The organism is Paenibacillus sp. TSM33 (assembly GCF_056099025.1).
In genome coordinates, this window is sequence record NZ_JBLZXB010000013.1 from 1 (window position 1) to 57,671 (window position 57,671).

The 57,671-nt window shown below is 50.1% G+C and carries 16 protein-coding genes and 1 pseudogene (1 of these 17 running past the window's edge); 12 read left to right on the forward strand and 5 right to left on the reverse strand.

Features of this window, described 5'->3' with window-relative positions:
- On the forward strand, window positions 1–31,460 hold a 31,460-nt coding region (locus ACN6NF_RS11195), incomplete at its 5' end, for a non-ribosomal peptide synthase/polyketide synthase (protein ID WP_474317698.1).
- Between the two features lie 165 nt (window positions 31,461–31,625).
- Window positions 31,626–42,833: an amino acid adenylation domain-containing protein gene (locus tag ACN6NF_RS11200; protein WP_474317700.1), complete on the forward strand. Its 11,208-nt coding sequence runs from the start codon at window positions 31,626–31,628 to the stop codon at window positions 42,831–42,833.
- A gap of 18 nt (window positions 42,834–42,851) precedes the next feature.
- On the opposite strand, the gene ACN6NF_RS11205 is transcribed toward ACN6NF_RS11200, so the two are convergent.
- The gene (locus ACN6NF_RS11205) at window positions 42,852–42,995 is read right to left on the reverse strand and encodes a hypothetical protein (protein ID WP_474317702.1); all 144 of its coding nucleotides are present in this window, start codon (window positions 42,993–42,995) and stop codon (window positions 42,852–42,854) included.
- Window positions 42,996–43,097: 102 nt separating this feature from the next.
- Between ACN6NF_RS11205 and ACN6NF_RS11210 the strand changes: the two genes are divergently transcribed.
- Both ACN6NF_RS11210 and ACN6NF_RS11215 read left to right on the forward strand, forming a co-directional pair.
- Window positions 43,098–44,999, forward strand: coding sequence for a serine hydrolase domain-containing protein (locus tag ACN6NF_RS11210; protein WP_474317703.1), 1,902 nt, complete (start codon window positions 43,098–43,100; stop codon window positions 44,997–44,999).
- Between the two features lie 101 nt (window positions 45,000–45,100).
- Window positions 45,101–48,135 (forward strand): annotated as a pseudogene (locus ACN6NF_RS11215) (chitinase N-terminal domain-containing protein).
- Between the two features lie 230 nt (window positions 48,136–48,365).
- On the opposite strand, the gene ACN6NF_RS11220 reads toward ACN6NF_RS11215, so the two are convergent.
- Window positions 48,366–48,713 carry a hypothetical protein gene (locus ACN6NF_RS11220; protein ID WP_016818941.1) on the reverse strand — a complete coding sequence of 116 codons (348 nt, stop codon included), beginning with the start codon at window positions 48,711–48,713 and terminating at the stop codon, window positions 48,366–48,368.
- Between the two features lie 376 nt (window positions 48,714–49,089).
- Between ACN6NF_RS11220 and greA the strand changes: the two genes are divergently transcribed.
- Window positions 49,090–49,569 (forward strand): transcription elongation factor GreA, encoded by a 480-nt coding sequence (gene greA, locus ACN6NF_RS11225; protein WP_013371005.1) that lies wholly within the window; start codon window positions 49,090–49,092, stop codon window positions 49,567–49,569.
- A gap of 130 nt (window positions 49,570–49,699) precedes the next feature.
- On the opposite strand, the gene ACN6NF_RS11230 is transcribed toward greA, so the two are convergent.
- Both ACN6NF_RS11230 and ACN6NF_RS11235 read right to left on the reverse strand, forming a co-directional pair.
- A complete protein-coding gene (locus ACN6NF_RS11230; RefSeq protein ID WP_016818943.1) occupies window positions 49,700–50,239 on the reverse strand; it encodes a transcription repressor NadR in 540 nt (179 codons plus the stop codon).
- Window positions 50,236–51,390, reverse strand: coding sequence for an IscS subfamily cysteine desulfurase (locus ACN6NF_RS11235; protein ID WP_474317705.1), 1,155 nt, complete (start codon window positions 51,388–51,390; stop codon window positions 50,236–50,238). Before ACN6NF_RS11235 ends, ACN6NF_RS11230 begins: the two co-directional genes overlap by 4 nt.
- A 167-nt stretch (window positions 51,391–51,557) precedes the next feature.
- On the opposite strand from ACN6NF_RS11235, the gene nadA reads away from it, so the two are divergent.
- The 5 genes from nadA to ACN6NF_RS11260 all read left to right on the forward strand — a co-directional run bounded on the left by nadA (window position 51,558) and on the right by ACN6NF_RS11260 (window position 55,656).
- Entirely contained in the window at window positions 51,558–52,664 is a 1,107-nt protein-coding gene (gene nadA, locus ACN6NF_RS11240) for a quinolinate synthase NadA (RefSeq protein ID WP_474317707.1), read from the forward strand.
- Between the two features lie 113 nt (window positions 52,665–52,777).
- Window positions 52,778–53,107 carry a hypothetical protein gene (locus ACN6NF_RS11245; RefSeq protein ID WP_232795424.1) on the forward strand — a complete coding sequence of 110 codons (330 nt, stop codon included), beginning with the start codon at window positions 52,778–52,780 and terminating at the stop codon, window positions 53,105–53,107.
- Complete coding sequence (yidC, locus tag ACN6NF_RS11250; RefSeq protein WP_474317708.1) at window positions 53,073–53,906, forward strand: membrane protein insertase YidC; 834 nt, start codon at window positions 53,073–53,075, stop codon at window positions 53,904–53,906. Before ACN6NF_RS11245 ends, yidC begins: the two co-directional genes overlap by 35 nt.
- A gap of 193 nt (window positions 53,907–54,099) precedes the next feature.
- Window positions 54,100–54,876: a GNAT family N-acetyltransferase gene (locus ACN6NF_RS11255; RefSeq protein WP_474317710.1), complete on the forward strand. Its 777-nt coding sequence runs from the start codon at window positions 54,100–54,102 to the stop codon at window positions 54,874–54,876.
- A 108-nt stretch (window positions 54,877–54,984) separates the two neighbouring features.
- Entirely contained in the window at window positions 54,985–55,656 is a 672-nt protein-coding gene (locus tag ACN6NF_RS11260) for a phosphatase PAP2 family protein (protein ID WP_474317711.1), read from the forward strand.
- Between the two features lie 37 nt (window positions 55,657–55,693).
- On the opposite strand, the gene ACN6NF_RS11265 is transcribed toward ACN6NF_RS11260, so the two are convergent.
- Window positions 55,694–56,344: an undecaprenyl-diphosphatase gene (locus ACN6NF_RS11265; RefSeq protein WP_474317712.1), complete on the reverse strand. Its 651-nt coding sequence runs from the start codon at window positions 56,342–56,344 to the stop codon at window positions 55,694–55,696.
- Window positions 56,345–56,491: 147 nt separating this feature from the next.
- Here ACN6NF_RS11265 and ACN6NF_RS11270 point away from each other — a divergent pair, with 147 nt between their 5' ends.
- Together ACN6NF_RS11270 and ACN6NF_RS11275 are read left to right on the forward strand one after the other, a co-directional pair.
- Entirely contained in the window at window positions 56,492–57,205 is a 714-nt protein-coding gene (locus ACN6NF_RS11270; RefSeq protein WP_474317714.1) for a response regulator transcription factor, read from the forward strand.
- Window positions 57,202–57,671 carry the 5' portion of a sensor histidine kinase gene (locus ACN6NF_RS11275; protein WP_474317716.1) on the forward strand. 907 nt of this gene lie beyond the right edge of the window, so 470 of the gene's 1,377 nt are visible here — the first part of the coding sequence; it begins with the start codon at window positions 57,202–57,204; its stop codon lies beyond the right edge, outside the window. Before ACN6NF_RS11270 ends, ACN6NF_RS11275 begins: the two co-directional genes overlap by 4 nt.

Here is a 57,671-nt window from a genome sequence, read left to right on the forward strand (position 1 = left end):
ATGAACGGGCGAATTCATTGGCACGCATCCTTCAAGCGCAGGGAGTAGGGCCTGACAAACTGGTCGGTCTGATGGTGCAGCGCTCCGTGGAAATGATCGTAGGTCTGCTGGCCGTGCTAAAAGCAGGTGGTGCTTATGTGCCGATTGATCCCGAATTTCCGTCCTCACGTATTCAATACATGCTGGAAGACAGCGAGGCCGCAGTGCTTCTGACCCGTCGTGATTTGGCAGAAGAACACCAATGCCATGCCAATGCCATATTTCTTGAGGATGCAGCATTGTATCAGGGAGAGAACGGCAACCTGGAGGCGATTACCCGCCCAGAGCATTTGGCTTACGTTATCTATACCTCTGGTTCGACGGGTAATCCGAAAGGAGTTATGCTCCAGCATCGCTCGGTCCTCAACTTTATTACAGGGATGCGCAAAGTCATTGACTTTGAAACGAGCCAAACGATGTTGTCACTCACGACCATTTCATTCGATATTTTCGTCTTAGAAACGATCTTGCCCCTGTTGGGCGGAATGACGGTGGTGCTTGGCGATAGCCAGCATCAGGTGAATCCTCAGGCGCTGGGTGAATTGATTGCTCATCATCATATTGAAATGCTGCAAATGACACCATCCCGTTTGCAAATGCTGCTGGGTCATGAAGCAGGCTCCCGCGCGCTGCAAGACGTGAAGGCCATTATGGTCGGGGGTGAAGCCCTTCCGTCCAGGCTGCTTGCAGCACTGCAAGAAATAAACGGTCCCCGGATTTATAACATGTACGGACCCACAGAAACGACGGTGTGGTCGACCGTACAGGAACTGACCCATGCTCAGCATATTAACATTGGACGTCCCATTGCGAATACGCAAATATATATCCTGAATGCGAATGGGGAATTACAGCCAGTCGGTGTACCGGGTGAGTTATGTATTGCCGGGGAAGGATTGGCCCGCGGGTACTGGAAACGTGAAGAACTGACGGCAGAGAAATTTGTAAATAATCCGTTTGCTGCTGACAAGGCAGGCCATGAGCGGATGTATCGTACAGGCGATTTGGCGAGATGGATGCCAGACGGCAACATTGAATATTTGGGCCGGATGGACCATCAGGTGAAAATCCGGGGCTACCGGATCGAACTGGGCGAGATCGAATCGCAGCTGCTACAGGTGGAGTCCGTACAAGAAGCAGTCATCATGGCTCGTACGGACGAAACGGGTCAAACACTGTTAGTAGCGTATTACGTCGCAAGTCAAGAGCTTGGAGCTAGTGAGCTGAGACAGAAGCTGGGACAAAAGCTGCCAAGCTATATGGTGCCGTCGTATTTCATCTGGTTGGAGCAGATGCCGCTGACACCGAACGGTAAAATTGACCGCAAGTCTCTGCCAGCACCAGAAGGCAGTCTGCACAGCGGTGCAGATTATGCAGCGCCACGTACGGTAGCAGAACGAGCACTCGTAGCGATCTGGCAGTCCGTCCTGGGCGTGCCAACTGTCGGGATTTTGGACCATTTCTTTGACCTGGGCGGCGATTCGATCAAGGCGATTCAAATCGTATCGCGTGCGTTCCAGGCAGGCTACAAGCTGGACATGAAAGATTTGTTCCGTTATCCAACCGTCGCAACACTGGCACCGCATATGCACGAGGTAAGTCGTAGGGTAGATCAGGGAGAAGTGAGCGGGGAAACAACTTTGTCTCCGATCCAGCATGGGTTCTTTGCCCAGAAGCAAGTAGACGTACATCACTTTAATCAGGCGGTGATGCTGCACCGGGAGCAGGGTTTTGATGAGTCCGCTCTGCATCAGGCACTTGACAAACTCACAGCGCACCATGATGCACTGCGGATGGTGTTCAGCAAGACCGAGCAAGGCTATGAAGCCTGGAACCGCGGAATACAGGAAGGCGAGCTGTATCACCTGGATGTGGTGGACTTTAGCGATTTGACAGATAAAGCCACGCTCAGCGCAGCCATGGAGGCGAAAGCCAGTGAAATTCAAAAGAGTATCCAGCTGCATGAAGGGCCGTTGTTGAAGGCTGGCTTGTTCCACTGTGCAGATGGGGATCATTTGCTCATAGCAATCCACCATTTGGTGGTGGACGGGGGATCATGGCGCATTTTGTTTGAGGATTTGGCTGTAGCCTATGAACAGGCGATCCGTAAAGAGGCACTCCAATTACCGGACAAAACGGAATCATTCCGTTCCTGGTCACAAAAACTTTCCGTCTATGCGAATAGCGCAGCCATGGACAGCGAATACGCCTACTGGGAGCAATGGAACGCAGCTGCTTTGGCTGACCAGGTACGTTTGCCTGAGGATCAAGCGCAGACCGAACCGTTTACCTGGGCTGACACGGACACCGTGGTCTTCCAGCTTACGGAAGAAGAGACATCAAAACTATTGAAGCAAGCACACCGCGCGTACAACACGGAAGTGAACGATCTGCTGCTGACTGCACTAGGCATGACGCTATACACGTGGACGGGGCATGAACGCAGTCTGATTCATTTAGAGGGACACGGACGGGACAACATTTTGCCGGATACCGACATTTCTCGTACGGTAGGCTGGTTTACGAGTCCATATCCGGTGTGGCTGGACATCGGCCGTGGTCACGCTTTGTCGGAACGCATCAAACAGGTCAAAGAGAGCCTGCGTCATATTCCGAATAAGGGAATGGGCTACGGAATCTGGAGATATTGGAGTGAATCCGGTCAAGCCATTAGTCAGCAAGCAGATGTACTGAATCTTGGTCAGCATCAAGCTTTTGCCGAGCCGCAAGTGAGCTTTAACTATCTCGGACAGTTGGATCAAGACTTGCCAAACAGCGATATCCGCATGTCTCCTTATTCGATGGGATCGGTCGTGAGTGGCCGGACGAAGTTGAAATATGCGCTCGATGTGAGTGGAATCGTCACCAACGACATCTTGGAACTCGACATTCGGTATAACGGCAAAGCCTTCCGTAAGGATACGGTCCAAATGTTAGCCAACCTGTTGAAAACCAATCTGCTTGAAGTGATCGAGCATTGTGTTACACGGGAGCAGGCCGAATTGACTCCAAGTGATGTACTGTTTAAAGGTCTGACCCTGGAGCAATTCGATACGATTAAGGAGCAGACAAAGGCGATTGGGGAATTGGAAAATGTGTACCCATTGACCCCCATGCAAAAGGGAATGCTGTTCCATAGTTTGATGAATGCAGAAACCGGCGTGTATTTTGAGCAGGCAACCTTTGATCTTGAGGGCCACTTTACGCCATCTATATTCGAGGAAAGCTTAAAGCTGCTGGTTAGCCGGCATGCGATATTGCGGACGAATTTCTACAGCGGCTGGCATGGACAACCCTTGCAAATTGTCTACCGTCAAAAAAATCCGAGCTTCCGTTATGAGGATGTCAGAGGGCGTGAACAGGCTGTAGCTGAATTTGTGTCTCAGGACAAAGCCAGAGGCTTTGATTTAGGCAAGGATGCACTCATGCGCGTAGCTGTTTTCCGCACGGGTGATCGCTCATACCGTTTTGTATGGAGCTTCCATCATATCGTAATGGACGGCTGGTGCCTGTCCCTGATGACAGACGAAGTGTTTGGTGCATATTTTGCCTTGATGGAGAACAAGCAGCCAGAGCTCGCACCTGTCAAGCCGTATAGTGACTATATCGAATGGTTGGAACATCAAGATGCACAGGAAGCAACCCGTTATTGGAGTGACTATTTGGCAGGTTTTGAACAGCAAACCTTGTTGCCTGGTGAGAATACGCAAGTTTCTGTAACAGAACGGGATGACGACACAAACAGAAGCGGTCAAAGTTCAAATTCCGGCTATGTTTTAGAAAAGTTGCCATTTATGCTAGGTAAAGAGCGGAGTGCCGCATTAAACCAAATGGCCAAGCAACAACATGTCACGATTAACACATTGCTGCAAAGCGTTTGGGGCGTTATTTTACAGAAATATAATAATCATCAGGATGTCGTGTTTGGTAGTGTGGTATCGGGTCGTCCGGCAGAAATTCCAGGTGTGGAGAGCATGATCGGTTTGTTTATCAACACGATTCCGATACGCATATGCAGTGCACCGGATGCTACATTTGCTGACATATTGCAGCGTACGCAGGAACAGGCGCTGGCTTCCAGTGTCTATGACACGTTCCCGCTCTACGACATTCAGGCACGGACTGAACAAAAACAAGACCTGATCAATCACATCATGGTCTTTGAAAACTATCCCATCGGGCAGCAGATGAAGCAGATGGGCGGTTCCGGCGAAGCAGATGCACATACAGGCTTCTCTATTGCTCATGTGGAACTTACAGAGCAAACCAACTACGATTTTAACCTGATTGTCGTGCCTGATGAGGATATCTCTATCCTACTTGAGTACAATGCACTGGTGTATAACCGGTCTGCAATGGAGCGTATCTATGGTCATATCGACCACGTCATCGGACAAATCGTGGATAACCCGGATATCCGTGTGAATGAGCTGGCATTGGTGACAGCGGAAGAGCAGGCACAGATCGTTCAGGTGTGGGGCGATACGGCGGCAGCCTATCCGCAGGATCAAACGCTAAGCAGTCTGTTTGAGCAGCAGGCCGCGAATACGCCGGAGCAAGTGGCGGTGTTGTGCGGAGCAGAGTCGCTGACCTACCGTGAGCTAAACGAGCGAGCTAACCGTTTGGCCCGGACGTTGCGTGCGGAAGGGGTTAAACCAGATCAGCCTGTGGGCATTCTGGTCCACCGTTCACTGGACATGATCGTGGGCATCTATGCGATCCTCAAGGCCGGCGGAGCTTATGTACCGATCGATCCGGAATATCCGGCTGAGCGCATCCGCTTTATGCTGGAGGACTCGGGCGCGAAGCTGGTGCTGACGCAAGCGCATCTGGCGGAGCAAGCCTCGCTGAGTTTTGACGGCCGTGTGCTGGTGCTGGATCGTCAGGAGCAGGATGGCAAGAATATTTATCACGAAGATGGATCAAATTTGGAGCCCCTGGCCGGGCCGCACCATGTCGCGTACGTCATCTACACCTCCGGTTCGACCGGAAAACCGAAGGGCGTAATGGTGGAGCATCATTCCGTGCTGAACCGGATTTTGTGGATGCATGATCAGTACGGCTTGAGTGCAGAAGATACCATTTTGCAAAAGACCGCCTTCACCTTCGACGTGTCGGTGTGGGAACTGTTCTGGTGGTCGATGGTCGGCTCGAAGGTAAGCCTGTTGTCGGTCGGCGGGGAAAAGAACCCGGAAGACATCGTGGACACGATTGCCCGCGATGGCGTGACTACGATGCACTTTGTACCCGCCATGCTGCATGCATTCCTGGAGTATGTGGAGCAGCAGCCACGGGAAGTGATGCAAGCGAAGCTGGGCACGCTGCGTCATGTCTTTGCTAGTGGTGAAGCGTTGCCGCCACAGCATGTGACCCGATTCCAGCGGCTCGTGTCGAGCCTGGCCGGAGCGAAGCTGGTCAACCTGTATGGACCGACCGAAGCGACGGTGGACGTGTCGTACTTCGATTGCGAGCCGGATGAGGAATATGCGGTGATCCCGATCGGCAAACCGATTCAAAACATTCGTCTGTACATCGTGAAGGAAGGCACGGAGCAATTGCAGCCGATTGGGGTTGCAGGGGAACTGTGCATTGGCGGTGTAGGTGTAGCCCGAGGCTACCTGAACCGTCCGGAGCTGACGGCCGAGAAATTCGTAGCTGATCCGTTTGCCGGCGGGGAAGCCGGATACGAACGGATGTACCGCACCGGCGATTTGGCAAGATGGATGCCGGACGGGAACATTGAATATCTGGGCCGGATTGATCATCAGGTGAAAATCCGGGGGTACCGGATTGAGCTGGGCGAGGTCGAAACGCAGCTGCTGCAAGTGGAGTCGGTACGAGAAGCGGTCGTCATGGCTCGTGCAGACGAAACGGGCCAAAAACAAATGGTCGCCTACTATGTCGCGGGACAAGAAATCCGTGCCAGCGAGCTAAGAAGTGAGCTGGGCCGGGAGCTGCCAAGCTACATGGTGCCGTCCTACTTTTTACAGCTGGAGCAGATGCCGCTGAGTCCCAACGGCAAAATCGACCGCAAAGCCTTGCCGGTACCGGAAGGCAACCTGCAAACTGGAGCCGATTATGCCGAGCCGCGTACGGCGCAAGAACGCGCTCTTGTAGCAGTCTGGCAGTCGGTACTGGGACTACAGACGGTCGGTATTTTGGACAATTTCTTTGATCTGGGCGGCGATTCTATCAAAGCTATCCAAATCGCATCCCGTACGTTCCAGGCCGGCTATAAGCTGGACATGAAGGATTTGTTCCAATATCCGACGGTGGAAGCCCTGGCACCGCATATGCACGAGGTCCGCCGTTTGGCAGACCAAGAAGAAGTGAGCGGGGAAACGGCGCTGCTTCCGATCCAGCATTGGTTCTTTGCGCAGGAGCGCGAGCGTCCGCAGCACTTTAATCAGGCGGTCATGCTTTATCGCACGGAGGGCTTTGAGGAGACTGCGATTCGTCAAGTGATGGATTACCTTGTGAAGCACCATGATGCGCTACGTACGGTTTTCCGTCCAGATGCCTCGGGTTATGCGGCTTGGACACGCGGTGTGGATGAAGGCGCGTTGTATACGCTGGAAACGGTGGATTACCGTGAACGGTCCGCTTATGCGGAAGCGCTGGAAGCGAAGGCAACGGAAATCCAAAGCAGCATGGACCTGTCCGCAGGACCGTTGGTGAAGCTGGGATGGTTCCGTACCACTGAGGGCGACCATCTGCTAATCGCCATTCACCATTTGGTGGTGGACGGGGTGTCGTGGCGGATTCTGTTTGAAGATTTCTCGACAGGCTATGAGCAGGCGAGTAAGGGTGAGTCTGTACAATTGCCCTATAAAACAGATTCCTTCCAAACGTGGGCACGGGAGCTATCTTCTTACGCCAACCGTCCAGAGGCGGCATCGGATGCGTCATATTGGAAGCAGGTAGAGCAGGCCAAAGCTGCGATTGCTCCGCTGCCTAAGGATTTTGCCTATGAAGGCTCCTTAAACGCAGACAGCGAAGTGCTGACCGTAGAGTGGACCGAGGCTGAAACCGAGCAGCTGTTAAAGCAGGCTCATCGCGCCTACAACACCGAGGTCAATGATTTGCTGCTGACCGCGCTGGGACTGGCCGTGCATAACTGGACAGGTGCAGGACAGGTGCTGGTCAATCTGGAGGGCCATGGCCGGGAAGCGATCCTGCCAGAGGTGGATATTACACGTACCGTAGGCTGGTTTACGAGCTTGTATCCGGTGGTGCTGGAGACCGGCAAGGAAATGACCCTGGCTCAGCGGATTAAAGAAACAAAGGAAGGCCTGCGCCGGATTCCGCATAAAGGGCTGACCTACGGTACCTGGCGTTACCTATCTCCTGCGTTCGGATCAGGTGAAGGCCGTGCGATCGCAGCCGAACCGGAAATTAGCTTTAACTATTTGGGGCAGGTCGATCAGGATTTGCAAAACAGTGGAATCACGTTGTCCTCCTACAGCGCAGGGGAGACGGAGGATGCCTATTCCCGCTTGCCGTACACGCTGGATCTGAACGCGATGATCTCGGAAGGCACGCTGCGCTTGACGATCGCATACAGCCGTAAGCAGTATCGTAAAGAAACGCTGGAGCGTGTGGCCAGCCTGCTGCAATCCGCCTTGCAAGAGGTGATTGCGCATTGCGCTGCTCAGGAGCAGCCGGAACTGACGCCAAGTGATGTGTCCTTCAAAGGTTTGACGACTGGAGAACTGGAACAGATTGCGAAACAGGCGGCACGTATCGGTGAGCTGGAAAATGTATATGCACTGGCCCCGATGCAAAAGGGCATGCTCTTTTACAATCTGATGGATTCGCAATCGGGAGCTTATTTTGAACAGGCCTCCTTTGATCTGCGAGGACATTTTAATATCGCTGCGTTTGCGGCCAGTTTGGATGTCTTGGTGCAGCGGCATACGGTACTGCGCACGAACTTCTACAGCGGCTGGAAGGATGAACCGCTTCAGGTCGTGTACCGGAATAAGCGCAGCGAACTGTATGTTGAAGACCTGCGGGACATGGAGGACGAACAGCAAAACGAGTACATGCTCGAATTTACGCGTAAAGACAAGCAAAGAGGCTTTGATCTGGCAAAAGACGCCTTGATGCGTGTCGCTGTGTTGCGCACAGGTGAGGAATCGTACCGTTTTGTATGGAGCTTCCATCATATCGTGATGGACGGCTGGTGCTTGTCGCTAGTGACAAACGAAGTGTTTGCAAGTTATTTTGCGATTCTGGCTCATAAACAACCGGAACTGGCCCCTGTCACGCCGTACAGTCAATACATCGAATGGCTGGAACAGCAGGATCGTCAGGCTGCATCCGGTTACTGGAGCAAGGTGCTGGAAGGATATGAGGAGCAGTCTCGTTTGCCACAGGCAAAAATCCAGGGCAAAACGGGGTATCAGGCGGAACGCCTGGATTTTGATTTGGGCGCGGAGCTAACCGCTGGTATTCAGCGCATAGCCAAGCGTTATCAGGTCACCATCAATACGTTGATGCAGACCGTTTGGGGCCTTTTGCTGCAAAAATATAATGGCACCGATGATGTCGTGTTTGGCAGCGTAGTATCTGGACGTCCGGCAGACATTCCGAATGTGGAGCATATCATTGGTCTGTTTATCAATACGATTCCGGTGCGTGTCCGTAGTCAAGTGGACAGTCTATTCTCTGACGTGATGAAGCACATCCAGGAGCAATCGATCGATTCCCATGTGTATGATACGTATCCGCTATATGAAATTCAGGGGCTGTCGGAGCTTAAGCAGGATTTGATTAATCATATTCTTATTTTTGAGAACTATCCGGTCGAGGAGCAAATCGAGCAATTAGGTAGCGGTGAGGAGGCCAGCTTCACCATCACAGGAGCCGAGTCTGTCGAGCAGACCAACTATGAATTTAACGTGGTGGTGCTGCCAGGGAACACCATTCACATGAGCTTTGGCTATAATGCCCTCGCCTTTGAACGGGAAAGCGTAGAGCAAATTCGAGGTCATCTGGTGCAGTTGCTGGAGCAAGTGATAGCGAATCCAGACATTCGTGTACATGAACTGGATATGATAACTGAGCAGGAGCGCAAGCAAATCGTTGAGGTCTGGGGCAATACAGCGGTAGCCTATGCAAGCGAGCAAACGATTCACGGCTTGTTCGAGGCGCAAACCGCGCAGACACCGGAACAGCCAGCGTTATACTTCGAAGGAGAGCAGCTGACTTATCGTGAGCTGAATGAACGTGCCAATCAATTGGCTCGTACTTTGCGCAGTCAAGGCGTGACGAAAGATCGTTTGGTGGGTCTGATGACTGAGCGCTCGGTGGACATGATCGTGGGCATCTTCGGGATTTTGAAGGCTGGGGGCGCCTATGTTCCTATCGATGCAGCCTACCCGGAAGAGCGTATCCGCTACATGCTGGACGACTCGGGAGCGAAGCTGCTGTTGACACAAAGCCATCTGGTAGACAAAGTCGCGTTTGACGGCCACATGCTGGTGCTAGATGGGGAGCAAACGTTGTACCACGAGGATGGTTCCAATCTGGAGCTGGGGTCCGGCCCGAACGATTTGGCGTATGTGATTTATACGTCAGGGACGACGGGGCAGCCAAAGGGCGTCATGCTGGAGCACCATGGGCTGTGCAATCTGAAAACGTATTTTGATCAGACGCTTCGAATTCGTACGTCGGATCATGCGCTACTGTTCGCCAGCTATTCGTTTGATGCAGCTTGCTGGGAAATCTTTCAAGCTTTGTTCTGCGGCGCCACGTTATATGTGCCAACGACAGAGACGATTTTGAACTACGAGCGGTTTGAGCAATATATGGCGAATCATCGGATTACGGTGGCCGCTTTGCCGCCGACCTATGCGGTGTATCTAGAGCCGGAGCGGATGCCAAATCTGCGTATTTTGTTCACTGCGGGTTCAGCCTCTTCCACCGAACTGATATACAAATGGAAGGATCAGGTGGCGTACTACAACGGCTACGGTCCAACCGAAAACTCGGTGGCGACGTCCATCTGGCCAGTATCCGAGGATGAAAGGGCAGGCCAACTCATTTCCATTGGACGCCCTGTGCCGAATCATCGCGTATACATGGTGGATGTACACGGGCATTTGGCTCCGGTCGGCGTAGCGGGTGAGCTGTGCGTGTCTGGTCCAGGTCTGGCGCGTGGTTATCTGGATCGTCCAGAGCTGACGGCAGAGAAATTTGTAGCGAACCCGTTTGCGGCTGGTGAAACAGGCTATGAACGAATGTACCGTACAGGGGACTTGGCGAGATGGATGCCGGACGGCAACATTGAATATTTGGGCCGCATCGACCATCAAGTAAAAATCCGGGGCTACCGGATCGAGCTGGGCGAAGTCGAGGCACAAATATTGAAAGTGGAAGACGTGCAAGAGGTTATCGTCCTGGCCCAAGCGGACGAGCAAGGGCAAAACCAACTGGTGACGTACTATGTCGCTGAAAGAGAAGTAAGCGCAGGTGAGCTGCGCAGCTTGCTGGGTGAGGAGCTGCCCAACTATATGGTACCTTCGTACTTCATCCAGCTGGAGCAGATGCCGCTGACACCGAACGGCAAAATCGATCGCAAGGCCCTGCCAGCACCGGAGGGTAGCCTGCAAAGCGGAGCGGATTATGTAGAGCCGCGCACAGCGCTGGAGCAGACGTTGGTTTCGATTTGGCAGTCTGTATTAGGAGCGAAGAGCGTCGGGATTTTGGATAATTTCTTTGATCTGGGCGGCGATTCGATCAAAGCAATCCAGGTATCCTCCCGCTTGCTGCAAGCGGGCTACAAGCTGGAGATGAAGGATTTGTTCCAATATCCGTCCATTTCGCTGCTGAGCGGTCATGTACACAAAGTTAGCCGTACAGCCGATCAGCGCGTGGTTTCGGGCAGTGTTAAACTGACTCCGATTCAGCAATGGTTCTTTGGATTATCATCAGCAGAGCCGCATTATTTCAACCAATCGGTGATGCTGTATCGAGCAGAAGGCTTTGATCTAGACGCATTGCATCACACGGTGACCAAGCTGACGGAGCATCATGATGCGCTGCGTATGGTCTTCCGTCAGACCGAACAGGGCTATGAAGCGTGGAATCGCGGTGTGAACGAAGGTCAGCTGTACAGTCTGGACGTTGTGGATTTGACAGGCGTCGAAGATACGGCAGATGTGGCGGTGGCGATGGAAACAAAAGCCAATGCCATCCAAAGCTCCATTCGTCTGGACGAAGGACCGCTGGTGAAGCTGGGACTTTTCCGCTGCATAGATGGAGATCATCTCTTGATTGCCATTCACCATTTGGTTGTAGACGGCATTTCGTGGCGGATTGTGTTTGAGGATTTTGCCTCGGGTTATGAGCAGGCCATTCGGGGAGAAGCGATTCGCTTGCCATATAAAACGGATTCGTTCTCCACTTGGGCAGAACGTTTGTCTCAATATGCCAATAGTCCGGCCATCGATAATGAACGCGAATACTGGCAGCGTCTTGCCCAAGTGGAAGTCGGATCGCTACCTAAGGATCAAGAAAGAGCGGCAGGACAGCATTTTGTGGTCAGAGACAGTGAGACGGTAACCGTGGCGTGGAGCGAACAGGACACCCGGCTGCTGCTGCAGGAATCACATCGTGCATACCACACCGAGGTCAATGATCTGCTGTTAACTGCACTCGGTACCGCATTGTACAACTGGAGCGGGCAGAAGCGTGTGCTGGTCAATCTGGAGGGCCATGGCCGGGAAGCCATTGTTCCCGATATCGACATCACACGTACCGTGGGCTGGTTTACGAGTCAGTATCCAGTACTGCTGGATGTCGATGGAAAGGCAGAAGTAGGGCAGCGCATCAAGCGGGTCAAAGAGGACCTGCGTCATGTGCCGCATAAGGGCATTGGCTACGGTATGTTGAAGTATATGTCCTCGGATGATGCCGATCTTTCCTGGAGCCTGCAGCCTGAGATCAGCTTTAACTATTTGGGACAATTTGATCAGGACTTGGAACATGGGGAGATCACGTTGTCTTCACATTCAGGTGGAGAGCCGTTGAGTGACCGCACCGTACTGGAGCAGCCGCTGAATGTGAACGGTATGATTACAGCAGGCGTGCTGACCTTGGAAATTCGCTATGACAGCCAAGTATATCATCAGCAAAATGTAGAAAATTTTGCACAGTTGCTACGGGAAAGCTTGCAGGAAGTAATCAAGCATTGTGCCTCCCAAGAGCGGAGTGAGCTAACCCCAAGCGATGTCTTGTTCAAGGGCTTGACACTGGAGCAGTTGGAGCAATTAACGGAGCAAACAGCTGCTGTGGGCGAACTGGAAAATGTGTATGCTCTCTCTCCCATGCAGAAGGGGATGCTGTTCCATAGCTTAATGGAGCCGGACTCAGGCGCATACTTCCAGCAAGCGTCATTTGATCAAAAAGGTAGCTTTGATGTTGCTATTTTCCGTAAGAGTCTGGATCTGCTGACACAGCGTCATGAAGCGCTGCGGACGAATTTCCATCAATTTGAGACAGGACACGGTCCGGAGCCATTGCAAATCGTGTTCCGTCATAAAAATAGCGATCTTTCCTTCGAGGATATACGCAACATGCCGAAAGCGGAGCAACAGGCATATATCCAGACGTTTAAGCAGGAGGACCAAGCGAGAGGTTTTAATCTCGGTACGGATGCACTGATGCGCGTACAGGTATTGCAGACCGATGAAGAAGCGTATCACTTGGTATGGAGCTTCCATCACATTATCATGGACGGCTGGTGCTTATCGCTCGTTACGGGTGAGGTGTTTGGTACGTACTTTGCACTACTGGAGCAGAAACAGCCGGAGCTTGCTCCGATCACACCGTATGGCCACTATATCGAATGGCTAGAGCGTCAGGATGAACGGGCGGCAAAAGAGTATTGGAGCAGCTATTTAGCTGGCTTGGAACAGCAGACGTTGCTGCCTGGATCGGATACTGCAACGAAAGACCACGTGGTAGACCGCAGGGAGCATACGGTATCCAAGGCAGCAAGCGACGAATATGTTTCTGAAAAAATAACGGTAGAGCTGGATCCAACGTGGAGCCAGGCCATGTACCGGATTGCGAAGCAGCAGCAAGTCACGATCAATACGCTGATGCAGAGCGTGTGGGGCCTTATTTTGCAGCAATATAACAACAACGAGGATGTTGTATTTGGTAGTGTCGTATCTGGACGTCCGACGGATATTCCGGGTGTAGAGCATATGATCGGCCTGTTCATTAATACCATCCCAGTGCGGATTCAAAGTGAGCGAAATGCCACGTTTGTGGACATCATGCGCAAAACGCAGGAGCAAGCGCTGGCTTCAGGCGTCTATGACAGCTTCCCGCTGTATGAAATCCAGGCGCTGACCGAACAGAAGCAAAATCTGATTAACCACATTATGGTATTTGAGAACTATCCGGTCGAGGAGCAAGTTGAGCAGCTGGGTGAAGTTCGTCCGTCTGCATTTGACATTACGAATGTAGAGGTTGTCGAGCAAACGAACTATGATCTGGACTTGATTGTGATGCCAGATGAAATCTTCCGTATCATGTTCAGATACAACGCGAATGTGTACGATCGGTCTACGATCGAGCGGATGCAGGGACATGTACTGCATGTGATCGAGCAAATTATTGACAATCCGCATATCCGCGTGAATGAGCTGGAACTAGTGACAGCAGAAGAGCAAGCGCAAATCGTACAGGTATGGGGAGATACGGCAGCAGCCTATCCGCAGGATCAAACGCTAAGCAGTCTGTTCGAGCAGCAGGCCGCGAACACGCCGGAGCAAGTGGCGGTACTGTGTGGTAAAGAGTCGCTGACCTACCGTGAGCTGAACGAGCGAGCCAACCGTCTCGCCCGCACCTTGCGTACGGAAGGAGTAGAACCGGATCAGCCTGTGGGCATTCTGGTCCACCGTTCACTGGACATGATCGTGGGCATCTATGCGATCCTCAAGGCCGGCGGAGCCTATGTACCGATCGATCCGGAATATCCGGCTGACCGTATCCGCTTTATGCTGGAGGACTCGGGCGCGAAGCTGGTGCTGACACAATCGCATCTGGCGGAGCAAGCCTCGCTGAGTTTCGATTGCCAGGTGCTGGTGCTGGATCGTCAGGAGCAGGATGGCAAGGACATCTACCACGAAGATGGCTCGAATCTGGAGCCACTGGCCAGACCGCACCATGTCGCTTATGTCATCTATACCTCCGGTTCGACCGGAAAACCGAAGGGCGTCATGGTAGAGCACCATTCCGTGCTGAACCGGATTTTATGGATGCATGATCGCTACGGCTTGAGTGCAGAAGATACGATCCTGCAAAAGACCGCCTTCACCTTCGACGTGTCGGTATGGGAGCTGTTCTGGTGGTCGATGGTCGGCTCGAAGGTAAGCCTGCTGCCAGTTGGCGGGGAAAAGAACCCGGAAGACATCGTCGACACGATTGCCCGCGATGGCGTGAGTACGATGCACTTCGTACCCGCCATGCTGCATGCGTTCCTGGAGTATGTGGAGCAGCAGCCACGAGATGTGATGCAAGCGAAGCTGGGCACGTTGCGCCATGTCTTTGCCAGTGGTGAAGCGTTGCCGCCACAGCATGTGGCCCGGTTCCAGCGGCTCGTGTCGAGCTTGGCCGGAGCGAAGCTGATCAATCTGTACGGACCGACCGAAGCGACGGTGGACGTATCGTATTTCGATTGCGAGCCGTCAGAGGAATATGCGGTGATCCCGATCGGGAAACCGATTCAGAACATTCGTCTGTACATCGTCAAGGAAGGCACGGAGCAATTGCAGCCGATTGGGGTGGCAGGGGAACTGTGCATCGGTGGTGTCGGCGTAGCCCGAGGCTATCTGAACCGTCCAGAACTGACGGCCGAGAAATTCGTAGTCGATCCGTTTTCGGGTGGTGAACCAGGATACGAACGGATGTATCACACCGGTGACTTGGCGAGATGGATGCCAGACGGCAACATTGAGTACTTAGGCCGAATCGACCATCAGGTGAAAATTCGGGGGTACCGGATTGAGCTGGGCGAGGTCGAAACGCAACTGCTCCAAGTGGAATCGGTACGAGAAGCGGTGGTCATGGCTCGTGCGGATGAAATGGGCCAAAAACAAATGGTCGCCTACTATGTCGCCGGGCAAGAAATCCGTGCCAGCGAGCTGAGAAGTGAACTGGGCCGAGAGCTACCAAGCTACATGGTGCCGTCGTACTTTGTACAGCTGGAGCAAATGCCACTGAGTCCCAATGGCAAAATCGACCGCAAAGCACTTCCGGCACCGGAAGGCAGCCTGCAAAGCGGAGCCGATTATATCCCGCCGCGGACATGGGTAGAAGCGAAGCTGGCGCAAATTTGGCAGGATGTGCTAGGCCTGGCGCAGGTCGGCGTGAAGGAAAACTTCTTTGAGATTGGCGGACATTCGTTGCGGGCGACGACACTGGCCTCGAAGATTCACCAAGAGCTGAACAAGCCACTTCCACTGCGCAGCATTTTTGAAGCACCAACCATTGAACAACTGGCAGCTGTGCTGGAAAGTATGGATCAGGTGGCGTATGCGTCCATTCCGGTAACGGAAGAGCGTAGTTTCTATCCTCTGTCCTCGGCGCAAAAACGACTGTATGTGCTGCATCAGTTCGACCCGAATGATGTGAACTACAACATGCCGTCGGTACTGCAAGTGAGTGGTCCGCTGGACGTGAAGCGAGTAGAGGACGTGTTCTGTCAACTGATTGCCCGCCATGCGACCTTGCGTACCCGCTTTGAGCTAATCGACAGCGAGCCGATGCAATGGATTGAGGACGCTGTGCCGTTCGAGGTGGAATATACGAAGATACAGGCAGCGGGTGCGACTGTGGACACAGATCAGGACACAACTACAGATACGTACACAAGAGTCAACATAGAAGCACAAGAGCTGGTGCGGCGCTTTGTCCGTCCGTTTGATCTCAAAGCTGCACCGCTGCTGCGGGTAGGCTTGGTGGATCTGGGCGTTCAAGGAGCGAAGCAGGAATCCCAGCATTTGCTCATGCTCGATATGCACCATATCGTCTCGGATGGGGTTTCCATGGAGGTCCTGACCGATGAGTTTGTCCGTTTGTATGGCGGTGAAGAGCTAGCGCCATTGCGGATTCAGTACAAAGATTATGCCGTATGGCAGCAAAGCGAGGCCCAGCAGGAATGGATGCAGCGTCAGGAAGCCTATTGGCTTGACACTTTCCAAGGTGAACTACCTGTACTGGATCTGTCTACTGACTTTGTCCGCCCAGCGGTGCAGAGTACGGCAGGGGATACGATCGAATTTGTGCTGGAGTGTGAGGTTAGTGAACGTCTGAAAGAACTAGCGGCGCAAACCGGCGCTACCCTGTATATGGTGTTGCTGGCAGCGTACACTACGCTCCTACACAAATACACAGGCCAAGAGGACATCGTCGTTGGCACGCCGATTGCCGGACGACCGCATGCGGAGTTCAGTAATCTGGTGGGTGTGTTCATTAACACGCTGGCGATGCGCAATCATCCGTCCAGCGGCAAGTCGTTCCTGGATTATCTGCAGGAGGTCAAAGAGCATGCGCTCCGTGCGTATGAGCATCAGGACTATCCGTTTGAAGAACTGGTTGAAAAACTGAATGTAACGCGGGATACGAGCCGGAATGCGCTGTTTGACACGATGTTTGAGCTAAAAACATGGGAGCCGCGGGAGTTCGAGCTGGAAGGTCTGACCTTGAGCTCCTATCCACTGGACAATCATACGGCCAAGTTTGATCTGAGCTTGGAGGCCATAGAGCAGCCCGAAGGCATTCTGTGCCGTCTGGAATACAGCACGGCGCTGTATAAACCGGAGACCATGACGCGATTGGCACAGCATTTTGCGGAAATCGTTCGAGCTATTGCCTATCATCCACAGCAGCCACTGGCAGTTTTGAATATGGTAACCGCCGAGGAAAAGGAGCAACTCATCTACGGTTTTGGAGAAGTAGGTGTATCGGATGTTGCTGCGGTTGAAGCAGGAGCCCTGTTCCATACCTATGTGGAAGAACAAGCCCAGTTTGTGCCGGATCACGTGGCGGTGGTGTACGAGGAGCAACAGCTGACGTACCGCAAACTGAACGAGTGTGCGAACCAATTGGCGCGTAAATTGCGAAAGGAAGGCATTGGACGCGAATCGATTGTCGGCATTTTGAGTGAACGCTCGGTAGACATGCTGGTCGGCGTATTGGCGGTGTGGAAAGCCGGAGGCGCCTATGTGCCGCTGGATGCAGACTATCCGTCCGAGCGCATTCGTTTCATGCTGGAGGACAGTGGTGCGACGGTACTGTTAACTCAGACGGGATTGCAGGAGCGCGCACAGGCATGGCTCGAAGAAAGCCGACAGGCCTTGGCCGGAAGGCAGACTGAGAGTGAGCTAGAAACAGCGGCTGGTGCTGAAACGATGGAAAGAGATAGCCTCAATGAAGGTTTGAGCTTGAAATCAGATTCGGTGTCTGACCGCGAAGCAGTATCTGAATCGGCAACAAAGCTGCGTCTACGTACTGTATTAATGCTGGACGATGAGTCACTGTACACCGGAGATGCCACAGATATCGAGCCGATCAATGAACCGCACGATCTGGCGTATGTGATCTACACGTCTGGGACAACCGGGCGTCCAAAAGGTGTCATGATCGAGCATCGCAGCTTGGTGAATACGGCTGCAGCGTATCGCCGAGATTACCGCCTGAACCAGTTCCCGGTACGACTGCTGCAATTGGCCAGCTTTTCCTTCGACGTGTTCGTCGGCGATATTGCGCGGACGCTTTATAATGGTGGGACAATGGTCATTTGTCCGAAAGACGACCGGATTGATTTCAGCCGTCTGCACGGATGGATTCGTGATTATCAAATTACGGTGTTCGAATCGACACCGGCCCTGATCGTACCGTTTATGCAGCATGTGCATGAACGAGGACTGGACATGAGCAGTCTGGAACTACTGATCACGAGCTCGGATAGCTGCAGCGTGACGGACTACCGGGTGCTGCAAGCACGGTTTGGTGCAGATATTCGCATCATTAATAGTTATGGCGTCACGGAAGCGGCGATTGACTCCAGCTTCTATGACGAAGAGTTGTCGAAGCTGCCAAGCAGCGGTAATGTGCCCATTGGGCAGGCGTGGCTGAACGCACGCTTCTACATCGTAGACAGCCAGCTGAATCCGGTGCCGATTGGTGTACTGGGCGAGCTATGCATTGGCGGAGCCGGGGTCGCACGGGGGTACCTGAACCGTGTGGACCTGACGGATGAGAAATTCGTGGCGAACCCGTACGTACCGGGTGAACGACTGTATCGCACCGGCGATTTGGCGCGGTGGATGCCAGACGGCCATGTAGACTTTATCGGCCGGATGGATGATCAGGTCAAAATCCGAGGCTTCCGGATTGAACTCGGCGAGGTGGAAGCGCAGTTGCTGACCGTGGATGGTATTGAGAAAGCCATCGTCACCGCCTGGGAAAATGAAGACGGAGACAAGGATCTGTGTGCGTATGTTGTAGCCTCGGAGGCACTAAATTTGCCAGAGCTACGCAGCACACTGCAGCCCAAACTGCCGGGCTATATGATCCCGACGTATGTCGTACAGCTGGATCAATTCCCGCTGACACCCAACGGAAAAATTGATCGCAAAGCGTTGCCAGCGCCAGAAACACGTCTCGAAGGGGGCACGGAGTACGTGGCGCCGCGCACACCGCTGGAAGAGCAGCTGGTCCGTATTTGGCAAAGCGTTTTAAATCATCGCCAAATAGGCATCCAGGATAACTTCTTTGAAGTGGGAGGACATTCGCTGCGCGCTACCACCCTGATGGCGAAAATTCATCAGGAGCTGAATCACAAGCTGGCCTTGCGAGATATTTTCCAATATCCGACGATTGAGCAATTGGTACAGGTGATGGATGAAGACCAGACCCAGCAAACGTATGTATCCATCCCTGTGGCAGAGGAGCACGAATATTATCCTGTTTCCTCGGCGCAAAAGCGGATGTACGTTCTGAGTCACCTGGAAGGGGGAGAGGTTAGCTACAACATGCCAGGAGCGTTGATTATCGAAGGCTCCTTGGATAAAAAACGACTGGAACAAGCCTTCCGTCAGCTGATTGAACGTCATGAAGCCCTGCGAACCCGATTCGAGATGGTGGATGGCGAGGTGATTCAGCGGATTGAATCCAGCGCACCATTCAGCGTGGAGCATGTACAAGCAAGCGAAGAGGAGACAACGCAGTACGCACAGGACTTTGTACGTGCATTTGATCTCGCACAAGCCCCATTGTTGCGGGTTCAGTTGATCGAAAACGGACCGGGGCGTCACGTTATGCTCTATGACATGCATCATATTATTTCGGATGGCGTGACGGAGGGCATTATCGTGCAGGAGTTTTCTCAATTGTATGAAGGCAAGGAGCTGTCGCCACTTCGGATTCAGTACAAGGACTATGCGGTTTGGCAGCATGCAGATATGCAAAGTGAACGTCTGCGTGCGCAAGAAAGCTACTGGCTGAACACCATGTCTGGTGAGATTCCGGCGCTGGATATGCCAACGGATTTTACAAGACCTGCTGTACAGCGTCTGGAAGGAACACGATTTGAGTTTGCGATCTGTATGGAGGACAGCGAACAGTTGAAACAGCTGGCCGCGCAAACTGGCTCCACCTTGTACATGGTGCTGCTTGCAGCATATAGCACGCTTTTGCATAAATACACGGGTCAAGAGGACATCATTGTCGGCACGCCAATTGCCGGACGACCACAAGCGGAGCTGGGGAACCTGGTAGGTGTATTCCTCAACACGCTGGCGATCCGCAATTATCCGTCTGGCGACAAAACGTTCCTGGACTATCTGCAAGAGGTCAAAGAGCATGCGCTCCGTGCGTATGAGCATCAGGAATATCCGTTTGAAGAGCTGGTTGAAAAGCTTAATTTAACACGGGATACGAGCCGGAATGCGCTGTTTGACACCATGTTTGAGTTGAAAACATTTGAGCAGCAGGAGTTCGAACTAGAAGGTCTGACCTTCAAGCCGTATCCGATGGATAATCCTACGTCCAAATTCGATCTGACCTTGGATGCCGTAGAGCAGCCCGAAGGCATTCTGTGCAGTTTGGAATACAGCACGGCGCTGTACAAGCCGGATACGATCACGCGCTTGGCGCAGCATTTTACCGAACTTGTACGTGCCATTACACTGCATCCGCAGCAGCCGCTGGCCGCTTTGGATATGGTGACTGTCGAGGAAAAAGTACAAATCCTCTACGGTTTTGGAGATGTAGGCGTATCGGATGTTGCTACTGTTGAAGACAGAGCATTGTTCCATACCTATGTGGAAGAACAAGCACAGCTTGTGCCAGATCACGTGGCGGTAGTGTACGAGGAGCGGCAGCTTACGTACTGCAAACTGAACGAACGTGCGAACCAATTGGCGCGTAGATTGCGAAAGGTAGGTATTGGACGCGAATCCATTGTCGGTATTTTAAGCGAGCGCTCGGTGGACATGCTGGTCGGCGTATTGGCGGTATGGAAAGCAGGAGGTGCCTATGTACCGCTGGATGCGGATTATCCGTCCGAACGGATTCGTTTCATGCTGGAGGACAGCGGTGCAACGGTACTGCTGACTCAAACCGGCTTACAAGAGCGAGCACAAGCATGGCTCGAAGAAAGCCAATGGGCTATGGGCGAAGGAAAGAGCGAGGGTGTGCTGGAGACGGCGGCTAGCGCTGAAACGATGGAAAGAGACCGCCTGAGTGAAGGCTTAGGCTTGAAATCAGATTCGAAGTCTGACAGCGAAGCAGCATCCGAACCAGCAACAGGGCTGCGTCTGCACACCGTACTGGCATTGGACGATGAGTCGCTGTATAGCGGGGATGCCACGGATGTTGAACCGATCAACGAGCCGCAGGATCTGGCGTATGTGATCTACACGTCCGGGACAACCGGACGTCCGAAGGGCGTCATGATCGAGCATCGCAGCTTGGTCAATACGGCTGCGGCCTATCGCCGGGATTACCGTCTGAACCAGTTCCCAGTACGACTGCTGCAACTGGCCAGCTTCTCCTTCGACGTGTTCGTCGGCGATATTGCGCGGACGCTTTATAACGGGGGCACGATGGTCATCTGTCCGAAAGACGACCGGATTGATCCAAGCCGTCTGTACGGCTGGATTCGCGATTACCAGATTACCGTGTTCGAATCGACGCCGGCTCTGATCGTACCGTTTATGCAGCATGTATACGAACACGGACTGGACATGAGCAGTCTGGAACTGCTGATCACCAGCTCGGATAGCTGCAGCGTGACGGACTACCGAGTGCTGCAAGAACGGTTTGGTGCGGACATCCGCATTATTAACAGCTACGGCGTCACGGAAGCGGCGATTGACTCCAGCTTCTACGACGAAGAGCTGTCGAAGCTGCCAAGCAGCGGGAATGTGCCGATTGGTCAGGCGTGGCTGAACGCACGCTTCTACATCGTGGACAGCCAGCTGAATCCGGTACCGATCGGCGTACTGGGCGAGCTGTGCATCGGCGGTGCCGGGGTCGCACGGGGGTATCTGAACCGTGCAGACCTGACGGCCGAGAAATTCGTGGCGAACCCGTACGTACCGGGTGAACGTTTGTATCGCACCGGCGATTTGGCGCGGTGGATGCCGGACGGCAATGTAGACTTTATCGGCCGGATGGACTACCAAGTCAAAATTCGCGGCTACCGGATCGAGCTGGGCGAGATTGAAACCGCGATTCAGCGGATACCGGGTGTGCGTCAAGCGGTAGTCATCGACCGGACGGATGAGCGAGGACACAAGTATTTGTGCGGATACATCACGGGAGAACCCGAGCTACGGATCGAGGAAGTACAGGCCGCACTGGAAGCCGGACTGCCAGCGCACATGGTGCCTGCACGGCTGATGCGTCTGGAGACGATCCCGCTGACCAGTAACGGCAAAATTGACCGCAAGGCCTTGCCAGAACCAGAAGGCAGTATCCATACCGGAGCAGCCTATGTGGCCCCGCGTACGAAGGTGGAGCAAGTACTGGCTGCGGTATGGGCCGGAGTACTGGGCGTGGAAGCCGTAGGCACGCAGGATAACTTCTTTGAGCTGGGCGGGGATTCGATCAAAGCGCTGCAAGTATCGTCCCGATTGCTACAAGCAGGTTATCGACTGGATATGAAAGACCTGTTCAGTCATCCAACGGTGTCTGCATTGGCGCTGAAAGTCCAATCGGTTACCCGATTGGCGGATCAGAGCGAAGTGATGGGCGCGGTGAAACTGACACCTGTTCAACATTGGTTCTTTGAGCAGAACCTGACGGATGCTCATCATCATAACCAGTCCATTATGCTGTATAGCCAGGACGGTTTTGATGAAGTGGCACTGCGTACAGCGATGGACCACATCGTCAGCCATCACGATGCGCTGCGGATCGTTTTCCGTCCTACGGAGCACGGATATGAGGCCTGGAACCGCGCCATTGGCGAGGGTGAGCTGTATACGCTGGAACACATAGACTTCAGCCATGAGACGGAAGGGTCTGCGGCGATTGAGGCCAAAGCGAACGAAATTCAGGCGGGCATCCATTTAAGCGAAGGACCCCTGGTGAAGCTGGGGCTATTCCATTGCTCCGATGGAGATCATTTATTGATGGCTATTCATCACTTAGTAGTGGACACCGTTTCTTGGCGCATTTTGTTTGAGGATCTTACGACAGCCTATGAGCAAGCCTTGAACGGACAACCGACTCGTCTTCCGTACAAAACGGATTCGTTCCGCACCTGGGCTGATGAACAGTCTCACTATGCGAATGGTCCAGAAATGGCAGCAGAGCTCGCCTTCTGGCAAGAAGTGGAACAGGGAACGTATGAGCCGCTTCCAAAAGACGAATTACCTGTTCATTCCTTGAATAAAGACAGCGAGATCATGACGGTCACGTGGACGGCTCAGGAAACGGAGCAGTTGTTAAAACAGGCGCATCGTGCCTACAACACGGATATGAATGATTTGCTGCTAACCGCACTGGGCCTAGCCATTCATCGCTGGGCGGGTATTGAACGCGTGCTCGTCAACCTGGAAGGCCATGGACGGGAATCCATTTTGCCAGAGCTGGATATTACGCGCACGGTGGGCTGGTTTACGACCCAATTCCCGGTTGTGCTGGATATGAGCGCAGGGCAAGATCTTTCACAGCGCATCAAACAGGTGAAAGAAGGGCTACGCCGGATTCCGCAAAAGGGTATTGGTTACGGGATGCTGAGATACCTGTCTGCAGCATGTGAGCAAGAGCGTTTTGTAACTGAACCTGAAATCAGCTTTAACTATTTGGGACAATTTGACCAGGATATGCAAAATCCATCCATTGGCGTGTCTCCTTACGCTAGCGGTACCGAGCTGAGCCCACATGCAGCCCGAACGCATACGCTGGATCTGAACGGACTGATTTCGGAAGGTCAATTACAATTGACGATCAGCTACAGCCATCAGGAATATCGCAGTGAAACGATGGAGCAGTTAGCTGAAGCACTCAGAACCAGCCTGCAGGACATCATCGCGCATTGCGCGGGTCGCCAACAGCAGGAGCTAACGCCAAGCGATGTGATGCTTAAACATGTAACCCTGGCCGAGCTGGATCAGTTAGTAGAGCGGACTCGTGACATGGGGGAACTGGAAAATGTATATGCCTTGACACCGATGCAAAAAGGCATGTTGTTCCATAGCCTGATGGATGCAGCGTCAGGGGCTTATTTTGAACAGACGACCTTTGATCTACACGGACGCTTCCAAGAGGATATTTTCCAAGATAGCTTGAATCATTTGGCACAGCGGCATGAGATCTTTAGAGCTAATTTCATTAGCGGCTGGCAGGATGAGCCCGTGCAGGTGATATTCCGGCGCAAGGATGTTGGTTTCAGATATGAAGATTTGCGTCATTTGGGTGACCAGGAGCGTGACGCGTATGTGCAGGAATTTATTCGCCAGGACAAGGCAGCCGGATTCGATTTGTCCCGGGATGCGTTGATGCGCGTGGCCATTTTACGGACCAGTGACGAGGATTATTATTTTGTGTGGAGCTCTCATCACATCCTAATGGACGGCTGGTGTGTGGCGCTGGCAACAGATGAGGTGTTTGAGGCTTATTTTGCAGCCGTAGAGCATAGAGAACCAAAGCTCGCCCCGGTGACTCCATACAGTCAGTATATTGAGTGGCTTGAAGCCCAGGATGTAGAAGCAGCAGCCTCATACTGGAAAGATTATTTGCTGGGCTATGATCAACAAACGTCGATTCCAACCAGAAAAGTCGGCACGAAAGCGGACGGTGCACAATTTGAGCATGTGTTGTGCGATCTAGGTAAGGATTTGACAGGGCGCATGGAAATGGTAGCCAAGCAGTACCACGTGACCCCGAATACATTACTGCAAACAGCCTGGGGCTTACTGCTTCAAAAGTACAACGGTAGTGATGATGCCGTCTTTGGCGGTGTCGTGTCGGGTCGTCCAGCTGATATTCCGGGGATCGAAAATATGGTGGGCTTGTTCATTAACACCATTCCAATCCGTATCCGCAGCCAGGCTGAGGACACCTTTGCCGACCTGATCAGAGTGAATCAGCAGCAGGCGCTGACTTCTCAAGATTACGAAACGTATCCGCTGTATGAAATTCAAGCCTTGACCGAGCAAAAGCAAGAGCTGATCAACCACATTATCGTGTTTGAAAACTATCCGGTGGAGGAGCAGGTCGAGCAGCTTGGCGAAGGTGCAGCGTCGGATTTTGTAATCAGCAATGCAGGCATGATTGAACAAACGAACTATGATTTCAATCTGGTCGTCATGCCGCAGGAAGCGATGAAAATCCGATTCGAATATAATACAAAAATATTTGATCGGGAAGCCGTGGAACGGACTCAGGGCCATTTAATACAGCTACTGGAACAAGTGGTAGCGAATCCGGCCATTCGGGTGCAAGAGCTGGATGTGTTAAGCGAGCAGGAACGCGAGCAAATTCTCAGCGTATGGGGAGATACAGCCGCCGAGTATCCAAGCGAGCAAACGATCCATGGCTTGTTCGAAGCACAAGCAGTGCACACACCGGAACAGCCAGCGTTATACTTCGAAGGAGAGCAGCTGACTTATCGCGAACTGAATGAACGTGCGAATCGTCTGGCTCGTACCTTGCGCAGTCAAGGTGTGACGAAAGATCGTTTGGTAGGTCTGATGACCGAACGCTCGATAGACATGATCGTGGGTATCTTCGGGATTTTGAAAGCCGGAGGAGCATATGTACCTATCGATCCAACCTATCCGGAAGAGCGTATCCGCTATATGCTGGATGACTCGGGAGCGAAGCTGTTGTTAACTCAAGGTCATCTGGTGGACAAAGTAGCTTTCGACGGTCACGTGCTGGTGCTGAATGGGACACAGAATGTGTATCACGAGGATGGTTCCAATCTGGAGTCGTTGTCCGGTCCGAACGATCTGGCGTATGTGATCTATACATCGGGGACAACGGGGCAGCCGAAGGGCGTTATGCTGGAGCATCACGGGCTATGCAATCTGAAAACGTATTTTGATCAGGAATTCGAGATCAGTACCTCAGATCATATGTTGCTGTTCGCCAGCTACTCGTTTGATGCGGCTTGCTGGGAAATCTTCCAAGCTCTATTCTGCGGAGCCACGTTGTACGTGCCAACGTCAGAGACGATTTTGGACTACGAACGGTTTGAACAATATATGGCGGATCACCACATCACGGTGGCAGCTTTGCCGCCTACCTATGCGGTGTATCTGGAGCCGCAGCGGATGCCAAATCTGCGTATTCTGGTCACTGCGGGTTCAGCCGCTTCAACAGAGCTGGTATACAAGTGGAAGGATCAGGTGGCGTACTACAATGGCTATGGTCCAACCGAAAACTCGGTAGCGACATCCATCTGGCCGGTATCCAAGGATGAGAGAGCAGGACAGCTGATTTCCATTGGACGTCCTGTGCCGAATCATCGGGTATACATGGTAGATGTACACGGGCATTTGGCCCCCATAGGCGTAGCGGGTGAGCTGTGCGTGTCTGGTCCGGGTCTGGCACGTGGTTACCTGGATCGTCCAGAGCTGACGGCGGAGAAATTTGTACCGAATCCGTTTGCGGCTGGCGAAGCCGGATATGAGCGGATGTACCGCACAGGCGACTTGGCAAGATGGATGCCGGACGGAAACACCGAATACTTGGGCCGGATTGACCATCAAGTAAAGATCCGGGGTTACCGGATTGAGCTGGGCGAAGTCGAGGCACAAATATTGAAAGTGGAGGACGTACAAGAGGTCATCGTCCTGGCCCAAGCGGACGAGCAGGGACAAAATCAACTGGTGGCGTACTATGTCACTGAAAGAGACGTAAGCGCTGGTGAACTGCGCAGTTTACTGGGTGAGGAGCTGCCAAACTACATGGTGCCTTCTTTCTTGGTACAGTTGGAGCAAATGCCGCTGACACCGAACGGTAAAATCGACCGCAAGGCCCTGCCAGCACCAGAAGGCAGCCTGCAAACCGGAGCCGACTATGTCGCACCGCGAACGTGGGTGGAAGTGAAACTGGCGCAAATTTGGCAGGATGTACTAGGCCTCACTCAGGTCGGTGTGAAGGAAAACTTCTTCGAGATTGGCGGACACTCGCTGCGGGCGACCACACTGGCCTCGAAGATTCACAAGGAACTGAACAAGCCGCTTCCCCTGCGCAGTATTTTTGAAGCACCAACGATTGAGCATCTGGCAGTCGTACTGGAACAGCTGGAACAGGTGACGTATGCATCCATTCCAGTAACGGAAGAGCGCAGCTTCTATCCCTTGTCCTCGGCGCAAAAACGACTGTATGTGCTGCATCAGTTCGACCCGAATGATGTGAACTACAACATGCCATCGGTGCTGCAAGTGAGCGGTCCGCTGGACGTGAAGCGAGTGGAACATGTATTCCGTCAACTGATCGTCCGTCATGAGTCCTTACGTACCCACTTTGAGTTGGTGGACAGCGAGCCAATGCAGTCTATTGAGGACACCGTGCCGTTCGAGGTGGAATTTACGAAGGTACAAGCTGAGGGTGCGACTACGGACACAGACATGAGGGTCAACAAGGAAGTACAAGAACTGGTAAGCTGCTTTGTCCGTCCGTTTGATCTCAAAGCTGCACCGCTGCTGCGGGTAGGCTTGGTAGATCTAGGCGTATCAGGAGCAGGGCAGGAACCGCAGCATGTACTCATGCTCGACATGCACCACATCGTTTCCGATGGCGTGTCGATGGGCGTACTGACGAATGAATTTGTCCGCCTGTACGACGGTGGAGAGCTGCCGCCACTGCGGATACAGTACAAGGATTATGCCGTATGGCAGCAAAGCGAAGCCCATCAGGAATGGATGCAGCGTCAGGAAGCGTACTGGCTGAACACCTTCCGAGGGGAACTGCCTGTGCTGGATTTACCGACAGACTTTGCCCGTCCGTCGATACGAAGTACGGCAGGCGATACCGTGGTGTTTGGGCTGGAACGCGAAGTGAGCGAACGCCTGAAGGAACTGGCGGCGCACACAGGCTCTACCCTGTATATGGTGCTGCTGGCGGCGTACACCGCACTCTTGCACCAATACAGCGGCCAAGAGGACATTGTCGTCGGCACGCCGATTGCCGGACGACCGCATGCCGATTTGGAGCCGATCCTCGGCATGTTCGTCGGTACGCTGGCATTGCGAAACTATCCGACAGCGGAACATACCTTCCGCAGCTACGTGGAAGAAGTGAAGGTTCAGGCCCTGCAAGCCTACGAACATCAGGACTATCCATTTGAGGAATTGGTGGAAAAGCTGAATGTGAAGCGGGATATGAGTCGCCATCCGCTGTTCGATACGATGTTTACCCTGCAAACTACCGAGGAAGGTGAACTGCAACTGGCAGACCTGAGCTTCCGTCCATATGGCTTGGAGCAAACACCAGCGAAGTTTGACTTGACGCTGGAAGCCAGAGAGGAAGAGATAGGCATCCAGTTTGGATTGCAGTATGCAACCGCGTTGTATCAACGGGAAACCGTTGAACGGATGACACGTCACTTTATTCGCTTGGCCGAAGCCGTAGCGGCGAACCCGGATGCGAAGCTGGGTGAGCTGGCACTGATTACGGCGGAAGAAACCGAACAGATTCTGAAGGTGTTCAATGATCCGAACGCGCACAGCGTGCGTAGAACACTCCAAGGTCTGTCGCTCAGCGAGCGTTTTGAAGAGCAAGCGAAAGACAGTCCTGAGCGGATAGCCGTTGTGTCTGGCGATATAGCGCTAACCTACGCTGAGCTGAATGAGCAGGCGAACCGATTAGCTCGTGTGCTACGGGCAGAAGGAGTTGAAGCAGATCAACCGGTAGGCGTACTGCTGGAACGTTCTGCCGATATGCTGGTGAGCATTCTGGGGGTACTGAAGGCTGGAGGCGCGTATGTGCCAATGGATACGATGTATCCGCAGGAGCGCATTGACTACATGCTTCAAGACAGTGGGGCAAAGGTCGTGATCACAAGCAGAGCTGCCAACCTGTCACTCCAACTGCCATCGACAGTACAAACTATCGTTCTTGACGAGGAGGGCGTACAGGCTCAACTAGAAGCACAGGATGCGAGCAACCTGACCCCTGTCGCCGACCTGCACAACCTGGCTTATATGATTTATACGTCAGGTACAACCGGTCAGCCGAAAGGAGTCATGATCGAGCAGGGCAGTGTCAGCAATCTGGTAGATGCTTTATATGAACGAGTATACAGCCGGTATGCTCAGCCGCTTCACATCGCATGGCTGTCGGCCTTTGTATTTGACGCGTCGGTGAAACAAATCTTTGCCAGCTTGCTGTTAGGCCACACTTTGCATGTGGTATCCCGTGACGTCAGCCTGAGCGGGGAGCATTTGATCGCCTATTACCGCACGCACCGGATTGATCTGTCGGACGGCACACCAGCGCATCTGCATATTTTGAACGAAAGCGTCAGCGTGACCGAAGCACCGGATGTGAAGCATTACCTGATCGGGGGCGAAGCATTATCGGTGCAGCTGGTACAGGGGTTCCTACACAAATGGGCCGGGTATCGTCCGGTGATTACGAACGTGTATGGTCCGACCGAAGCCACGGTAGATGCGACTGCTTATACGATTGAAGATGTAGAGTCGCTGAATGTACTGCTGGAAAAAGGGGAGCACACAGTATCCATCGGAACGCCGATAGCCAACCAGGCTGTGTACATCTTGAACACTCGACAACAGCTGGTACCGATGGGGATCGCGGGTGAACTCTATATCGGAGGGGCAGGTATCGCACGAGGATACCTCAACCTGCCGGAACTGACGGCTGAGAAGTTTGTCCCGAATCCGTTCGCTGATGCGGCGGCCACCGAAGTGGACAGCACTCACGCAAACCGGATGTACCGAACGGGCGACCTAGCACGATGGCTGCCGGACGGCAGTATCGAGTATTTGGGCCGGATCGACCATCAAGTCAAAATCCGCGGCTACCGGATCGAGCTGGGCGAGGTGGAAGCACAGCTGCTGACCGTGGACGGTATCCAAAAAGCCGTGGTCACGGCATGGGAAAACGAGGACGGACACAAGGATCTGTGTGCCTATATCGTAGCTACAGGGTCGCTGAGCCTACCGGAACTGCGGAATGCGCTGCAGCCGAAGCTACCGGATTACATGATCCCGACGTATGTCGTACAACTGGATCGTTTCCCACTGACGCCAAACGGGAAAATCGACCGGAAGGCGTTGCCAGCACCGGAAGCACGCCTCGAAGGAGGTCTGGAGTATGTTGCGCCGCGGACGCCGCTGGAGGCCAAGCTAGCCCAAATCTGGCAGGATGTCCTGAAACTGTCCAGCGTCGGCGTCACCGACTCATTCTTCGATGTGGGAGGACACTCCCTGCGGGCCACGACGCTGGTGGCCAAAATCCATCAGGAACTGGACAGCCGAATGACACTGCGTGAGGTGTTCCAGCACTTTACGATTGAGCAGCAAGCTCAGCTCATCGCAACGCACGGTACAGACACCTATACGATGATCCCTGCAGCCGCGAAACAGTCTTATTATCCGGTCTCCTCGGCTCAAAAACGACTGTACATTTTGAGTCATCTGGAAGGTGGAGATGTCAGCTACAATATGCCGGGTGTATTAGTAGTGGAGGGGCCGCTTCAGGCAGACCGACTGGAGGAGGCGTTCCGTCAGCTAGTGGCCCGCCATGAAACGCTGCGGACTTCCTTTGAAATGGTGGACGGCGAGGTCGTGCAGCGGATTTACGATCAAGTTGAATTTGCGGTAGAGCGCCTGCAGGCCCATGAGTCTGAAGCCGAAGCGTATAGCGAGTCCTTTGTACGCAGCTTCGATCTCCAGCAGGCACCGCTGCTGCGTGTCCGTCTCGTTCAAACCGGACCCGAGCGTCACCTCCTGATGTACGACATGCACCATATTATTTCAGACGGTGTATCGTCTAACAATATTGTGCAGGAGCTGGGACAACTGTACGAGGGACAGGCTCTAGAACCGTTGTCGATTCAGTACAAGGACTATGCGGTGTGGCAGCAGCAGGAAACGCAGCGGGAGTCCTACCAGCGCCGAGAACAGTTCTGGCTGGAGCATTTAGCCGGGGAATTGCCGGTCCTGGATCTGCCGATCGCTTATCCTAGACCTGCTGTTCGCAGCTTTGAGGGAGCCATGTATGAATTTACCGTGGATCCGAATGTATCTGGACAACTGCGCCGGATAGCGGCACAGACCGGAAGCACATTGTACATGGTGCTACTGAGTGCCTACACCGTCCTGTTGTCCAAATACAGCGGTCAGGATGATTTGATCATCGGTACGCCGGTCGCCGGCCGCTTGTTGCCTGAGCTGGAGCCACTGATCGGCATGTTCGTCAATACGCTAGCCATCCGGCATCAGCCGCAGGGCAACCAAACGTTCCACAACTACTTGCTGGAAGCCCGAGATCGTACGCTGCAAGCCTTCGAACATCAGGATTATCCGCTGGAGGAGTTGGTGGAAAAGCTGGATGTAGCGCGGGATGCAAGCCGTAATCCGTTGTTTGACACCATGTTTGTACTGCAAAATACGGAGTCACCGGAAGCGAAGCTTGAAACACTGTCCTTTAGTCCGTATGTCCAGGAACATCGTATTTCCAAATTCGATATGACCTTGTCCATGAGTGATGAAGACGGGCAGATCAAGGGTTCCTTTGAATATTGCACAAAGCTGTTTGGTGCAGACGCTATTGAACGTTTAACCGGAGATTTGATAGCGATCCTGTCCCAGGTTGGAGCTAATCCAGATTTGCTATTAAGCGATATTCAGGTGAACTCGAGCGAGCAGCCGGAAGGCTTCTCGCCAGATTCCATCGACTTTGTGTTCTAAATCAGTTTTCTAAAAAGAAATGATTTCACTTTGCATGCGCAGAGGGCGGCGGCTTGTCCGACTGCCCTTGCCTGCAAAGTATTATTTTTCCGACACATTGCTCAATTACGTAACAACGCACCATTCCAACAGGGGTACAGACCCCATGAAGCAGGAGGGATGTCATTGAAAGCCTTATTTGAGAAGGAAAAAAACTACTGGAGTCATAAGCTGGAATCTGAGGATCATATCACTTGCTTGCCATACACCAATCATGTGTCCAAGGATACAGCTGCAACGAGTTCTAATTTTCTTACGTACACGCTCACATTTCCATCTGAAATTTCCCAAAGAATATCATCTATAACAGGTGGAGCTCCATGGGCCGTGTTTATGGTTCTGCTGGCTGGAGTTGAGAGCTTATTGCATAAATACACAGGTGAGGAGCGTGTGCTGCTGGGCATTCCGGTAGCCAAGTCTGGCAACGGTACTACAAAGCCGATTAACCATCTGATTTTATTGAAAAACATGCTGGATTCCTCGACAACCTTCAAAATCTTGCTGTCTCAAATCAAGACCTCTGTCAGCGAAGCAATTGAACACCAAAATATTCCCTTTTGGAACTATACTGAGGGGCTTGAAATTCCACGTAACGAGAACGATAAGCCTCTTATTCACACTACGGCATCCCTGCAAAATATCCACACTTCTGATTTTCTGAATCATGTGCAATCTGAACTGGATTTTCAGTTTCAATGGGAAAATGCAGCGGTTTCCCTGAATGTGACATACAGTAGCGAACGTTATGACCAGATGACGATTGAACGCTTTGTTGAGCAACTAATACGGCTGTACACCGTTGTTTTGCATCAGCCTGAGCTGGAGATTTGCACAGCACAAGTGCTGTCAGAGCAAGAAGTGGAGCAACTGGTTCATACCTTTAACGATACAGTTGTGGATTATCCAAGTCATGCGTCCATTCATGAATTGTTCGAGATGCAGGCGAAGCAGGTACCACAGCAGGTGGCAGTAGTGTTCGGACAAGATAAACTGACCTATGAAGAATTAAATGAAAAGGCTAACCGACTGGCTCATTCTTTACGTAAGCAGGGAATTCGCACCGAGCAGACGGTCGGCATTGTTGCTGAACGCTCGATAGAGATGATCGTAGGTATGCTCGCGATTCTTAAAGCGGGCGGGGTGTATGTTCCGATTGACTCCGAATACCCGGACGAGCGCGTGCACTATTTGCTGGAGGATTCCGGTGCCGAAATACTACTTGTGCAGAAAATAGGTCATCGGCCCACTGATTTTAAGGGAATGGTGTTTGACCTGAGTGATGCCACAATTTATGGAATGGATGATGCTGATCGTTACAATCCAATTCTGCCGATTGATCGTGGGACAAAGACGGATACGAATATGGATATGGCTGATATGGCATACGTGGATTGCCTAGATCCGTTTTACCCTATTTCCGCCAGTTCCGAACTTGCTTCTACTTCAACCACACAACCAGAAACCATGCAAACAGAAGCTATGCAATCAGAACAAGCTAAACCAATACATCAGGTTTACGCAGCTGATCGTTTGGCTTACATTATGTACACTTCAGGTACAACAGGCCAGCCCAAAGGCGTTATGGTGGAGCATCGCAATGTCGTGCGTTTGGTGAAAAATACAAACTATGCACACTTGGATGCTGACACGCGCATTTTGCAGACCGGGTCTGTTGTCTTTGACGCGTCCACCTTCGAAATTTGGGGGGCGCTATTGAACGGTGGACAGCTGGTGCTGGTGAGCCAGGATGTCATTTTGGACGCACCCAAGCTTAAGGAAGCTGTCCGTAATCATGGCATTACCACGATGTGGCTGACCGCGCCGCTCTTTAATCAGCTTTCCCAGCAGGATTTGGAACTGTTCGAGGGAATACGGGAGTTGTTGGTCGGTGGCGATGTGCTATCTGTGCCGCATATTAACCGGGTACTGAAGGCTCATCCGAACCTGCGGATCATTAACGGCTATGGTCCCACAGAAAATACGACCTTTTCCACTACACATGCCATTACCGGCGTCCAATCAGAAGCCGTGTCCATTGGCAGCCCCATCCATAACTCAACGGCATATGTCGTGGACCGTTCGATGCAGCTTCAGCCGATTGGAGCGTGGGGAGAACTGCTCGTTGGCGGTGACGGGGTGGCTCGTGGATACTGCAACCGCCCGGACCTGACGAGCGAAAAGTTCATCGACAGTCCGTTTCGTAACGGTGAACGCTGCTATCGAACAGGGGATCTGGTGCGTTGGAATGCGGACGGGACGCTGGAATACAAAGGGCGGATCGACGCACAAGTGAAAATCCGGGGCTATCGGATTGAATTGGGCGAGGTGGAAGCGCAGCTGTTGAAGCTGGAGGCAGTCCGAGAAGCAGTTGTGATTGCACGGGAGGATGAGCAGGGGCAAAAGCAGCTCTGCGCTTATGTGGTAACCCAAGCGGATGCACAGTTAAGTGAGCTTCGCAGCGCTTTGAGCCGGGAACTACCGGGTTACATGGTGCCGTCGTATTTTGTGCAGCTGGAACAATTGCCCTTGACACCCAATGGCAAGGTGGATCGCCGAGCGTTGCCGCGACCGGAGGGAGGTATAAGCTCAGGGGCAGAATATGTACCTCCTCAAAATCAATTACAAGCACAACTGGTCAACATCTGGAATGATGTGCTGGAGCTTGAGCACATTGGCATTAAGGATAACTTTTTTGAAGCAGGGGGACATTCCCTGCGGGCGACGCATGTCATATCGCTCATCCATAAGCAATTGCATAAAAATGTGCAGCTAAAGGATCTATTCCAGCACCCAACCATCGAACAGCTTGCGCAGGTTATTGAAGCACTGGAGCAAACCACTTATGAATCCATCCCTGTTTCGGAGAATAAGCCATTTTATGCGGTATCTTCGGCCCAAAAACGGATGTATATTCTCAATCAGCTTGATGGTGCGGGAATTAGCTATAACATACCTGGCGCCCTGACACTGACCGGTTCACTTGATCATAAGGCACTGGATAATGCGTTCCGTCAGCTTATTGACCGCCATGAAACATTGCGCACGAGCTTTGAGACCATGAATGGTGAACCTGTCCAGCGAGTACATAACGAGGTTCCTTTTCGCGTGGAGTTGATTCATGCTTCCGGAGTTGACCAGAGGGAGACGGATGAGCTGGTGCGTAGCTTTGTCCAGCCGTTCGATCTTGCGCAGGCTCCGCTGTTCCGGGCTGGTCTGATTGAAATTGATCCAGAGCATCATATTTTGCTGCTAGATATGCATCACATCATTTCGGACGGCACCTCAATAAATGTAATGATTCAGGACTTCATTCGTTTGTATGCAGGGGATACGCTTACGTCGCTGCGTATTCAGTATAAGGATTACGCTGCTTGGCAGCGGGAACAGCAACAAAGTGAACGCTATGGGGCACAGGAAAACTACTGGCTCAATACCTTCGCAGGAGAGCTGCCTGTGCTGGATATTCCGACTGATTATCCACGTTCGGCGGTGAGAAGCTTTGAAGGGGATGTACTGGAATTTACACTCAATCAACGACAAAGCGAAGGATTAAAAAGCATTGCGGTACAGACGGAATCGACATTATATATGGTGCTGTTGGCTGCCTATACGACTTTACTTAGCCACTATAGCGGGCAGGAGGATATCATTGTCGGTTCGCCAATTGCGGGGCGGGCTCATGCTGATCTTGACAATCTGATCGGTATGTTCGTCAATACACTTGCTATCCGCAATTATCCAGAAGGCGGGAAAACATTCAGCGATTATGTGCTGGAGGTCAAGGATAACGCATTAAAGGCTTTTGAGCATCAGGATTATCCGTTTGAAGAGCTGGTAGAAAAGCTGGGAGTGGATCGAGATTTAAGCCGCAATCCGTTATTTGATACCATGTTTGCTCTACAAAACCTGGAACAAACAGAGCAGCAGCTGGCAGAGCTGCAATTAGCGCCCTATCCGAGTGAACAAACGACGGCCAAATTTGATCTAAGTCTGTTTGCGCAGGAGGATGGGGAACAAATTATCTGCGGTTTTCAATACGGAACCCGGCTGTACAAACGCGATACCATCGAACGACTGGCTGCGCATTTACAGCAGCTAATCAATGTGGTTATAGAACAGCCGGATACCGCTCTTGCGGCTATAGAAATGGTTTCGACCCAAGAAAAAGAGCAGCTGGTGAAGCAATTCAGCACTACAGCAGCAGACTCTCCGTATCCACGGGATCAATTAATGCATGTGCTGTTCGAGGAACAGGTTGCACAATCGCCAGATCGACTAGCGATCACCTTTGCGGACACACAGCTTACTTATCGCGAGCTGAATGAGCGTTCCGATCGTTTGGCAGGCATCCTTACTTCCCATGGGATACGGCACGGGTCCGGGACTCAGATACAGCGAGTAGGGATAGTGGCTGAGCGTTCCATTGAAATGGTCCTAGGCATGCTGGCTATTTTGAAGGCAGGGGGGGCTTACGTTCCTATTGATCCCGAGTATCCGGAAGAGCGCATCCGTTATTTACTGGAAGATTCCGGTGCCCAGCTCTTACTGTCACAGCGACGTGAGCAGGTTTCTTTTGAACCAGATATTCCAGTCATCGATTTGAGCGATGCGCAACTATGGAGCAGCGAATTTGAAGGATACACTCATACCCATGGATCAGATGCCATTTCAAATGGGCGATCTGCCTTAGATCTTTCGCATGTCATATACACCTCTGGTACGACAGGCAAGCCGAAAGGCGTTATGGTCAATCACCGTAATGTCGTACGATTGGTGAAGAGCACTAGCTACGCCACGCTTGACGAAAATACGCGTATGCTGCAAATGGGTGCAGTTGTATTCGATGCCTCCACGTTTGAAATCTGGGGAACGCTGCTGAACGGTGGCCAATTATATGTAGTAAATCATGACACTATTTTGGATGCTGCCAAGTTCAAACAGGTGATGAACAAGTACCATATTAACACCATGTTCATGACCACGGCTTTATTTAATCAGCATTCACAGCAAGACATTGAAGTATTTGCATCCCTGAAGGAATTGCTCGTGGGTGGTGATGTGATGTCCGTACCACACGCTAACCGCGTGCTGAAGGAGTACCCGCACCTTCGATTGAGTAATGTTTATGGGCCGACGGAGAACACAACCTTTTCCACCACCTATGAAATTATGGAACCGCAAACTCAAGGTGTTCCCATTGGGCGACCGATTGATCATTCCACCGTTTATGTGGTCAATCGCTCGTTAAAATTACAGCCTGTCGGGGCATGGGGCGAGCTCCTTCTCGGTGGCGATGGCGTGGCACTCGGGTATCTGAATCGGCCTGAGCTTACGGCAGAAAAGTTTATTGAAAGCCCATTCGAGTCTGGAGAATATTGCTATCGTACAGGGGACTTGGTGCGTTGGCGTGCTGATGGCGTGTTGGAGTACAAGGGAAGAATGGATGAGCAGGTCAAAATTCGCGGCTATCGCATCGAACTGGGTGAGGTTGAAACCCGTTTGTCCACGATTGCAGGTGTGAAGGAATCGGTTGTGATAGTGCGGCAGGATGATCACGGGCAAAAACAGCTGTGTGCCTATTTTGTAACAGACAGCGAACTAAGTGCTAGCGACTTACGTAACGCTCTATCACAGGATCTGCCGAGCTATATGGTGCCTTCTTACTTTGTACGGCTTTCCAGACTGCCTTTGACGCTAAATGGCAAAGTAGACCGCAGGGCACTACCTCTGCCTGAGCATAATCTCGATACAGGCATGGATTATGTGGCACCTGAAACGGATGTTCAACAAGCACTGGCTGCGGCTTGGGGAGCCATCCTAGGTATTCAGAAGGTTGGGATACAGGATAACTTTTTCCATTTGGGTGGCGACTCCATCAAGGCCATTCAAGTGTCGTCTCGCTTGTTTCAGGCTGGATACAAGCTGGAAATGAAAGACTTGTTTAAATACCCGACAATTGCAGATCTAAGTACTTATATTCAGCCAGTTAACCGAGTAGCCGAGCAGGGCGAGGTTACCGGAAATGTTGTGCTTACACCGATTCAGCGCTGGTTCTTTGAACAGCCAACGAGTGAACCACACTATTTCAACCAATCGGTCATGCTCTATCGACAGGAAGGCTATGACGAACAGGCACTTCTTCAGGCGCTCCATCAGATTACAACGCATCATGATGCATTGCGTATGATTTTTCGATCGTCGGAGAACGGATATACAGCATGGAACCGAGGTGTAGATGAAGGAGAACCGTACCATTTGGAGTGCTTTGACTATAGGAACAGTGATGCCATTGAAGGGAATTTGGCGAAGATAATTGAAGCCAAATGCAATGAAATTCAATCTGGTATTTCTCTAAGCGAAGGGCCGTTGATGAGGCTCGGCCTGTTCCGTTGCCCGGATGGGGATCATCTGCTGGTCGCGATTCATCATTTGGTGGTAGATGGAGTGTCCTGGCGCATCTTATTTGAGGATTTGGCGACAGCTTATGAGCAAGCCTCCAAGGGTGAACAGGTGATTAAGTTACCTCACAAGACGGATTCGTTCCAGACGTGGGCCGAAAAGCTGCACGCCTATGCCAACAGCCCAGCTATGGAAAGTGAACGGGTATATTGGGAGGAGCTTGCAAAAGTGGAACTGGCTCCTTTGCCGCAGGATTACGGACATAACGAGCACGATAAGCCATTGATTGGCGATAGTGAATCGGTTACTGCTTTATGGACAAATGCAGAGACAGAGCAACTGCTCAAGCAGGCCAATCGTGCCTACCGTACAGAAATTAATGACCTGTTGCTGACTGCGGTAGGAATGGCGTTACAGGCATGGAGCGGAAATGATCGTTTCCTGATTAATCTAGAGGGACATGGACGTGAACCCATTTTACCAGAGGTGGATATTACCCGGACGATAGGGTGGTTTACAAGCCAATATCCTGTTTTACTCGATATGCCAGAAGAAACTACTCTTTCACAGCGAATCAAACATGTGAAGGAAGGACTGCGCAGTATCCCGCAAAAAGGGATCGGCTACGGCGCACTGAGATATTTATTCGACCGTCAGACACAGGCATCGGAGGCATCTTCAGCCGTATTTACGACAGCTCCTGAAATCAGTTTTAACTATTTGGGACAGTTCGATCAGGATATGAAAGGAAACGACTTACAGTCATCCCCATATGAGGGGGGGATGCCACTTAGCCCGGCTATGGCTCGGACATATACACTGGATTTTGGCGGCATCATTTCGGGAGGTCAGCTGGGGCTGACAATTAGCTATAGCCGTACCAGCTACCGACCAGAGACGATCGAGCGATTGGCGAGATTACTGGAATCGAGCTTGCGTGAAATTTTGACACATTGCATCCATAAAGAACACCCAGAGCTGACCCCAAGTGATATTTCCTATAAAGGAATGAGTGTGGAGGGCTTGGACAGCCTGTTATCTGAAATGGGTGCTGCGGGTGAGATGGACAATGTATATGCGCTGACCCCGATGCAAAAAGGGATGCTGTTTCACAGCCAGCTCGATAGTCAAGCAGCCGCGAATGACGCGTATTTTGAGCAGGTTTCTTATGATATGCGGGGGCGGATGGACATCGGGAATTTTGCAGAAAGCCTGAATATGCTGGTTCGGCGACATGAGGCGCTGCGTACACATTTTTATTTTGGCCGGGATACGGAGCCGTTACAGGTGGTCTATCGAAATCGAGATTGCGGCTTCTATTACGAAGATTTAAGCGAGCTGGATAGCGATACAAAGGGCATTTGGCTGAAGAACTTCAAGTTGGAAGATAAAGCAAAGGGATTTGATCTGCGTCGGGATGTCCTGATGCGTATAGCTATTTTGCGCACCGGGGAAGACAGTTACCATGTTGTGTGGAGCTTCCATCATATCGTCATGGACGGCTGGTGCTTGTCTCTAATAAATAAAGAAGTGTTTGAAAGCTATGCAGCACTTCAGGAGGGCAGAGTACCAGAGCTGGCACCGGCAGTGCCGTACAGCCGCTTTATTGAATGGCTGGAAGCACAGGATCGCAAGGCGGCAACTGATTACTGGAGCAGCTATTTATCCGGGTATGAGCAGCAAACAGCACTACCAGCTGTAAAATCCGGCCGCAAGAGTGGAAGCTATGCGGCTAGTGATTGGGTGACGGTTTTGGAGCGTGAGCTTACCCTCCGGGTGGAGGAGACGGCTAAGCGATATCAGGTAACCATGAATACGTTATTACAAACCGTATGGGGAATTGTGCTACAAAAATATAACAATCACCATGATGTCGTATTTGGTAGTGTCGTCTCAGGCCGTCCATCCGATATTCTCGGAATCGAGGATATTATCGGCTTGTTCATTAATACCATTCCCGTTCGCATCCTTAGTGAGGCGGGGGAATCTTTTGCAGAAGTTATGAAGAAAACGCAGGAACAGGCGCTGGCTTCTCATGCGTATGATACGTATCCACTGTTTGAAATTCAGGCATTGACTGACCAGAAACAGGATTTGATTAACCATATTATGGTGTTTGAAAATTATCCGGTGGATGAGCAAGTCGAGGAGATGGAAATTGATGGGCAGGAACTTTCCCCGATTTCCAACGTGGTAGCTCTTGAGCAGACCAACTATGATCTGAGTGTAGTCGTAATGCCGGGAGAATGCGTGAAGATTCGTTTTATGTATAATGCGTTAAATTATGATCAAACAGACATTGAGCGTCTGCATGGACATTTTGTGAATCTGTTGGAGCAAACTTTGCTTAACCCAAATGTTCGCGTAGAAGAGCTGGAACTGGTTACAGCGGCGGAAAAACAGCAAATTACTAGAGAGTTTAATGACACTGCCTCTGCCTATCCAGACAATCAGACGATTCATAAACTGTTTGAGCAGCAGGCAGAGCGCACACCGGATCATATTGCCGTAGCTTTGGGTCATCAAACATTGACCTATCGGGAGCTTAATGAGACAGCCAATCGATTAGCGCGCACACTGCGGGATGCAGGGATTAAACCTGATGAACCTGTGGGCATTTTGACGGAGCGCTCTCTGGATATGATTACCGGAACCCTTGCTATTTTGAAGGCTGGAGGCGCGTATGTGCCGGTAGACCCTCAATATCCAGAGGATCGTATCCGTTATATGCTAGAGGACTCAGGAGCCAAGCTACTGCTGGCTCAGCAGGATTTACTGGATCGGTGCTATTTTGACGGACAGATTGTCAATCTGAATGATGATATGTCGTACAGTACAGATGCTTCCAATATGGGTATAGATGGAGCGAGTAATCATGCCGCTTATGTCATTTATACCTCAGGCTCAACAGGTAAGCCAAAGGGTGTCGTTGTGGAGCATCGAAGTGTTGTGCGTCTCGTCCGCAATACGGATTATGTCCCATTTGATGAATCGATCCGAATGCTGCAGACTTGCGCGTTTGTGTTTGATGTATCTACATTTGAAATTTGGGGCGCACTGCTGAACGGCGGTCAGCTTGTTCTCTTGCATAAAGATGATCTTTTGGACGCAGCCAAGATGAAAGAGACGATACAGGATCATCACGTCAACATGATGTGGCTGACCACACCGTTATTTAATCAGCTTTCGCAGCAGGATAGTAAACTTTTTGGTGATGTGAAGTATTTACTGGTTGGTGGTGATGTTTTGTCTGCACCCCATATTAACCGGGTCCTGCGCGATAATCCGCACCTGAACATCATTAATGGCTATGGACCAACGGAAAATACAACCTTTTCGACGACGTATCACATTACGGAAGAACAGCTGGATTCTGTGCCAATCGGACGTCCCATTTGCAATTCGACGGCGTATGTTGTGGACTCATCATTCCACTTGCAACCAGTCGGAGCCTGGGGTGAGCTGGTTGTTGGCGGAGACGGAGTTGCGCGTGGTTATTTGAACCGTCCTGAGCTGACGGCTGAGAGATTTCTTGCTAATCCATGGGTGGACGGAGATCGCCTGTACTGTACCGGAGACCTTGTTCGCTGGCGTGAAGACGGCATACTGGAATACGCTGGACGGATTGATCAACAGGTTAAAATTCGCGGTTACCGGATTGAGCTGGGCGAGGTGGAGGCGAGACTGGCAAGTGTACCTTCCGTGCGGGATAGCGTTGTTATCGCTTTGCGGGATGGAGCAGGTCAGCAGCAATTGTGTGCTTACTTCACTGCCGATGAACAGCTGACCATCCGTGAGATTCGAGCTGTGATGTCGGCCAGTCTGCCGAGCTATATGATTCCGTCCGCTTTTGTACAGCTGGATCGGTTTCCGCTGACGACTAACGGCAAAATCGACCGTAAAGCTTTACCTGTACCAGATAAAGCACTGCACACAGGTATAGAATATGTCGCGCCACGAACCGATGTGGAGCAGTTGCTGGCAGCCATTTGGCAGGAGGTGCTTGAAATCCCGCAAGTGGGTATCCACGATGACTTTTTCACGTTGGGTGGACATTCCTTGAAAGTACTGGAGCTTATTCGCAAAGTTCACCTTGCTACAAATATTGAGCTGCCCATCCGCAGTGTTCTAGAGTTCCCGACCATAGAAGAGCAGGCGTTCATATTATTGAAAGCCGATTTGGACTACAAGGCCGATAGTCCGATCATTCGGTTAAATGAACACGGTCCGGTTTCCATCTTCTGCTTTCCTCCTATGCTTGGATACGGGCTGTCGTTCGCAGAGCTTGCGAAACAACTGGATCAAGACGCAGTCGTGTATGGATTAGAGTTCGTAGATGATGTTGCGGATGAGGAGGCAATGTTGGCACGATATGTTGATTTAATCATCACCACACAGGCGCAAGGTCCGTATGTGCTGCTTGGCTATTCCATAGGTGGGAATCTGGCGCATAAGGTTGCCGACACACTGGAGCGCCAAGGTCATACTGTGTCCGATATTTTAATGCTTGATTCGGTCAAAAGGGCAGAAGCCCTGCCTTTCACAGACGAAGAAACAGAGCAGGAAATTCATGCCATGCTGGAACAGGTTCCCGAATCCTATCGTGAGCTGTTGAATGAAACATACCAGCGTAAAATGATCGCTTATGCGTTGTATGGCAACCAGCTTGTGAACACAGAAAGCGTTCAGGCGAATATTCATGGCTTTGTTGCCGCTGGATCGGAAACGGTGAAGGGTACAGGAGATAATAAACTTTTATGGAAATATGCTACACAAGGAAGCTATGAAGAGCATAGCTTGATTGGTAATCATTATGAGTTGCTGGAACCAGGATTTATTGAAGAAAATGTAAAAATTATCCGTGCCGCAATACACAAGATAACCCGGAACATGGGCAAAGACATGACACAAGGTTTGGCCCATCATAATTCTTGAAAACTTACGGTCGATGATTTAACTAACTGGAATTACTAATTTTTCTGTAATGCATGAATCCTGATCGAACAGGTAAGAAGCCTTCTGCTTACGCGATTCGATCAGGATTCGTTTTATCATGCGCACTCCCGCGAGGGAAGTGCGATGATTCCATAGCGCCATGCTGATGGCTCCCATACGGAGTGTAAATATCTGCTCCGCTATGCAATCACCGCACGGTTTAAATCATGAAATCAACTTCATAGGTAAGGAGGGTACTTCAATATGAAGAATAGAGGTATTGGCTACCTATCCGCATTCTTAACAACGTTGTTTCTTTGGAATCTGTTCATTAATTCGGCATGGGCAGCAGATAGTATAACACCTAATTCAGTGGAAAAAGCAGTGGACGATATCATGAGTACAGAATTGGAAAAATTGCATATTCCGGGAGCGACCGTCGTTGTGACCCAGGAAGACCAAATTCTTTTTAGTAAAGGGTATGGATATGCAGACCTGGAGCGGAAAATGGTATTCGACCCGGCAAAGACCATTGTTCGTGTTGGCTCGCTAACCAAATCATTTAGTGCAAGTGCCACAATGCAACTAGTTGAGCAAAACAAGCTTGATTTGAATGAAGACGTGAACAGCTATCTCCACAGCTATAAAGCTTCGCAATACCAAAATCTCCCTTTCAATCTGCATCAGCTTCTGACACATACTGCGGGATTAGATGAAGCGATATACGATATTAATAGCTCAACTCGCGCAGGCAATTTACCTACAGAGCAGTATCTCAGCACGTATTTCCAAAATCAGCCACCTATTCGCAAACCTGGAATTCAGTATGAATACAGTAATGTCGCCTTCGGTCTGATCGGTAATATCGTGGAGCAAGTAACCGGTCAGGGACTGAATGATTACTTTCGTACACATCTATTCCAGCCGATGAATATGCCCAGCGCGACACTGGAGTTGCCATTAAATCATCCAGAACTGGCGCAATCGTATCAGTGGAAGAATGGAGCTTATGTGAAACAACCCTTATCGTATATCAATCTGCCGGGAGCAGGAGCGTTGAACGTCACACCTAACGAATTTTCCCACTATCTGATCATTCATTTAAACCAAGGAGAGTATGAGGGCAAAGCGGTACTCCAACCACAAACGGTAAAAATGATGCATGCACAGCAATTTGCAGCGGATGCCCGTCTGGATGGCTTGGGATACGGATTTTTCCGTGGTCAACTGAAGACGGGAGTACCCATGTTGTGGGCTACTGGAGAAATTGATGATTTTATTTCCGAAATGGTACTGATTCCATCCCAAAAGATCGGTATTTTTATGACCGTCAATTCAGCTGACACGGATACCCTGCTTCATGGAAAAGTCATCGATGCGATAGCTCAAATGCTGCCTGCAAAGCCGCAGGCCACTTCTCAGTCACTGGCTCGTTCTGCCGCGCAAGTGAAGCTTTCGCCAGAGATCGAGGGCGTATATCAGGTGGATACTACTCCTGTTCATGGGTGGGGAAAATGGATTCGGATACTGGGAAGCATTAAATACACCGTTCATATTCAAGATGATCATACGCTAATTGTTAAAGGAAAATACCCGAATCAGAATGAAGCAACAGACAAAGTTTTTCAAGCAGCAGGTGATGGGCTGTTTGTGGAAAAGGGGGGCCAGCTTAAAATTTTGCTGTATCAGGAAAAAGGTACGTGGATGATGATTGCCCCGGATAGTAAGACCATGAAGCAGACGACACTTTGGCACCGTACCTGGACGCTACTCGTCAGCTATGCAGCCGCATCCTTATTTTTCATCACAACTCTACTGATATGGATCATAAGATATGTGATCAGAGCGATCCGCAAAACGAATAATCATATTTCGTCCAACCTTGCATACATCGCGTTACTAAACACGATTTTTCTCGGGGTGCAGGTCGTCTATGGTAACAATCAGATGGTGTATGGCTATTCCGCCTGGTATAGTTGGGGAATATGCACGCTACCGCTCATTTCAGCACTCATTGCCGTGTGGGTATTGATCGTGAATGGCGCCAAGCTGATTACAGGGGAAAAAAGAGCCCGGGCTGCCGGGAAAATTGTATTTGCGATACTCACTTTGCTGCATACAGCCTATCTTTTTTATTGGAATTTCCTTCCTTTTCATTATTCCTAAAGATTTACAAAACAACGCATGTCCGCACATAAATGATTGCTAACATTTATATTTAGTGCCCCTCTGAGAGGGGCCTTAAACCAATTAACAGGAGGAATAGAATGGGAATCTTTCGTCGTTTTGCATCCCGCAGCTTCAAATACGCAACAGCTATGGTTTTCACTTTATCGTTGTACGCCGGTGTTGTGGGCGGCATGCAACCGGCACGCGCAGAAGGTCCGGCAGACCCGGCCCCTTTCATTGCAGCCAAAGTGGTCAACGAAAACGCTGGTAAAAAAGTGTTGTTCGATAATACACATGGACAGACAGCCGGCGCAGCGGATTGGGTGATCGATGGTGGATTTTCAGATTTCGGCCAAGCCCTTGCAAACCATGGTTATGATGTACATGAGCTTCGCCAATCTACGCCTATTACTTACAATGATCTAAAGAATTACGATGTATTTGTGACAGCAGAGCCGAATATTCCTTTTAAACAAAGCGAACAGGCCGCAATGGAACAGTATGTTAAAGCAGGCAATAGCATTTTTTTCATTGGAGATCATTATAACGCCGACCGCAACAAGAATCGCTGGGACGGATCGGAAAGTATCAATGGGTACCGTCGTGGTGCATGGGAAGACCCTGCAAAGGGAATGAGTGAGGAAGAAAAAAGCTCGGCAGCGATGCAGGGCGTAGTTAGCTCAGATTGGCTGGGTAACCAGTTTGGTATACGCTTTCGCTACAATGCATTAGGCGATATCACGGCCAATCAGATTGTTGAGCCTGCGCAGGCGTTTGGTATTACAGCAGGAGTAAGTAATGTGGCCATGCACGCAGGATCAACTCTGGCGATTATTGACCCGACCAAAGCCAAAGGAATCGTATATCTGCCTAAAACCAATCAGGCTTGGGGGAATGCAGTAGACCAGGGCGTCTATAACGGGGGGGGCATACCGGAAGGACCTTATGCTGCTGTAGCAAAAGTAGGCCTAGGTAAAGCTGCTTTCATTGGAGATTCGTCTCCTGTTGAAGATGCAACGCCGAAATATCTGCGTGAAGAGACAGGGACCAAGAAGACAACGTATGACGGCTTTAAGGAGCAGGATGACGCTGTGTTACTGCTCAATATCGTAGACTGGTTGTCCAAGAAGGAGGAGTATACCAGTCTGTCGGATGTAAAAAACTTACAGCTTGATCAGCCGACGACATTGCTGTCTTTTGAAGATCCTCAGGCTTCCACGGAACCGCAAGCCGAGCCTTGGTCCGCTCCTGCAGCTGGCTATAAATGGTGGGATCAGCGAACGTTCAAGGCCGGCTCTTATGGCGGACCTACAGCCAGTGCGCAGCCTGTGTACAGCATCGTTCGGCAGGAGCAACTACCGAATGCACAGCCTTTTCAAATTCGCATAGTTGCCGACCAACTGGCTCCCCATAGTACGATTAACGGATTCAGCGTAGGTATTTATGTAGCGGGCGGCAATCAAGTAGCCCAGATTCAAAATCCGGATGGAAGCTGGCCGACTTCTTACGGTTATAGCGGAACATTTAGTCTGGAATCCGACAGCAAGGGGCATGCCTATAGGGACCTGACCGTGCGGATCAAGCCGGGTACCAGCGGTTCAGCTAATCTTAGGCTAAGACAAAATGGCAACAACCTGCTGACCCAATCGGTCGTGCTGGCAGATGTCCCAGCCCAGCCGTTGCCTGAGGAAGGCAATACAATTCCAGCTCGTATCAGTGTCGCAGAAGCACGGACTCTTTCGGCTGGCAAAGTTGTGACCTTGGAGGGTGTTGTGACGACAGAACCAGGGGCTTTTGGCGGTCAAGCCTTTTACATGCAGGATGAAAGTGGCGGCATTTATGTATATCAAAACCAAAGCGGATTTCACCCAGGTGATCGAGTAAAGATTACAGCGAGCTTGGCACTGTACAATAGTGAAGTGGAGTTGACCGATCCAGTGGCTATTGAAAAAACGGGAGAAGGACAACTTCCGCAAGCTGTGCAGGTCACCGAACTCAACGATGCAAACCAAGGACAGCTGGTTGAGCTTCCTACTGCCATTATTCGTAATGTGATAGATGCAACTCCTGTAGGTTCGTTTGAATTTGATGCAGTCGCGGGTGAGGTTAGCCATCATGTGCGAATTGATGCACGTACAGGCTTAACACGGACATCTTTTCCGTATCAAGAAGGACAGCAAGTGAAGCTGAAGGGAATTTCGGCGGTTTTTAAAGGGAATTATCAGTTAAAGCCGCGCGGGCTAGATGACTTTTCAGCTCAGACAGATGCAACTTTGCAGGAAGTAGAGCTTTCACTGGATCAAACAACATTTAACGTTGGGGATACAGCAGCCACACATCTCAAGGGTACGCTGACAGATGGCAGCCAAGCTGATTTAAGTAATGCCTCTGTTCAGTATAGCAGCAGTCATGAATCCGTTGCACTGGATACGTATGGAGAACTTCGGGCCCTAAAAGAGGGAGCGCCGAGATTACAGCCAGCGTCACCTTGGACGGTAAAACGGTCGTATCCAATCCTGTAACCGTTAGAGTCGAGAAAACCGCTGCAGGTGAGGTGCCGGGTAAAACGGTGCTGTCTCATGATAACGGTCAGGACACCGGGCTGAAGGATGGAGACTACAACATCACCATGAATCTGTGGTGGGGCACGAATGGTGATGAACTCAAGTTGTATGAAAATGACAAGCTAATTGCAACCCAATCGTTGCAAGCGGCTTCCCCTGGAGCACAGCATGCAGTCATTTCCGTTACAGGCAAGAGCAATGGAACCTACACGTATACTGCCGAGCTGATCAACGCTTCCGGTAAAACGGTCAGCGCCCCGTTAACTGTCGAAGTGTCCGATGCTTCTGCTGGCGTACCGGTGTTGTCTCATAACAATTGGGACGGTGACGGCAACTATACCCTGACAATGAACATGTGGTGGGGTACGAATGCAACCCAATACAACCTGTATGAAAATGGAGAGCTGGTCGACACGCAGGATCTGTCAAGCCAAAGTCCGCAGGCCCAAAGTGCTGTGACCAGCATCCAAAATCAAAAGCCGGGTACATATGAGTATCGGGCCGAGTTAGTCAATGCTGCAGGAGAGGTTTCCAGTCAAACCATAAGTGTAGAAGTGAAGGAACGTTAATTCTAAATAATGAGCCGTTAAAAAGGAAGAGCATCTATTGACCTCGAGAGAGTCTATAGATGCTTTTTTTGCGGGAATTAGCATTTTAGGATTGGGTTGGCGAAGCGGAAAGTCCCTCTATATCTGAGGAGCCATAGAAGATCATGGCAACTAGGATCACAATAATGATAACCTCTGCAAAAGATTCTCCATCAAACTCACTCACCACAACTATCTCCTTTCGCCACCTGTTAATTATTTATTTTCTGTGAAAAGGCTTGTATCACCTGATCCAACGTCATATTGCCGTTATCATTTAAAAATTTCACCATATTATCGACATTAGTAGGGGCAGATGCTAATGTTTTGTATTTCCCTGTGAGTCCTAAAAATAATGTTGCTTGTCTGTATAAAGTCACGGAATCGACGTTTAGTTTTCCTGTTAGTAGGAGGGCTGCGACTAGGACTTCTACATTTTTTCCTTGAAGTGCTGAAAAGATAGCCGAATTACTGTTTAATCCATTTTTCTTTTGACCATTAGGGGGGGATTTGGATTTGCGATTCCCGTTCCCATTGCCATTCTTTCCTAAGGAAGCCATTGAATCCTTCCTCCCGCCATACACTGCTCCTGCCTGATTTGCATAAAATTTGGGACAAGGGCAGTGGCACTGCACGTGCTCATTAAAATACGTTATGATCATACGATATGCGAACAAGAAAGCTTTGGTTACCATATGGACCATAGTGGTCGAAGGTAGCTGATTGCTAATTTCCTGAATTTCTTTTCGCATGTTGGTCCAATTTAGAGTAAACTACAATAAAGCAAGCTAAATGAGCATTTTGCATCAATTCCAGGAGCTTTATCTTATCCAATCAGCAATAGATGGACCTTAACGATTTAGCTCGTATATATTGTACCTTCGAGTATTGAACTTGAATTATGCAAAGTGCTGAAATAGGAGTTGAAATAAGACCATGTCGAATGAAGAAGTATTGTTAACTAAAGAGGGATTAGCCAAGCTGGAGGAAGAGCTCAAGGAACTGAAGACAGTAAAACGCAAGGAGCTCGCCGAACGCCTCAAGTTGGCCATCAGCTATGGAGATCTGAAGGAAAATAGTGAATATCACTCAGCCAAGGACGATCAGGCGTTTATGGAAACACGAATCATGGTCTTGGAAAAAATGTTGACCAAAGCTCGGATAGTCGATGAAAGTAATCTGGATCTTAAAACGGTCAGTATCGGATCTACTGTTATTCTGAATGACATCGAATTTTCGGAGAAGGTGGAATACAAAGTTGTAAGTCCTGCGGAGGCAGATGTTCTGGACAACAAAATTTCCTATGAGAGTCCTTTAGGTAAGGCACTCTTGGGGAAAGAAGTGGGCAGTATCATTCATGTCGATGCACCTATGGCTGTAATCAAATATGAGTTGCTAGAAATTAAGCTCACTTAGTCCATTCCCGATTCCCTTTATAAGGGGGCCGGGATTTTTCATTTCTCGCTATTTATATACCAACCCTGCGGAGTGCATTTGCACTCCACAAACTGGAAAGGATTTTCACTGTTTTGCTATCGTATTAAGATTAATCTGTCATCAGGAAGCCGGCTTGCTCCAATGCAGCACAGGCATCATTAATTTTATCTTCATCCGACGCATGCAAGGTATGCAGGTGGATGCCTCCGGTCAGCTGGGACAAATAAGTGGCTTGGGTGGAACTGATCTTACGTATAAAATCGTCCACTTCTTTGCGAGTTCCGACCCGTATTGGAGCAGTCAGATCTCCATATACTGGATGTTCAACTATAACATCCTGCACACTGACACCGTAGTCTACAATTAGCTTTAATTCTTCTTCTGTTTGTTCAGGTCGGTGATTACACACAATAATACGAGAGGCTAAGGGAGCGGCTTGAGCCGCAGGCTCCATATAAATGTATCCTTGACTCGTTGCAAGTATAGGCTCTTGGCTTGCTTTTAACAGGGAAATATCTTGTACAATTACTTGTCTGGAAACGGAGGACCTGCGTGCCAGCTCGCTCCCGGTCAGCGGTGATTCGCTTTTGAGCCACAATAGCAGCTGTTCGCGGCGATCCGTACCCGACCGTTTTAAAGATTCAGTCAACGGGATAAGCTCCTTTCTTGTCGATGCGTCAAGTCTGTCAAAATATCTACCAGTACATTCAATTCCTCGATGGTGGTTGTCCTGCCGAAAGAAATACGGATAAATTGTAAGGCTTCACGTTCAGATGCTCCAAGCGCCTGTAAGGCAGGCGAAGGATCGTGATGTCCGGCGGCACATGCGCTTCCGGTAGATATACAGACACCGCTGCGATTACATTCCAGCATAACATATTGTCCCTCGTAACCGTGAAAAAAACATCCTACAATATGATGAAGCACTGCTGTTTTTTCGCTTTCCTTTACGACCCAACGTAATGGAATGGATCTTTCCTGAATTTTCGTAATAAAGTATCTTCGCAGGGTAGCATAGCGCTCCTGATGCATCTCCATCTGTTCCGTCATCATTTCTGCCGCTGCGACAAAGGCTGCAATCCCAGGAACATTAACCGTACCGGGACGAAATCCGTTTTCATGCAGTGTATCAGGATACACCGGACGCCATGGGGTTCCGGGTCTGAGATATGCAGCACCGACACCTTTGGGGCCATATACTTTATGGCTTGATATAGAGAGTGCATCCACTCCCATAGCTTCTACATCTATGTGAACATTCCCAAATGTTTGTACCGCATCACTGTGCAACATAATACCACGTTCGTGGAGCAGGGGAGACAAGGCAGCAAGATCCTGAATCAGCCCTGTCTCCGAATTGGCGTGTTGTATCGATACAAGCCCGGTGTTGTCTCTAAGATGGGGTATAAGAACTTCACGGGTTATTCGTCCTTCCCGATCTGGTTGTACAATGGTTAGCTCATAGCCCTGATGTTCTAGCAAAGTAGCAAGATTGTACATCGAGTGATGTTCCAAAGCGCTCATAATCCAATGCTTTTTGTCTGGCGGCAACCCGTTCAGGATTGATTGCACGACCACCATATTGGATTCTGTGCCCCCTGATGTAAAATAGATGCCTTCCTTTTGCCCGCCAATCATTTTTGCCATTCGTTGCCTGCTGTAATCTAATGTGTAGGCTGCTTGACCGCCCGCATCATGGAGGCTGCTGGCATTTCCGAACATTTCCTTATTCATTACGCTATATATATGCAAAGCTTCGTCACACATGGGTGTGGAAGCGGCGTAGTCCAGGTAAATCACAGCAAATCCTCCCCACTTAAAAATAATTCCATTCCAAAAACTCTTGAGATTATTGTAGGCATGTGTAAATATAGGTGTCAAGACACATGTGAATATGTTTTGTACACATAGCGGTTATCTATTCGTGAGCGTGGAACAGTCAGCCGCAACGATATGGAGGGAATATAATGTCTATGCTAGACGTTTTACAAGGAAATCGTGGACTTATGCCAGAGCATTATAAAACACTGACGGTTGCTGACATGGAGCAACGCGTAGCCGAGCTGAAACAAAAATGGGGCTCAAAGCTGCTCATTCCCGGCCATCACTATCAGAAAGACGAGGTTATCCAATTTGCTGATATAACAGGAGATTCTCTACAGCTCGCTCAAATGGCGGCACAAAATCAGGAAGCGGAGTTTATTGTGTTTTGCGGGGTTCATTTTATGGCGGAGACAGCAGATATGCTGACTACCGACCGACAAACCGTTGTTCTACCGGATATGCGCGCAGGCTGCTCGATGGCTGATATGGCGAACATGGAGCAGACGGAACGAGCGTGGAAGCATTTGCAGGAGCTGGTTGGTGATACGATCATTCCGTTAACGTATGTAAATTCCACAGCAGAGATTAAAGCCTTTGTAGGACGGCATGGCGGGGCTACCGTGACTTCTTCGAATGCCAAGCAGGTGCTAGATTGGGCGCTGAAACAAAAGGAACGTATTTTATTTTTGCCGGATCAACATTTGGGACGCAATACAGCCCATGATCTTGGAATTCCACTGGCTGAAATGGCTGTATGGAATCCTATGACCGATCAGTTGGAGACTGAACGAAACCCGGCAACTGTGAAAATCATTTTATGGAAAGGGCACTGTTCAGTTCATGAAAAATTTACGGTAGATCATATTCGCAACGTCCGTGAACGCGATAAGAATATCCAGGTCATCGTTCACCCCGAATGCTCTTATGAGGTTGTACAACTCGCAGATTGTGCTGGCTCCACCAAATTCATCATCGATACGATCCGTGCGGCAGAGCCGGGAACCCGATGGGCCGTTGGCACAGAGATGAATCTCGTGCAACGAATTAGACAACAGCACCCTGAACAGCAGATTGAATCGCTCAATCCCGATATGTGTCCTTGTCTGACCATGAACCGGATTGATCTTCCGCATTTGCTGTGGGCAATGGAACAGATTGATCGGGGAGAGCCTGTAGGCGTAATTCGGGTGGATGCTCAGATCAGACAGGGCGCTGTACAGGCACTGAATCGTATGCTTGCTATACGTTAAGTTTTTAGCGTTACGTAGAGCATACTTTCTTTTGTAATCCGACCTCTATCTCTATTTAAAGATTAGTCGATTGTCCGGTTTCGTGCTATAATTGTAGCAACATACCGAAGGAGGTGAATCCCTTGTTTGAGCTTCAGGACCTACTCCCCTATTTGCTTACGATCGGCTTGCTGTGCACTGTGACTTATACGTATCTTGCTCATTTGCACGGCAGTGTAGCCGAATGCTGGGTCGAAGGCGGGCCCGTCCGCTCGCATGCTTCTCCGCTGATGCCGATGTCTGCCCGCGGACAGGACATGCCTGTCCGGCTAGCACGTCACATTCGGCGGAAGGAAGCGCCAGATGAAGATGCTTCCGATTGTTCCCCCTTGTTGAAAAATGGCACAGCCAATCAACGAGGAGGAACATATGAAACGATTCAAGGGATTCACTTTTTGGGGTAAACGAGAACGGATATTGGGTTTAATCGTAGCGTTGGCGGTGGTCATGCTAATATCTGGTTGTGGTGCGAATGCTGCGGAGATTAATGCACAGACGCCTGGTTTTTTTAATCATTACGTGGTATTCCCACTTTCTTGGCTCATTCAGCATTTGGCGGAATGGTTTGGCGGAAGCTTTGGGCTGGCGATCATGACTTTGACATTCATTGTTCGTCTGGCCTTATTGCCGCTAATGATGCGTCAAACGCGTGCCCAGCAGGGGATGAAGCGCAAAATGAGCGCTATGCAGCCCGACTTGGACCGAATTAAGAAGAAGTATGAGAATAAGAAAGATACCACCAGCCAGCAGAGTATGCAGCAGGAAATGATGGCGCTGTACAAAGAGCATCAATTCAATCCGCTCAATATCGGTTGTCTGCCTATTCTCATTCAGCTCCCGATTTTAAGCGGTATGTATACTGCCATCCGACTCACGCCGGAGTTGGCGTCACATTCCTTCTTATGGTTTCGGCTCGGACAGCCGGACTGGATTCTGGCAATTGTCGTTGCAGTTGTATATTTGGCACAGGCTAAGCTTTCTCAGCAACAGATGACGGCTGACCAGCGCAAGCAATTTGCTATCATGGGTTATCTTTCACCGATTATGATGGCAGTCTTTTCCTTCAATGCTCCTGCGGCCATGCCTTTATATTGGACCGTAAGCGGCACCTTTTTGCTGCTTCAATCGCTGTGGTTCCGCAAACGCTATCCAATCGAAGAACCAGAGAATAAGATTAAACTTGGTGAAGTCACGCCAACCTAATAAGAAGATGCTATTTGTTTCACATAGAATTGTGTTAGCAGTGTCTCACGCGTAATGACAGGATGCTATTCGAGCCTATAAAGCTTGAGTGGTGTCCTTTTTTTGCAGCTTTTTTACTATTATTTCGCTTGCGATTTTGTAATCATTGTGAAATCCTTATATCATAAATCTTCTTAATGTTGGGAGAGTCTATATGGAAAATTCAATACCTACCATTGATTGGTATGAAAATCAAATAAGGGAAGACGGATGTTTTTGCATGAGAAGCATGCAAAAAGCACTGGGTTATGTACATAAACTAAATTGGACAGAAAAAGAGTTTGCTCAAGGTTTGACTTACATACAATTGAGAAAAGACAATAAACCAGCAGGATTTATAGAGTATGCATCGGGTGAACAAGCTTGGAGAGCTGTTCATGCGGATGGATATCTAGTAATTCATTGTATCTGGATCGCTGTAACCGGTTTGGGATTAGGCTCACAGCTTATTCAACGCTGCATTCAAGATGCTATTACGTTGGGGAAGAAGGGAGTGGCAGTCGTTACAAATATAGATACCTCCTGGGCGCCAGGTCCCGAAATTTTTCTGAAAAACGGATTTCGGCATGTGGAGGATGCTCCATATTCTTTTCAGTTGTATGTTTATAAGTTTAATCAAGAGCATTCAGATCCTTATTTTCCTAATAATTGGGTTCAACGTCTGGATCGTTTTAGTGAAGGCTTAACCATTTTACGAACTCATCAATGCCCTTATCTGGAAATAGCCACGCACAATGTGATTGAAGCAGCTGAGACTGTGGGGATACAACCCGAGATTATGGTTATACGAGATCGTTCACAACTGATGGAACTGTCTCCAACACCGTATGGCGTATTTCACGTGATCTGTAATGGGGAATTGATTTCATATCACAGGATGACTCCTCGTTCTTTTGCCAAAAAGCTAAACATGCTTTATTCTAAAAGCTAACCTTTTTATGAAATGATACAAGAAAAGTGGGTAAAGTAAATACATGGACGATGTGAATGCTGCATTTTGTTTGATCACGGGATGAATTTCATGGAGGACCTCTAAAAAATGAAGCAAATATCTACAAAGCTACCGATTTCCGTGGCTCTACTTACATGTATAGTATGTGCCCTCGGTTTTGGCTTAATCGCACTATGGGTTAGCGACCAGCAAGTACGACATTTTGACCACAAGATCATTACAGCTATTGGACAGCTGGAGTCGCTTGTCATGACACGTCTTATGAAATGTTTCACCATAATTGGCAGCGGGATTCCAGTGGTGATCATTATTTTAATTGCTATGTTCGTGCTGTATAGCGTTTTGGGACACCGTCGAGAATTGCTTTTTTTAGCGGTTGCTGTGCTGGGATCAGTACTGTTGAATTCGGTACTAAAAATGCTATTTCGGCGTGCGAGACCTGAAATTAACCGTATTATCGAAGCGAATGGATATAGCTTTCCAAGTGGACATTCCATGACCGCTTTCAGTATGTATGCGGCGCTGACGTTTTTATTGTGGAAGCACGTTCCTTCCAGGATAGGTCGTATCCTTCTTGTTGTGCTCAGTAGCCTACTAATTGTAACGATCGGGACAAGCCGCATTTATTTGGGTGTTCATTATCCGAGTGACGTTGTGGGTGGCTATTTCATGAGTGGTTGCTGGATGGCGGCTTGCATTTGGTTCTACCAGCGGTATGAAGAACGAATGCTATCACTTCGTACCAAATCGACTGCATAAGGAGTGCATAGATCATGAGGCTAAAAAAGCAGACACATTAGCGTCTGCTTTTTATTTGCACAGAGGAACTGGATTTGGTCATCTTAGATCTCGGCAGTTCTACAGGCTTAATTCCTAGCTTCTGCTCCCATTTTTCATAAAAAATAATAGCTGCTTGGATGAAGATGCCTGGAAGCTTCCGACTGCGAATGAATTTGTGAACACCAACTGCGCAACCTGCCCCAATGAGCGCCCCTGCCAAAATATCTGAAGGATAATGCACTCCGGTCCATACGCGGGATATCGCAATAAGCACAGCCAAGACAATCCAGAGGACACGATATTTTTGATGATGAAGCCATAAAATTGCAGCCAGAGCAAAAGCTCCAAGTGCATGGTTACTCGGAAATGAAGCATTGGCATTATGATGAATCAGCTGAATGACAGAGTGGCCGACAAAAGGCCGATCTCTGTAAAACAAATGTCCAAGACACCAGCTAATTGTAAAACCGATACAAACCGTGATAACGGCTTCTAAAACCATCATCCGATGCGGCTTTTTAAAGGTGAACCAGTATATCAGTAAAGCCACTCCGAATAGATACGGCGCATATTGCGCCATGAAACGCATAGTCCCATTCAAAAAGGCAAGGTGATTAGCCAGTTCATTGATCCAGTGAAACAAAGCAAAGTCTACATTAATTAACATGAATAAATTACTCCTTAACCTCAAAAAATTGAATTACAAAATTATATTATAGAGCGACGAACCGGATAAAAGCTTAAAAACAAATAAAAAATGAATCGCATGTGCGTTGCTTATTAGTTTTTTCTATAGAAAATAGGTGGTTTTGTGATGAAAAAGTCGGTGCTAGTCATTGATGATGAAGAAAAGATATCCAGATTGCTTCAACTGGAGTTATCCCATGAAGGGTATACAGTTGAAATCGCACAGACGGGAAGCGAAGGATTGGATAAGGCAATATCCCATACATGGGATATTATCATTCTGGATGTGATGCTGCCCGAGATGAACGGAGTCGAGGTATTAAAGCAGATTCGAAAAGTGGACAATCATACCCCGGTAATTATGGTCACTGCACGTAACAAGACTCCTGACAAGGTTTCAGGTCTGGATGAAGGTGCCAACGATTACATTACAAAGCCCTTTGAAATTGAGGAGTTATTAGCGCGAATGCGAGCCAGTATGAGGCATCAATTGGAGCCGGCAGCTACCGCTTCACAAGAAGAGGATAAGCGACAGTCTAGACTTCAAGTCGATAGCTTGGTGTTGGAACGCAAGACGCGGTCTGTGGTGAGGGAAGGAAAACGTATCGAACTTACGCCCAAAGAATTTGATCTGCTTCTCTATCTGATGGAGCACAAAAATCAGGTATTGCACCGGGATCAAATGATTCAGGACGTATGGGGGTTTGATTTTGTCGGCGATACGAATGTAGTAGATGTCTATATCCGGTATGTTCGCAAAAAAATTGATTATGGATATAAAAAGAAACTGATTAAAACCGTGCGTGGCGTTGGGTACTGTATCCGGGAGGAAGACCATTGAAGCTGCGGACTAAAATTACCCTGCTTAGTTCTATTTTAGTGATGACGATCCTCCTGTTTGTGGATGTCACGGTTCATCTATTATTCGTTAAAATCGCTACTCGCAATGAAAGAGAAGTGCTGCAAAACAAGTGGACTGAAATTATTGCCGAAACAGGAGCCACGATGATTTTGAAAAATGCTTGGGGGCCTAAGCTGAAAGATGAACTTTCCGGGGATACCATTCTAAGGGTATTTGATCAGCAATCTCACCTTCTGTATGAAGTAAGCCGTCAGTCCCGCTTTAAGCTGGACGATATACATTTTAACCTTTCTCAAAGCTCTCAGCTAACGGATCTACTGAATCATAAAATCCTAATCATCCATCTTCCGGTGCTTTCACCAGAAGGTAGTCAAAAGGGGACGCTGGAGATCGTAGAAAAATGGGATGCGCTCGAAAACAATCTCGATATCTTAAATACAATTCT

Excerpts from the sequence above, each read along its gene's own strand:
- ACN6NF_RS11205 (WP_474317702.1), bottom strand. The coding sequence starts at position 42,995 with ATGGCGCTATGGAATCATCGCACTTCCCTCGCGGGAGTGCGCATGATA.
- ACN6NF_RS11210 (WP_474317703.1), top strand. The coding sequence starts at position 43,098 with ATGAAGAATAGAGGTATTGGCTACCTATCCGCATTCTTAACAACGTTG.
- ACN6NF_RS11220 (WP_016818941.1), bottom strand. The coding sequence starts at position 48,713 with ATGGCTTCCTTAGGAAAGAATGGCAATGGGAACGGGAATCGCAAATCC.
- greA (WP_013371005.1), top strand. The coding sequence starts at position 49,090 with ATGTCGAATGAAGAAGTATTGTTAACTAAAGAGGGATTAGCCAAGCTG.
- nadA (WP_474317707.1), top strand. The coding sequence starts at position 51,558 with ATGTCTATGCTAGACGTTTTACAAGGAAATCGTGGACTTATGCCAGAG.
- yidC (WP_474317708.1), top strand. The coding sequence starts at position 53,073 with ATGAAACGATTCAAGGGATTCACTTTTTGGGGTAAACGAGAACGGATA.
- ACN6NF_RS11255 (WP_474317710.1), top strand. The coding sequence starts at position 54,100 with ATGGAAAATTCAATACCTACCATTGATTGGTATGAAAATCAAATAAGG.
- ACN6NF_RS11260 (WP_474317711.1), top strand. The coding sequence starts at position 54,985 with ATGAAGCAAATATCTACAAAGCTACCGATTTCCGTGGCTCTACTTACA.
- ACN6NF_RS11265 (WP_474317712.1), bottom strand. The coding sequence starts at position 56,344 with ATGTTAATTAATGTAGACTTTGCTTTGTTTCACTGGATCAATGAACTG.
- ACN6NF_RS11270 (WP_474317714.1), top strand. The coding sequence starts at position 56,492 with ATGAAAAAGTCGGTGCTAGTCATTGATGATGAAGAAAAGATATCCAGA.